Origin of the sequence: Porphyromonas loveana (assembly GCF_003096695.1) — a bacterium.
GTDB classification, from domain to species: Bacteria; Bacteroidota; Bacteroidia; order Bacteroidales; family Porphyromonadaceae; genus Porphyromonas; species Porphyromonas loveana.
Window position 1 is genome coordinate 1 of the sequence record NZ_QEKY01000016.1, and the last position, 51,620, is coordinate 51,620.

45 protein-coding genes and 1 pseudogene are annotated in these 51,620 nt (G+C 52.3%); 22 read left to right on the plus strand and 24 right to left on the minus strand.

Going from position 1 to position 51,620, the window contains the following annotated elements; all coding sequences use genetic code 11:
- The first annotated feature begins 764 nt into the window (after positions 1-764).
- The 7 genes from C7382_RS08425 to C7382_RS08455 all read left to right on the plus strand — a co-directional run bounded on the left by C7382_RS08425 (position 765) and on the right by C7382_RS08455 (position 7,422).
- The gene (locus tag C7382_RS08425; protein WP_116679847.1) at positions 765-1,493 is read left to right on the plus strand and encodes a cell division ATP-binding protein FtsE; all 729 of its coding nucleotides are present in this window, start codon (positions 765-767) and stop codon (positions 1,491-1,493) included.
- A gap of 17 nt (positions 1,494-1,510) precedes the next feature.
- Positions 1,511-2,851: an aspartate kinase gene (locus C7382_RS08430; protein WP_116679848.1), complete on the plus strand. Its 1,341-nt coding sequence runs from the start codon at positions 1,511-1,513 to the stop codon at positions 2,849-2,851.
- 27 nt (positions 2,852-2,878) lie between these two features.
- On the plus strand, positions 2,879-4,024 hold the full coding sequence (gene lysA / locus C7382_RS08435; protein ID WP_116679849.1) for a diaminopimelate decarboxylase: 1,146 nt from the start codon (positions 2,879-2,881) through the stop codon (positions 4,022-4,024).
- Entirely contained in the window at positions 4,014-4,898 is an 885-nt protein-coding gene (menA, locus tag C7382_RS08440; protein ID WP_116679850.1) for a 1,4-dihydroxy-2-naphthoate octaprenyltransferase, read from the plus strand. The genes lysA and menA overlap by 11 nt, the downstream gene beginning before the upstream one ends.
- 94 nt (positions 4,899-4,992) lie before the next feature.
- On the plus strand, positions 4,993-5,379 hold the full coding sequence (locus C7382_RS08445) for a BlaI/MecI/CopY family transcriptional regulator (RefSeq protein ID WP_116679851.1): 387 nt from the start codon (positions 4,993-4,995) through the stop codon (positions 5,377-5,379).
- A gap of 22 nt (positions 5,380-5,401) precedes the next feature.
- Positions 5,402-6,766, plus strand: coding sequence for a M56 family metallopeptidase (locus tag C7382_RS08450; RefSeq protein ID WP_243405685.1), 1,365 nt, complete (start codon positions 5,402-5,404; stop codon positions 6,764-6,766).
- Between the two features lie 266 nt (positions 6,767-7,032).
- On the plus strand, positions 7,033-7,422 hold the full coding sequence (locus C7382_RS08455; protein ID WP_116679852.1) for a PEGA domain-containing protein: 390 nt from the start codon (positions 7,033-7,035) through the stop codon (positions 7,420-7,422).
- 62 nt (positions 7,423-7,484) lie between these two features.
- On the opposite strand, the gene C7382_RS08460 is transcribed toward C7382_RS08455, so the two are convergent.
- The 4 genes from C7382_RS08460 to C7382_RS08475 form a co-directional block, all read right to left on the minus strand.
- Positions 7,485-8,111, minus strand: a complete 627-nt coding sequence (locus C7382_RS08460) for an HAD family hydrolase (protein WP_116679853.1) — start codon at positions 8,109-8,111, stop codon at positions 7,485-7,487.
- 75 nt (positions 8,112-8,186) lie between these two features.
- A complete protein-coding gene (locus C7382_RS08465; protein ID WP_116679854.1) occupies positions 8,187-10,235 on the minus strand; it encodes a S9 family peptidase in 2,049 nt (682 codons plus the stop codon).
- 247 nt (positions 10,236-10,482) lie between these two features.
- Positions 10,483-11,043, minus strand: coding sequence for a leucine-rich repeat domain-containing protein (locus C7382_RS08470; protein WP_116679855.1), 561 nt, complete (start codon positions 11,041-11,043; stop codon positions 10,483-10,485).
- Positions 11,015-11,731, minus strand: a complete 717-nt coding sequence (locus C7382_RS08475) for a leucine-rich repeat domain-containing protein (RefSeq protein WP_133241544.1) — start codon at positions 11,729-11,731, stop codon at positions 11,015-11,017. The genes C7382_RS08470 and C7382_RS08475 overlap by 29 nt, the downstream gene beginning before the upstream one ends.
- A gap of 557 nt (positions 11,732-12,288) precedes the next feature.
- Here C7382_RS08475 and C7382_RS08480 point away from each other — a divergent pair.
- The 13 genes from C7382_RS08480 (at position 12,289) to mutS (ending at position 29,213) form a co-directional block, all read left to right on the plus strand.
- Positions 12,289-12,804, plus strand: coding sequence for an HU family DNA-binding protein (locus tag C7382_RS08480; RefSeq protein ID WP_116679857.1), 516 nt, complete (start codon positions 12,289-12,291; stop codon positions 12,802-12,804).
- Between the two features lie 50 nt (positions 12,805-12,854).
- Positions 12,855-13,757: a glutamate formimidoyltransferase gene (ftcD, locus tag C7382_RS08485; protein ID WP_116679858.1), complete on the plus strand. Its 903-nt coding sequence runs from the start codon at positions 12,855-12,857 to the stop codon at positions 13,755-13,757.
- A 72-nt stretch (positions 13,758-13,829) separates the two neighbouring features.
- On the plus strand, positions 13,830-15,077 hold the full coding sequence (gene hutI / locus C7382_RS08490; RefSeq protein ID WP_116679859.1) for an imidazolonepropionase: 1,248 nt from the start codon (positions 13,830-13,832) through the stop codon (positions 15,075-15,077).
- 102 nt (positions 15,078-15,179) lie between these two features.
- On the plus strand, positions 15,180-16,334 hold the full coding sequence (locus tag C7382_RS08495) for a nucleoside recognition domain-containing protein (RefSeq protein WP_116679860.1): 1,155 nt from the start codon (positions 15,180-15,182) through the stop codon (positions 16,332-16,334).
- Positions 16,335-16,365: 31 nt separating this feature from the next.
- Positions 16,366-17,514, plus strand: a complete 1,149-nt coding sequence (locus C7382_RS08500; protein WP_116679861.1) for a porin — start codon at positions 16,366-16,368, stop codon at positions 17,512-17,514.
- An 18-nt stretch (positions 17,515-17,532) separates the two neighbouring features.
- Positions 17,533-18,162, plus strand: coding sequence for a cyclodeaminase/cyclohydrolase family protein (locus C7382_RS08505; protein WP_116679862.1), 630 nt, complete (start codon positions 17,533-17,535; stop codon positions 18,160-18,162).
- 4 nt (positions 18,163-18,166) lie between these two features.
- Entirely contained in the window at positions 18,167-19,660 is a 1,494-nt protein-coding gene (gene hutH, locus C7382_RS08510; RefSeq protein WP_116679863.1) for a histidine ammonia-lyase, read from the plus strand.
- 189 nt (positions 19,661-19,849) lie between these two features.
- Positions 19,850-21,370, plus strand: coding sequence for a glutamine-hydrolyzing GMP synthase (gene guaA / locus C7382_RS08515; protein WP_116679864.1), 1,521 nt, complete (start codon positions 19,850-19,852; stop codon positions 21,368-21,370).
- 67 nt (positions 21,371-21,437) lie between these two features.
- Positions 21,438-22,259: a 3-methyl-2-oxobutanoate hydroxymethyltransferase gene (gene panB, locus C7382_RS08520; RefSeq protein ID WP_116679865.1), complete on the plus strand. Its 822-nt coding sequence runs from the start codon at positions 21,438-21,440 to the stop codon at positions 22,257-22,259.
- Positions 22,260-22,307: 48 nt separating this feature from the next.
- Complete coding sequence (locus C7382_RS08525; RefSeq protein ID WP_116679866.1) at positions 22,308-22,940, plus strand: trimeric intracellular cation channel family protein; 633 nt, start codon at positions 22,308-22,310, stop codon at positions 22,938-22,940.
- 305 nt (positions 22,941-23,245) lie between these two features.
- Positions 23,246-25,705 (plus strand): phenylalanine--tRNA ligase subunit beta, encoded by a 2,460-nt coding sequence (gene pheT, locus C7382_RS08530; RefSeq protein WP_116679867.1) that lies wholly within the window; start codon positions 23,246-23,248, stop codon positions 25,703-25,705.
- Positions 25,706-25,761: 56 nt separating this feature from the next.
- Positions 25,762-26,490 (plus strand): YebC/PmpR family DNA-binding transcriptional regulator, encoded by a 729-nt coding sequence (locus tag C7382_RS08535; RefSeq protein ID WP_116679868.1) that lies wholly within the window; start codon positions 25,762-25,764, stop codon positions 26,488-26,490.
- 44 nt (positions 26,491-26,534) lie between these two features.
- Positions 26,535-29,213 (plus strand): DNA mismatch repair protein MutS, encoded by a 2,679-nt coding sequence (gene mutS / locus C7382_RS08540; protein WP_116679869.1) that lies wholly within the window; start codon positions 26,535-26,537, stop codon positions 29,211-29,213.
- Positions 29,214-29,583: 370 nt separating this feature from the next.
- Here mutS and C7382_RS08545 read toward each other — a convergent pair whose 3' ends face one another.
- From C7382_RS08545 to cobC, 8 genes are all read right to left on the minus strand, one after another.
- On the minus strand, positions 29,584-30,486 hold the full coding sequence (locus C7382_RS08545; RefSeq protein ID WP_116679870.1) for a helix-turn-helix transcriptional regulator: 903 nt from the start codon (positions 30,484-30,486) through the stop codon (positions 29,584-29,586).
- Positions 30,487-30,502: 16 nt separating this feature from the next.
- Positions 30,503-31,633, minus strand: a complete 1,131-nt coding sequence (lpxB, locus tag C7382_RS08550) for a lipid-A-disaccharide synthase (RefSeq protein ID WP_116679871.1) — start codon at positions 31,631-31,633, stop codon at positions 30,503-30,505.
- 34 nt (positions 31,634-31,667) lie between these two features.
- Positions 31,668-32,438 (minus strand): 5'/3'-nucleotidase SurE, encoded by a 771-nt coding sequence (gene surE, locus C7382_RS08555; protein WP_116679872.1) that lies wholly within the window; start codon positions 32,436-32,438, stop codon positions 31,668-31,670.
- Positions 32,435-32,995 (minus strand): FKBP-type peptidyl-prolyl cis-trans isomerase, encoded by a 561-nt coding sequence (locus C7382_RS08560; RefSeq protein ID WP_116679873.1) that lies wholly within the window; start codon positions 32,993-32,995, stop codon positions 32,435-32,437. The genes surE and C7382_RS08560 overlap by 4 nt, the downstream gene beginning before the upstream one ends.
- On the minus strand, positions 32,992-34,539 hold the full coding sequence (locus C7382_RS08565) for a glycine--tRNA ligase (RefSeq protein WP_116679874.1): 1,548 nt from the start codon (positions 34,537-34,539) through the stop codon (positions 32,992-32,994). Before C7382_RS08565 ends, C7382_RS08560 begins: the two co-directional genes overlap by 4 nt.
- A 178-nt stretch (positions 34,540-34,717) precedes the next feature.
- Complete coding sequence (locus tag C7382_RS08570) at positions 34,718-37,300, minus strand: zinc-dependent metalloprotease (protein ID WP_116679875.1); 2,583 nt, start codon at positions 37,298-37,300, stop codon at positions 34,718-34,720.
- Positions 37,301-37,347: 47 nt separating this feature from the next.
- The gene (locus tag C7382_RS08575) at positions 37,348-37,812 is read right to left on the minus strand and encodes a hypothetical protein (RefSeq protein ID WP_116679876.1); all 465 of its coding nucleotides are present in this window, start codon (positions 37,810-37,812) and stop codon (positions 37,348-37,350) included.
- Between the two features lie 48 nt (positions 37,813-37,860).
- Complete coding sequence (gene cobC, locus C7382_RS08580; RefSeq protein ID WP_116679877.1) at positions 37,861-38,394, minus strand: alpha-ribazole phosphatase family protein; 534 nt, start codon at positions 38,392-38,394, stop codon at positions 37,861-37,863.
- A gap of 1,133 nt (positions 38,395-39,527) precedes the next feature.
- Here cobC and eno point away from each other — a divergent pair.
- Complete coding sequence (gene eno, locus C7382_RS08585; RefSeq protein WP_116679878.1) at positions 39,528-40,808, plus strand: phosphopyruvate hydratase; 1,281 nt, start codon at positions 39,528-39,530, stop codon at positions 40,806-40,808.
- A gap of 225 nt (positions 40,809-41,033) precedes the next feature.
- On the plus strand, positions 41,034-42,551 hold the full coding sequence (locus C7382_RS08590) for a potassium/proton antiporter (protein WP_116679879.1): 1,518 nt from the start codon (positions 41,034-41,036) through the stop codon (positions 42,549-42,551).
- Here C7382_RS08590 and uvrB read toward each other — a convergent pair.
- From uvrB to C7382_RS08650, 12 genes and pseudogenes are all read right to left on the minus strand, one after another.
- A complete protein-coding gene (uvrB, locus tag C7382_RS08595) occupies positions 42,548-44,581 on the minus strand; it encodes an excinuclease ABC subunit UvrB (RefSeq protein ID WP_116679880.1) in 2,034 nt (677 codons plus the stop codon). The genes C7382_RS08590 and uvrB overlap by 4 nt on opposite strands.
- A 180-nt stretch (positions 44,582-44,761) precedes the next feature.
- Positions 44,762-45,586: a translation elongation factor Ts gene (tsf, locus tag C7382_RS08600; protein WP_116679881.1), complete on the minus strand. Its 825-nt coding sequence runs from the start codon at positions 45,584-45,586 to the stop codon at positions 44,762-44,764.
- A 135-nt stretch (positions 45,587-45,721) separates the two neighbouring features.
- Complete coding sequence (gene rpsB / locus C7382_RS08605; RefSeq protein WP_116679882.1) at positions 45,722-46,567, minus strand: 30S ribosomal protein S2; 846 nt, start codon at positions 46,565-46,567, stop codon at positions 45,722-45,724.
- Positions 46,568-46,684: 117 nt separating this feature from the next.
- Positions 46,685-47,071, minus strand: coding sequence for a 30S ribosomal protein S9 (gene rpsI / locus C7382_RS08610; protein ID WP_116679883.1), 387 nt, complete (start codon positions 47,069-47,071; stop codon positions 46,685-46,687).
- Positions 47,072-47,080: 9 nt separating this feature from the next.
- On the minus strand, positions 47,081-47,536 hold the full coding sequence (gene rplM / locus C7382_RS08615; protein ID WP_116679884.1) for a 50S ribosomal protein L13: 456 nt from the start codon (positions 47,534-47,536) through the stop codon (positions 47,081-47,083).
- A gap of 390 nt (positions 47,537-47,926) precedes the next feature.
- On the minus strand, positions 47,927-48,217 hold the full coding sequence (locus C7382_RS08620) for a DUF1905 domain-containing protein (RefSeq protein WP_116679885.1): 291 nt from the start codon (positions 48,215-48,217) through the stop codon (positions 47,927-47,929).
- On the minus strand, positions 48,214-48,651 hold the full coding sequence (locus C7382_RS08625; protein WP_116679886.1) for an RNA-binding S4 domain-containing protein: 438 nt from the start codon (positions 48,649-48,651) through the stop codon (positions 48,214-48,216). Before C7382_RS08625 ends, C7382_RS08620 begins: the two co-directional genes overlap by 4 nt.
- A gap of 50 nt (positions 48,652-48,701) precedes the next feature.
- Positions 48,702-49,259, minus strand: a complete 558-nt coding sequence (pth, locus tag C7382_RS08630; protein WP_116679887.1) for an aminoacyl-tRNA hydrolase — start codon at positions 49,257-49,259, stop codon at positions 48,702-48,704.
- Positions 49,260-49,380: 121 nt separating this feature from the next.
- Complete coding sequence (locus C7382_RS08635; RefSeq protein ID WP_116679888.1) at positions 49,381-49,956, minus strand: 50S ribosomal protein L25/general stress protein Ctc; 576 nt, start codon at positions 49,954-49,956, stop codon at positions 49,381-49,383.
- Between the two features lie 410 nt (positions 49,957-50,366).
- Positions 50,367-50,756 carry a hypothetical protein gene (locus C7382_RS08640; protein ID WP_116679889.1) on the minus strand — a complete coding sequence of 130 codons (390 nt, stop codon included), beginning with the start codon at positions 50,754-50,756 and terminating at the stop codon, positions 50,367-50,369.
- Complete coding sequence (gene rpoE / locus C7382_RS08645) at positions 50,753-51,280, minus strand: ECF RNA polymerase sigma factor RpoE (protein ID WP_116679891.1); 528 nt, start codon at positions 51,278-51,280, stop codon at positions 50,753-50,755. Before rpoE ends, C7382_RS08640 begins: the two co-directional genes overlap by 4 nt.
- A 187-nt stretch (positions 51,281-51,467) precedes the next feature.
- Positions 51,468-51,620 (minus strand): annotated as a pseudogene (locus C7382_RS08650) (IS5/IS1182 family transposase); the annotation flags it as partial.

Below are 51,620 nucleotides of genomic sequence, written 5' to 3' on the forward strand. Positions count from 1 at the left end.
GCCGCCGTTTTTTTAGAAGAGAGAGAGGGAGTATTCGTCGAAAGATAGACGGATGCTCCCTCTTCGCTTTCGCGGAGGGGAGAGAGAGGGATGAATGACTGACAAGATAGACGTGGGCAATAAACTAGAACGGGCTGCATCAGGGAGAAGATTCTTTGCAAATGCAGCTCGTTCTCTGTTGAAGAGAACTATCCAGTATATATGCCAAGAGAGCGGTAGTATTCGGCGGAAGGGCGGATGCTACCGTTTGGCTTTAGAAGGATGTGGAGAGAGAAGATGAGTGCACAAGTCAGACGTCATGTGTTCAAGACAGGAAGAAAGATTCGAAAGAGCCATGTCAATAATGCAGAGACGCGTGGCAAAGCCTTCCTTGGCGAAAGCCAGTTGCAGTCCATTCATTGTTTCTCGTGATAAAGGAAAGGAATCGCAGCTTGGAGCAGTTTTTTTCTGCTGCGATAAACGATGAGACTGCGGCGTCGGATGCCGTTACAAAGTCGCGCCAAAAGAAAAAGAAAATTGCGCATAATTTTTGTAGAAATGGCACCAAAACGGATTGGAAATGGCGCGAGATATCATGCAATCTTGAGGCGTAATTTTGCAGAAATCTTACCTGATTTGAGAAGAGAATACCTCTGATCACGTGCCATCAAACCTTCTGAAGAGCATTTTCCACAAGGAAATGCTAAACGGAATTTGCCGTTGACTATGGGCTTTTTATTCGTAACTTTGTAGGAAAATTACGCCAATAAACGAACGATAATAGTATGACCGAAAAAGCTCTTGTTGTAGAAATGAGAGACGTAACGCTTTGCCAAGAGGAAAATGTCATTTTCCAAAATTTGAATTTGACTCTTTCTGCAGGTGATTTTGTCTATCTGATTGGCTCCGTAGGCTCAGGTAAAAGTACCTTGTTGAAGGCTTTGTATGCCGAAGTGCCTATAGCGGCAGGAGCAGCTCGTGTCATTGATTATGATCTGGCGAAACTGAAGAGGAAGCAATTGCCCTACCTGCGAAGGAATTTGGGTATCGTTTTTCAGGATTTTCAGCTTCTCAATGATCGGACTGTGGCTGAGAATTTGGATTTCGTTTTGAGAGCCACGGACTGGAAAAACCGTGCAGATCGCGAACAGCGTATCGAAGAAGTTCTCACGCGGGTTGGGATGTCTCGTAAGGCATATAAGCGACCGCACGAACTCTCGGGAGGAGAGCAGCAGCGAGTGGGCATCGCTCGCGCATTGCTTGGCAAGCCTGCTCTTATTCTTGCAGACGAGCCTACGGCCAATCTTGACTCGGAGACTGGGCTGCAGATCGCCTGTTTGCTTTATGAGATCAGTCAACAAGGAACAGCCGTCTTGCTGAGTACGCACAATAGTCGCCTGCTATCCGATCTTCCGGCACGAACGATTGCCGTTCGCAAGAATGGTGATGCATCCACATTGATAGAATTACACGCTGATGTTTCCGCATCAGGGCACCATATTGTAATTGATTAGCACGATAGAATCAGGAATTGAAAGTTCTCAAGTTTGGGGGTACGTCTGTCGGTGATGCCGAGCGTATCCAGAGTGTTGCCCAACTGATCACATCGGAGAAGGGCAGAAAGATAGTAGTCCTATCGGCTATGGCCGGAACGACGAACTCGCTTGTTGAAATCGCTTCGCATCTTGTCAAAAGAAATACCGCAGAAGCCAAAGACGTCGTACAGGCCTTGCGGATGAAGTACCGTCGGGAAATCGGTGCGCTCTACAAGCAAATCGAAAGTCTAAATGCGGCAACGACCGAAATCAATACGATACTTGACACCCTCGAACATATGTGTGACGTAGAGGGATTTACACTCTTCGAAGAGAAACGTGTGCTGATCCTCGGAGAGCTGATGAGTACGGCCATGATGCAGGCCTACTTGCGTGAGATCGGATTTGAGGCTGTGATGCTGCCGGCCTTGGAGTATATGCGAACGGATAAGCATGCAGAGCCTGATAAGGTATATATCCGCGAGCATCTCTTACCTATGCTGGACGCTCATCCCGATGCGAACCAACTCTTCTTGACCGAAGGCTACATCTGTCGCAATGCCTTTGGGGAAATTGATAATCTCCAGCGTGGCGGAAGCGACTATACAGCCTCCCTGATCGGGGCTGCTGTCGGAGCTGATGAGATTCAGATCTGGACCGATATTGACGGGATGCACAATAATGACCCGCGCGTCGTGGATGTGACTGCACCTGTGCGCCGCCTCCATTTTGAGGAGGCCGCAGAGTTAGCTCACTTCGGCGCTAAGATCTTGCACCCTACCTGCATCAAACCGGCCAAGGAGAAGAACATCCCCGTGCGTTTGCTTAATACGATGGACCCTGATGCCCCGGGTACGCTCATCTCTCTGGACACGGAGAAGGATTGCATCAAGGCCGTTGCCGCGAAGGATGGCATCACAGCTATCAAGGTGAAGAGTAGCAATAAACTCCTCTCCTGGCACTTCATGCGCAAGCTGTTTGAGATATTCGAGTTTCATCAAGAGCCTGTCGATATGGTTGCTACGAGTGAAGTGGGCGTTTCACTCACCATCGACAATGATAAGAATCTGCCCGATATTGTTCGAGCACTATCCGATATTGGCGACGTTACGGTTGATCGTGACATGGTGATCATCTGTATTGTCGGTGACATGGAGTGGGACAATGTAGGCTTTGAGGCTCGAATTATCAATGCGCTCAAGGGTGTTCCCATTCGGATGATTTCCTACGGCGGCAGCAACTACAATGTCTCTGTACTAGTCCGTGCCGAGGACAAGAAAAAGGCTCTGACTGTCCTAAGCGACAAGCTGTTCAATTCGAATGTGGGGACGGCATAAGCGCCGTCTCGCTTCGCCTCATTTCCGATGAAAACTCCTTTCTATTACTACGATATGGCACTCTTGGACAGCACGCTTGCTGTCCTCACTGAGCATGCCAAGCAGAACGACGTCGCAGTACATTATGCCCTCAAGGCCAACAACCATCCGCGCATCTTGCAGAAGATAGCGGCTCGTGGAATGGGGGCGGATTGTGTGAGCGGCGGAGAGATTGCAGCCGCTCTTGCTGCGGGGGTTGCTCCTGCATCTATCTTTTTTGCCGGAGTGGGCAAGCGCGATGAGGAGATATTGCTCGCCCTGCAGTCCGGGATAGGTGCTTTCGTCGTGGAGAGTGCTGCCGAACTATTCAATATCGAGCAATTGGCTCGGGCGAACGGCTGCATTGCTCCTGTTCTGCTCCGCCTCAATCCGGAGGTCGATGCTCACACCCACAGCCACATCACCACGGGACTTGCCGAGAACAAATTCGGTCTTGCTCCCGATGATGCTCTTGCATTGATGCCTCACCTGATACAGTCCGATGCTCTCTCATGGCGCGGATTGCACTTCCATATCGGGTCGCAGATACGCGAAGCCGCAGTCTTCGAAGCTCTCTGCCATAAGGTCAATCACCTCCTTTCGCTTTTCCGTACTATCGGTTATTCTCCCGAAATTGTGGACTTGGGAGGAGGCCTTGGTATCAATTATGCAGAGCCTCAGAGCGAATCGATTCCGAACTTTGCTGCCTATATCCAGCGTTTTCGGATGCTGATCGAAGCCAATGGAGCCCGTTTGCACATTGAGCCCGGGCGATCGGTCGTCGCACAGTGTGGCAGTCTCATCACGCAAGTCTTGTATATCAAGGAGGGAAAGACCAAAACCTTTGCTATCGTCGATGCAAGCATGACCGATCTGGTGCGCCCTGCTTTGTACGAAGCCCATCATCAGATTCAGCTCGTCCGACCCGATAATTGGACAATCCCGGCCTCTCCTGTTCCAATCGCCATGCGTCCATACGACATCGTCGGCCCCGTGTGCGAATCCAGTGACGTCTTCGAACGCGATCTGCTTATGCCGGAGTTGAAGCGTGGCGACTATCTTGCTATCCGTTCGGCAGGTGCCTACGGAGCCGTTATGGCGTCATCCTATAATATGCGCCCCTTGGCTGAGAGTCTTTTCTCCGATGAACGCTAAGTCCTCTCCGTCGGCTTCTCGGGCATGGCTTGCGCTCCTGCGTCCGCACACGTTGCCTGCATCGATCAGTCCCGTAGCTGTAGCCCTAGCCTATGCCCTCACAGATGGCACCTTTCGCCCCTTGCAAGCGATACTCGCCTTGGTCGTAGCCGTCACGGCGCAGACCGTCAGCAATGTGGCCAATGACTGGTTCGACTACAAAAAAGGAGCGGATACGGACGCTCGCGTAGGCTTCGAGCGTGGCATTTCCAAGGGATGGTTGAGTGAGAGACAGGTGCTCGGTGCACTGTTCTTCTTTATTATTCTCCTTGCTCTCAGTGGATTTGCGCTCTGTGCGGTGAGTAGTTGGTGGATGCTTGGGGTGGGCATTGTTGTTGCCATAGGCGCTTTGGCCTATAGTGCGGGCCCATACCCGCTAGCTTATCACGGCTTGGGTGAGGTGGCTGTCTTTGTTTTTTACGGCTTGGTACCCGTCCTCTTCACCTATTATGTTCAAGCGGGACACTTTCCCATGGAGCTTTGGCACTTGGGTGCCTCCATGGGCTTTGCAGGGGTAAACATCCTGGTCGTCAATAACTACCGCGACTATGCCGAGGATCGGCGCAGTGGCAAACGTACTATACTCGTGATCAAAGGACGAGACCTCGGCCCTCGTCTCTATTTGGCCTGTGGGCTGCTCTCCATCATGGTGCTCTATCCTTTCTATTCTGCTCCGGGCTTCCTGTTCTTGCTCTTGTACCTGGCATTCTTTATGGCTAATTATCGTCGTCTCAGTACTCAAGATGGCGCCGCCCTTAACCCTCTTCTTGCTCGTACTGCGCGAGCTCTTTTCCTATTGGCTGCCGTCACGATAGCCATGCTTTACCTCTCTTGAAATAGATCTACGTAAAAATCGTAGAAAGCGCTTGCGTATTTACGAAAAGTTCGTATGTTTGCAGTGTGTCAATACATTAGCAAAGAAAACGAACATGCAGAACGATATCGAAAGACTGACTGCCATCGAAGAAGATACGATGAACGTCATCTGGCAATTGGGCACTTGTAGCATCCGCCAAGTACTGGCAGAAGTGCCCGAACCCAAGCCCCCGTACACGACGCTGGCTTCGGTATTCAAGAATCTGGAGCGCAAGCACTACATCAAGCCCTATCGCGACGGCAAGACTTACGTTTACCGCATCGGTATCACCAAAGAGGAGTATGCCGCTCGCACTGTACACCGCATGGTGGACAATTACTTCACCGGCAGCTACAAACATCTGGTGCAGTTCTTTGCCGCCGGTAGCGATATTTCGACGAAGGACCTTCAGGAGATCATCCGCATGATCGAGCAAGGCGAAACACCTTCCCAAGACTAATCCATACTAAAACCTCGCAGCTATGTCATACGCCCTTGTCCCCTATCTGCTGCTCGTATCCGTAGGAGTGGCATTGTTCTGGTCGTTTGAGCGACTCATACTGCACGCCAATACGATCAGCTCGCTCCGTCGTGCCTATTATCTGACGGCACTTGTATCCGTTTGGATGCTGCCGATCATAGGGCTTTTGCTGCCGTCGATTGAGGTGCTGTCCGCCCCGTCCGCGCAGATGGAAGAGGTCGTATTGCGCACGATCGGCGTCACAGTTGTCGGAGAGGGTGGAGCAGACCTTCGGCAGGATACTGTGCCTTGGGTAGAAATCGTAGCTCGCTATTCCCTCTTGGTATGGTTGGCGGGCGTGCTGCTCCTGTCGGTACGTCTGGGGGTGCGCTTATGTGCCTTGAGAAAGCTCCTCGGGAGTATGCGACGAGTGGAGGTCGATGCCGGAGTCGTCTATGTGTCGTCCCGCATCCATGCCCCGTTCAGCTTTTGGGGACGTATCTATGTTCCCGCGCTTTTGACGGAGCATCCGTCCTTTCGCAACGTGTTCATTCATGAGAGAGAGCACGTCAGACAGAAGCACCATTGGGATGTCCTTCTGGCAGAATTGTCCTCTATTCTGCTTTGGTTCAATCCCTTTGTGTGGCTGATACGTGCCGATCTGAGGCGCAATCTGGAGTATCTGGCTGACCGTGCCGTACTGCGCAGCGGCAGCAACAGCCGCGACTATCAATACGAATTGTTAGGGATGACGATGAGTGCCACGGCCGGGCCTCTGAGCTGTTCCTACAATATAAATGACTTAAAAGAAAGAATCAAAATGATGAACAAATCGAAATCGAAACGTGCGGCCGGAGCAAGCTATCTTGTCGCACTACCATTGGCTGCTCTTATGCTGATGGGAGGTAACATGGTGTGGGCTAATGACGATGTCGCCGTCGTGACGAGTGAGAAGTCCGAGACGAGCGTAGCGCCCGCGGAGATGCTCCGAGACGAACCTGCAGAAGCGTTGGTATCTCAGCCTCAGCAGCCTTCGAAGCCTGTGCGCGAAGTAAAGGAATTTACCGAGGGCATACTTCCTTCTTTCCCTGGAGGGAACGAGGCGCTGATGAAGTTCCTATGTGAAAATCTCGTCTATCCGAAGGAAGCTCAGGACAAGGGCATATCGGGCAGAGTCATCGTAACATTCGTTGTAGAGGAGGATGGAAGCCTGAGTGATGTGCAGGTAGCCAAGAGCGCATCGCCCATATTGGCCGCAGAGGCAGTGCGCGTCGTTAGGTCGATGCCCAAGTGGATACCTGCTGAAGATAAGGGTAAGAAGATAGCGGTGCGGGCAAGTCTACCGGTTTCTTTCAAGCTACAATCCAAGACTGCTAAGAAGAAGTAAGGTAACTTCCTGCCGAATCGACACGAAGAGGCTGCGCCCGCATCACATCACAATGCCCGCGCAGCCTCTTTATTTTTAGGGGGATGGAGTTGTGTCGATGTAGGTAGGGGAGAGTATTTTATGCTATTTTTGTCGCCTGTAAATCGTAGGAGAGGCAGGATATTATGCCGGTATGATACGATTCTCTGTGTGGAGGGCGCGTGTCTCCTTCGGCCTACACAACTGATTTAATTATGGAGACTAACTGATAAAAACCAATATTTCCAATGAAAAAAGCGCTATTATTTCTGGCCGGTGCCGTGCTTTGCGTAGCTGCTGCTACGGGTTGTGCCACGCTCTTCGGCAAGCAATCACACCAAGTGGAGATGGCTTCGACACCTTCCGGAGCCGAAGTCTTCGTGGATGGAGAGAGAATGGGGACTACTCCTCTGCAACTTTCGCTCAAGGCCAACAAGTCTTACAACGTGGAGTTCCGCGTGCCCGGTAAGAAACCTATCATGCGAATCATCAATAATCGTGTGGCAGTCAAGTGGGTCGTTCTCGATGTACTTGGTGGCGTTCTGCCGGTAGCGATAGATGCTATCACGGGCAATTGGTATGAATTTGATCAGAATAAGATCAATGTGGAGTTCTCGATGGAAGAGCCCGCTCAGTAAGTAAGAGAGTGAAGTATCATAAGGAAGGCTGTGTCGCTATCTCTGCGGCACAGCCTTTTTTCTTATTGATGCTCGGAGAGTATGCGCTCGAGCGTCGGTATCCAATCCTCGCCATTGACAGGGCAGTAGGTGTGGAAGCCCAGTGCCTCGGCCGTCGCCACATTGGCCGGTCCGTCGTCGACGAAGAGCGTTTCCTCGGGTACCATCCCGCTGTCCGCGATCATAGATAGGAAGATAGCCTTGTCGGGCTTACAGAGACCCATGCGGCAACTTGCGTATATGCGATCGAAGTAAGTATCGAGCGTACGGCCCGAGGGCAGGAACGTGTCGCCGGCAGCATAGTCGAGTACGTAGGGGTTGGTATTGGAGAGGAGGTAGAGACGATAGTGCTGTCGCAGAGAGTCGATATAGTCGAACTTGGGCACAGATACTTCGAGCAGGAAGCCATGCAACGCATGGTACACCTCCCGGTACGTGAGGTCACGGCCGATATGACGGGATAGTTCGGCCCGAAAGGTGGGTTCGTCCTTGCGACCCAATTCCAAGTCGAGGAAGAGACCGCGCTGTAGATAGGGGTCGAGCATGGCTTCGATGTCGGCGACACCTATGGATAGGAAACGGCGAATGCACTCTGATCGGTCCAGATGGATCAGGACACCACCAAGGTCGAATACGATATTTTTGATCATGATAAAAGGGTTGTTACATGGAAGAGCCCGTGTCATACGAGCGGTATGGCACGGGCTCTTGCGTGGGTTGCTACGTCAGGGTTTGAGCCAACGATCGAGCCAGCCGAAGAAGGTACGATGGAAGAGTAGCGCGTTCTGGGGCTGTAGGATCCAGTGGTTCTCATCGGGGTATATGAGCATTTCGCTGGGAACTCCGCGGAGCTGGGCCGCGTTGAAGGCCGCCATGGCTTGTGATGCCAGGATGCGGAAGTCGAGTTCGCCATGGATCATCAAGATGGGGGTGTCCCAGTTCTGTACGAACTTGTGCGGCGAAGTGGCATAGGTGCGCTGCGCCACTGTATTGTCTTTGTCCCAGAAAGCACCGCCCATATCCCAGTTGGCAAACCACATCTCTTCGGTGGTGGCATACTGCATCTCCATGTTGAAGATACCGGCGTGGGCGATGAAGGCTGCGAAGCGTCCCTCGTGATGACCCGCAAGCCAGTACACGGAGAACCCGCCGTAGCTCGCACCTACTGCTCCTATGTGGTCGGCATCGACGTAGGGTTCCTTGCGCATCTCATCGACGGCAGTGAAGTAGTCGCGCATATTCTGCCCGCCGTAATCACCGCTTATCTGCTCGTTCCACTTCTGTCCGAAGCCCGGCACACCATGCCTGTTAGGTGCGATGACGATGTAGCCTTGCTCGGCCATGAGCCGCATATTCCAGCGGAACGACCAGAACTGGCTGACGGTATTCTGCGGTCCTCCCTGGCAGTAAAGTATGGCAGGATACTTCTTATTCTTATCGAAGTTGGGGGGGAATACAACCCAGGTGAGCATGCGCCCCCCGTCTGTCGTCTCCATCCAACGCTTCTCACAGGTGATGGGAGAGAGGCGGTCGAGTATGGCCTTGTTTTCGGCCGTTATGGCGCGGGCTTCACCATTTTTGAGGCTGACGTTGTAGAGATCGTCGGGCACTTCGTAGGAATGTCGCTTGGCGAGCATCGTATTGTTGCGCACGGAGAAGTCGGCGTAGTCGTGCTGACCGGCCGTGATCCGGCGGATCTTGCCACTGCGTAGGGCGATCTCCCACAGGTGGGTCTCGGCCTCTTTGCAGGCGAGGAAGTAGATGCCCTTACTGTCGGGTGTCCACTGTAGCATATCGACGTTGTAGTCGAAGGTCGGGTTCACGTGCTTGCGTTCGCCCGTCGTCAGGTCGGCAACGAAGAGACGTTTCAGGTCGCTCTCATAGCCGTCGCGCTCCATACTTATCCAGGCTATCTGCTTACCGTCGGGGCTGAACTTGGGATACGTATCGTAACCCATCATCCCTTCGCTTATATTGCGCGTCTTGCCCGTCGGGATGTTGTAGATGTAAATATCCGAATTGGTCGAGAGCGAATACGCCTTGCCCGTCTTCTTGCGACAGGCGTATGCGATGCTTTGGCCGTCGGGGCTCCAGGAGAAGTCCTCGATGCCTGCCCAGGGTTTCATGGGAGCTTCGTAGGGTTCGCCCTCGAGGATGTCGCGGCCAGAAGTGATCATCCCGTCGGCAACGACCGCAAGGAAGGGGTGGGGGATCGTCTCCACCCACTCGTCCCAATGCTTGTACATCAGGTCGGTGACGATACGTCCCGTGGCTTTGTCCAGGTCGGGATAGAGGTCAGCTGTGCGCTTCCCGTACTTAATATTCTTGGTGAAGAGCACTTGCTTCTCGTCGGGAGAGAAGAGGAAACCCGTGATGCCTCCTTCGATGTCGCTAAGTTGGCGGCGATCGGTCCCGTCGGCCCGCATCGTCCATAGCTGCATGCTGCCGCTTTCTGTGGTCATGAAGGCGATGCGCTTGCCGTCGTTCATCCATACGGGAGCGTATTCTCCTGCCGATGTTTCGGTGATTTGCTTGCGTCCCGTACCGTCGAGTGCCACGGTAAATAGCTCGCGCGAGGCCTTATTGGCCTTGACGTCGGGGAAGCTCACAGCGTAGACTGCCGTCTTACCGTCGGGAGAGAGCGACATCTCGCCCACACGCGACATGGTCATGAATAACTCGGGTGTCAGACGCTCTTGGGCAGCCATGCCGGAGCCTAACGCGGCGGCACCCATGATGCTTGCTGTCATCAGTGAGAGTAATTTGGTGTTCATATTGCTATTTGATTACTGTAATGCTCGGGATAATTCGGTGACGAAAATACGAAAGAAACTCGTTCCGCCCCCTCTCCCGACCCGTGGGAATGCAAAAAGGGAAAGCTCCCACGGGCTTTCCCTTAGTGATGGGGCGGTGCAGAGACCTTGGCGCACGGCCACCTCGGGCGCGAAATTGTCCGCTCAGGCTCCGTATTGTACCTTGTGGAGGCCGTTACTTATAATCATTATAACTTCTGCCCGAACTTCAGTAACAATTAGGGAGTCCTTCAAATTCGATCTTGTTCTCGGCCGCACCATTATAGTCGTATGTGATCCATCCCTTCTGAAAAGCTCTGAGCACATTAGCTGTCGTACATTCATTGGCTTCCTGACTGTCGCTGTGGTTCACTGCGATGAAGTCGCCCGAATGAGTGGTAATATCATAGGAGACGGTCGGGAGGGAATTGACAAATCGTTCCATTTCACTCTCGGAGAGCTTATTATTGAAGCACCAGATGGACTTGAGGTGTATGTTGGTTTGTACTGATAAGGAGGTCAATTGGTTGTGTGAGCAGTTGAGTTTTTCCAGCTTGACACTCCAGTTGGTCGTTAGCGTTTTGAACCTATTGTACGAGCAGTCGAGCTCGGTGAGCAGCAGATTGCCCATGAGATTTATCTGCTCAAATCGGTTTTTCGCGATATTGAGGCTCAGTAGTTTCTTGTTCTTGGTCAGGTCTATCGTACTAAGATTGTTGCCTGCACAGCCGAGCCTTTCGAGGGCAAGATTGGCCGTTACATCAAGTTCGTACAGTCCGCTCCCCCTCACATTCCAGTGTCATTAGCTCAGCATTGTTCCTTACGTCGAGGACCTTAATATCGTTAAAGGCACAGTCTAAGTATTCGAGATCCGCATTCTTCTGCACGTTCAGACGTGTAAGATGATTGAGCGAACAGTCGAGATACGTTAGTTTGGGCAGCAAGGAAAGATCCAGAAATTCCACGTCGTTGCAATGCATCTTTACGGAGGTAAGCATCTTATTGTTGCCGAAGATAAGCGTCACGAGTTTGTTGTGTTCACAGTCAAGAGTCTGTAGATCTGTCTGTTGGCTAAGGTCGAGGCTCGTGAGTTTAGTGCTCGAGCATACAAGGTCGGTAAGATTGGTATTATGTTGGAGATCGAGCTTGGTCAGTCGGTTGTTCGAGCAGTCCAGCATGGTGACGTCTCCATAGATGGTAAAGTCCTTTGAGGCTACCGTGTAGGAAGTATAGTCATCACCCGTTATCCCCTTTTCGCCGCTATCGTAGCTGCCATTGTTGTTTAGGTCGATCCAGATGCTGTTAGACCGACCTGCTAATTTCAACTTTAGTTTATTACCGATACCGATTTCAGTACTACATACGATGCGTGTCCCGTCGGTCGGTGCAGGAGCAACCTGTGTTTGGTCTCTGGAAGTACAGTTGTAGATAACCATAGCTACTAAGACCCATCCTACGATACTCTGAATGATTCTCACAAGTCTTTTAAGATTATTCGTTAATATTTCCGGTTCTCAGGCTGCTTCTTCCCCTTGTGCTGCCTTCTTCTCTCATGTTGACTCGCAGTAGTCGATATGATTTTTCCGGCCAAAAGTAATAAAAAAACAATGCAAGCTCGCGGACCTTGTCTCTATCATGCAGGTGGTTATCCCATGATACAATCTTGTCGATAGGTTACGAATGCCGTTGCGAGGTATGGGATAATCGAACTATTTGATACCTTTGCGGCGGCTAATGCGGCGGGCTATGGAGCCGATGTGTCGGGGCTACCGATGCGAGGCGCGAGCCGCTACGAGCCGACGTTCTTGGGGTGATGACACGAGGAGGGTGGAGAGGCTTCGTGATGGTGCGGAAGAAACGACAGTATATTCCGTCCGAAACGACAGTATATTTCGCTTGGAACGACAGTATGTTTCGCCCGAAACGACAGTATGTTTTTCGGCGAGTAACAGTATCCTTGTGTGAGGAGCCTTCCGAGGGCTGTCCGAGAACGACAGAATGAGATCCAATACAATTATAATATAATGACAATAGTATGCCACTGAAGTACGTACTCAAGAAAAGTGTGGCCACCATCGGCCCCAACAAAGGTAAAGACGTCTATTCTGCCCAGCCTGCGGCGCAAGACATCATCACATTCCACAGCCTCTGCAAGCGCATTGCCGAGGAATCGTCCCTGACATCGGCCGATGTGAAGGGGATTCTCGACCGTCTGGTCAATATCCTCAGCGACGAACTCCCCAACGGTAAGACGGTACGCATCGGTGAGTTGGGCAGCTTCCGCCTGTCGTTCGGCTCCCCCCAAGTGCTCAATCCGAAGGAATTTACCGTCGATCAGATCGCTCGCCACAGACTCGTCTACGTGCCCTCTGCCGAGATCAAGGGCATCATCGCACGAGGCAAGATACGCCCGGGCTCGTCCAAGCTGGCCTTCACATACGAGCGTGTGGAGCCGCAGCCCAAGAAGAAACCCGGCGGGCAGTCTGCCACTCCCGCCACACCGTCCGATCCCGGCAGCGGTGCCGAGGGTAGCATAGGGGGCGGACTGTAACGATACTCCTATTATAATATAAGGAACTAACCACAACTAATAACATTGACATGGCGCTATCAAGAATCATGGAATGCGTGCCCAACTTCTCGGAGGGCCGCGACAAAGAGAAGATCGAGAAGATAGTAAACCCCTTCCGTACCCGCGAAGGAGTCAAGCTCCTCAACTACAGCAATGACGAGGATCATAACCGTCTCGTCGTGACGGTGGTGGGCGAACCCGAGCCCCTCCGCGAGGCAGTATTGGAAGCCGTGGGCATCGCCGTCGAGCTCATCGACCTCACCCGTCACGAGGGTCAGCACCCGAGAATGGGGGCCGTGGACGTGATCCCCTTCATCCCTATCAAGAATGTAACGGCCGAAGATGCCGACAAGCTCGCCAAGGAGGTGGGACAAGTAATCGGTGAGAAGTACGGCGTGCCCGTGTTCCTCTATGAGAAATCAGCTACGCATCCCGACCGCGAGAATCTGGCGAAGATCCGCAAGGGCGAGTTCGAAGGCATGGCAGAGAAGATAAAGGAACCCGCATGGCGTCCCGACTTTGGTCCCGCAGCCTGCCACCCGACGGCCGGTGCCGTCGCAGTGGGTGCCCGCATGCCACTCGTGGCTTATAACGTGAACCTCAATACGGGCGACCTCTCCATTGCCGATGCCATCGCCAAGAAGGTACGCTTCCTCGGCGGCGGACTACGCTTCTGCAAAGCCATGGGCGTGGAGCTTACCGACCGCGGCATCGTGCAGGTGTCCATGAACCTCACCGACTTCACCAAGACAGCCGTCTATCGTGCCCACGAAATGGTACGCATGGAGGCCGCCCGCTATGGTGTCAGTGTGGTGGGTAGCGAGGTGATCGGCCTCGTGCCCATGCAGGCTCTTATCGACTGTGCCGAGTATTATCTGGGCATTGAGAACTTCTCGATCGACCAGATACTCGAGTCGCGTATCATGGAGTAATATCAGTAGGCAGGGGGCAGGTGCATCGGTATCTGCCCCCCGTCTCTATCCTTTCATCCCATACAGAAGGACATGAATCTCTACATCAAAAATATCGCCCAGCTCGTCACATGCCACGGCTCCGAAGCCAAACACGGCAAGGCAGCCATGGGCGACCTCCACGTCATCGAAGGCCCCGCGGCAGTAGTTATCCGCGAGGGCATCATCACCTTTGCCGGCTCCCAACAGGACGTCCCCCGCGGAGAGACAGCCGGTTGCGAGGAGCTGGACGCCACGGGACGCTGCGTACTCCCTGGTTTTGTGGACAGTCACACCCACTTGGTCTTCGGCGGCTATCGGGAGGATGAGTTCCAATGGCGCCTCGCCGGCGACAGCTACATGAGTATCATGGAGCGCGGAGGCGGTATCGCCAGCACGATGCGCGCCACTCGTACCGAGTCGGAGGACACGCTCCGTGCCTCGGCACTACGCCATCTGACCAATATGATGCACATGGGCGTCACCACCGTAGAAGCTAAGAGTGGCTACGGCATGGAGCTGGAGACCGAGCTGAAACAACTTCGCGTCGTGCGCCAACTCCAAGAACTCCAGCCCCTCGACATCTTCTCCACCTTCATGGGAGCACACGACACGCCCCCCGAATACAAAGGTAGGAGCACCGACTTCATCGAGTACCTCTGCCGCGAAGTACTGCCCGTTGTCGCCCGAGAGGGCTTGGCAGAGTGCTGCGACATATTCACGGAGAAGGGGGTATTCGACCACGCGGAGACCCGCAAGATGCTGACGGCTGCCCGCGAAGCAGGCCTCGCTCTCAAGATGCATGCAGATGAGATCGTCCCCTTCGGCGGGGCGGAGCTGGCGGCAGAGCTGGGTTGTCTCTCGGCAGACCACCTGTTGCAGATCTCGGACCGCGGTATCGAAGCCCTGGCCAAGAGCAATACCATCGCCACCCTGCTGCCCTGTACTGCCTTCAGCCTCAAGGCGGACTATGCTCCCGCACGACGGATGATCGACGCCGGATGTGCCGTGGCTTTGGCCAGCGACCTCAATCCCGGCAGCTGTTTCTCTGCCTCCATTCCCCTCCTCTTCGCACTGGCTACCATCTACATGGGCATGACGGTGGAGGAGGCTGTGACGGCTCTTACCATCAACGGCGCCGCAGCCATCGGCCGCGAACGACAGATCGGTAGCATCGAGAAGGGCAAGAAGGGCGACCTCGTAGTACTCGAATATCCCTCCTACAAGTTCCTGTCCTACCACTTCGGCATGAACCTCGTATCGCACACGATCAAGGCGGGACGCATCGTTTACGCCAAGTAACTAATCCTATCACACGACACGAAGGTGGTCCGGCAGACATCACGATGCCGCCCGGCCGCCGTCGTGTCCTCACTCCACACATCACACACGCTTATCGTCCCTATGGAGACAAGATCGCAAGAACACGACAACAGAAAATTCCGTCGCCATCTGATCGAAGCCCTCGGCTTCATCGTCCTCTTCTTCGGCATCTTTGGGTATATCGGCCATGTAATGAGCCTGCCCAATATGCTCAATACTATCATGCAGACCTCCTACCATCTACTGCTCGAGACCGTGTTCTATATCATGGGTATCACAGTACTGAGCGGTGCCCTCGGCAGTCTGCTCGTGGAGTTCCATATCGTAGATATGCTGGAGCGTCTGCTAAGGCCCCTGATGAAGCCGCTCTACAACCTGCCGGGCGTCTCCGCCCTCGGGGGCATTCTCACCTTCCTGAGTGATAATCCTGCCATCATCACACTGGCTCAGGACAGGAAGTTCTGTACCTTCTTCAAGAAATATCAGCTCGTCAGCCTCACCAACTTCGGTACGGCCTTCGGCATGGGGCTCGTCGTCATCATCTTCATGGCAGGTAAGGGGCACGGATCCGGCGCGATGATAGGCCTCGCAGGAGCTATCGTGGGTAGCATCGTGAGCACACGTCTCATGCAGCGCAGCACGCTCAAGCGTTACCCCGAACTCGATAGTCCCGTCCATGTGGACAATATGCAGGAGGAGGAAGTGAAGGATAGTCACGACAACATCTTCATACGTACCCTCAATGCCATCCTGGACGGAGGCAAGACAGGAGTGGATCTCGGCCTGGCCATCATACCGGGCGTGCTTATCATCAGTACTGCCGTTATGATGCTCACCAACGGCCCCGGTGCCGACGGTATATACAATGGTGAGGCCTACGAGGGCGTGGGCTTGCTGCCCGCATTGGCCGATAAGGTGGACTTCATCTTCCGTTGGCTCTTCGGTTTCGAGGACTCGCGTCTCATCGCCTTTCCTATTACTGCCCTCGGAGCCGTAGGTGCTGCCCTCGGTCTCGTCCCTAACTTCGCCGACCAAGGCATCCTTGATGGCAATGCCGTCGCCGTGTTCACTGCCATGGGTATGTGCTGGAGTGGCTTCCTGAGCACCCATACGGCCATGCTCGACAGCCTGAAGTATCGCCGCCTCATCTCACAAGCCATCACGGCGCACACTATCGGCGGTCTCGTGGCAGGCATCTTTGCTCACTGGCTTTTCGTCCTGATCTCCCTCATCTAAGCACACCACATCACATCGCTAACGACACGATATGAACAGAACCATCCTCACTTGGGCAGCCCTGCTCCTTACTGTCGCCGCTGCCACTGCCCAACATAGATCTCACGAGAGACATCAGGGCGAGCGCTCGCTGGCCGAGCGTGTGTTCGGCTTGGAGAAGAAATCGGAGAAGCTCAAAGTCAACCTCGGTGTCCAGTCATTCTTCGAACATCCGCTCAATGACGACGAGTCGCAACGCGCACGATTCAAGGTACATGAACTACGCATCCAGGCGCACGGCGAACTATCCCGACAGCTTAGTTTCGACTGGAGGCAGCGTCTCAACCGCGCAGCCGACGGGTCGTCCTTCGCCGACAATCTGTCCAATGCCATAGACATCGCAGGTGTGGACTGGCATCCCAACGAGAAGGTGTCCTTCTTCTTTGGTAGGCAATACGCCCGATTCGGCGGTATAGAGTACGACATGAACCCCGTGGACATCTATCAGTATAGTGACCTTGTAGATTATATGACGTGTTATACCACGGGTGTCAACTTTGCCTGGAACCTCCACCCACAGCATCAAGTACAGCTACAGATACTGAATGCTTACAACGATTCGTTCGAGGATCGCTACCAAGTGACAGCCGATGTGGCTACCCGCACGCGCTATCCTCTCCTCTATACGACACATTGGAACGGTACCTTTCTACAGGGTGCTCTCCATATGCGTTACGCTGTTTCCCTCGGACATCTCGCCAAGGAACGCAACCTCTGGTACTTTACTGCCGGCCATCTGATACGTCCCACCCGTAATATCGACGGGTACATAGACCTCACTTATTCTATTGAAGGGCTGGATGACAAGGGTATCATGAGCATGCGATACGGCGGCGGGAAGACCCTCACCGACGTGAAGTATGCAGCCCTGGTATCGAAGTGGAACTTCCGCATCGACAAGAGCATCAATCTCTTCGCTAAGGGTATGTACGAGTACGGATACGCTCCTGCCCAATACGGCAATACGAGCCATACCCGCCATTCATACGGTTATATGGGAGGGGTGGAATACTATCCTACCGAGACGAACTTCCGTCTCTTCCTCACCTATATCGGCCGTCATTACCAATACGACGCCACGGCGACGGAGAGCACCAATACCCTTCGTGCCGGCTTCATCTATCAGATACCATTCCTATAATCACTAATCATCACTCATATGATTCTAACAGATCTTACAGTAAAGGGCTTCCTCGCCGAGACAGCGGGACAGGAGCCTGTACCCGGAGGCGGCAGTATTTCCGCCCTTAATGGTTCTATCGCTGCTGCGCTTGCCGAAATGGTGGCCAACCTGACGATAGGGAAGAAGAAGTATGTGGAAGTCGAAGCTGAAATGCAAACGATAGCTGCTCAGGCCGCTGCCATCCAGAAGGAACTGGTGCTGGATATCGACCGTGACAGCGATGCCTACAATAAGGTGTTCGCAGCATTTAAGCTCCCTAAGGAGACTGACGACGAGAAGGCTGTGCGCTCAGCTCAGATTCAAGAGATGACCAAGTACGCAGCTTCCGTCCCCATGGAAGTGGCGCGCCGTGTGCATAGTCTCCTTCCTCTCATCGAAGCAGTAGTAGCCAAGGGTAACCAAAATGCTATTACTGACGGCTGCGTGGCCATGATGTGTGCCCGCACTGCTATTATCGGTGCCCTGCTGAACGTACGTATCAACCTGACTTCCATCAAGGACGAAGACTTCGTACGCTCACATGCTCAGGAAGCGGATGCCATAGAGGCGGACGCTGTACGACGCGAAGCAGAGGTACTCGCCATCACTAAAAAAGCTTGCGAATAATACGATGGCACGCACCACATTTCAGATAGGTTCCGAGGCTCTCTCGCTGGACTTGCTCCGCGAATACCTCGATCATCCCTTCCGTTTGGAACTATCTCCCGAGGCTGTCGCCCGTATAGAACACTGCCGATGCTACCTCGATGAGAAGGTGAAGCAGTCTGATAAGCCCATATACGGCGTGACGACAGGCTTCGGATCTCTGTGCAATCGTACGATAACGCCGGATCAACTCACCGCCTTGCAGGAGAACTTGGTCAAGAGCCATGCCTGCAGTTGCGGCACACCCGTACATGCCGACATCGTGCGTCTCATGCTCCTCCTCAAGGCACATGCTCTACAGCTGGGACATAGCGGCGTACAGCTCTGCACGGTCGAACGTATCCTCGACATGCTCAATCACGATGTACTCCCCATCGTCTACGATAGGGGTTCGTTGGGTGCATCGGGCGATCTCGCCCCATTGGCCAATCTCTTCCTCCCGCTCATTGGTGAAGGAGAGGTGATGTACAAGGGTCAGAAGCGCGATGCCGCCGAGGTGATGCAGGAGTTTGGATGGGAAAAGATCATCCTAAAGAGCAAGGAAGGGCTGGCTCTCCTCAATGGCACTCAGTTCATGAGTAGCCATGGTGTCTACGCTCTCCTCAAGGCGCATCGCCTGGCAGAAGTTGCCGATTGCATCGGAGCGCTCTCGCTCGAAGCCTTCGACGGTCTCGATGCTCCCTTCACTGATAACCTGCACATCATCCGCCCCCATCCGGGCCAATTGGCAGTAGCACGCCATCTGAAGGAAGTGTTGAACGGTAGCGAACAGCTGGCAAAACCTAAGAAGCAGGTACAAGACCCCTATAGCTTCCGCTGCATGCCTCAGGTTCATGGTGCCAGTCGCGACGCGATCAACTACGTCACCGAAGTGGTCGTTCGTGAGATCAATTCAGTAACTGACAATCCGACCGTCTTCCCGGATGAGGACTTAGTAGTGTCGGGTGGTAACTTCCACGGGCAGCCTTTGGCCATCGTCTACGACTTCTTGGCCATCGCACTTGCTGAACTTGGCAACATAAGCGAGCGTCGTACCGCTCAGCTTATCCTGGGCTTGCGCGAACTCCCTGAGTTCCTTGTCGCCAATCCCGGCCTAAACAGTGGCTTCATGATCCCGCAGTATGCTGCCGCAGCTATGGTGAGCAAGAACAAAATGTATTGCTTCTCGGCCGCAAGCGACAGTATCGTCAGCAGCAACGGACAGGAAGACCACGTGTCAATGGGCGCAAATGCTGCTACAAAGCTCCTCTCCATCATCGAGAATCTGGAGATGATCTTCGCGATAGAGCTATTGGATGCCGCTCAGGCTTTCGAGTTCCGTCGTCCGACAAAGACCTCTCCTTACTTGGAGAAGATGCTGACGGAACTGCGCAAAGTGGCACCGAAAGTGGAAGACGACGTCGTGATGTACAAGCAGATACAAGCTGCGACGACCTTCGTTCAAGAATACGCTTTCTAAGCGTCCTTCACGATATCTCATTTATACCATCCCCTCGAAAGTCCGGTCAGGCCCTTTCGAGGGGATGCTTTTTGCCGGTTCTTACACCTGTGAGATACTATGCTGTGCTCTGTCGGCTCATATCATTGGTGGGATGAACCGTTTGATTTACCTTTGCGCCTGTAATACAATTAAAAGACTGTTTTCTCCATGTTGGAAAAGCTCATTATTCTTGATTTCGGTTCACAGACAACGCAGCTTATCGCCAGACGTATTCGCGAACTGAACACTTACTGCGAGGTTTATCCCTATAACAAACTGCCGGAAGACCTGACAGGAGTGCGCGGTATCATCCTATCGGGTAGCCCTTACTCCGTGTACGACAGCAAAGCCTTCCGCATCCCTCTCGACGAAATCCGAGGCAGACTGCCTTTGTTGGGCATCTGTTATGGGGCGCAAAGCCTCGTAGATCAGGCCGGTGGCAAAGTGGAGTCCTGCGAAACCCGCGAGTACGGACGGGCTCACTTGGAGTTCAAACAAGCCGATGATGCTCTTCTCAAAGGATTGCAGCCCGGTACGACTGTGTGGATGTCTCACGGAGATACGATCACAGCTCTTCCCTCAGGCTTTGACGTGATAGCCGGGACAGAGGATGTTCCCTATGCAGCCTTCCGTATCGAAGGGGAGCAGACGTGGGGTGTTCAGTTCCATCCCGAAATATATCACTCGGAAGAGGGCACGAAGCTTCTCGGCAACTTCCTTGATATATGCGGAATGAAGCGCGATTGGACGCCGGCATCCTTCATTGAGACAACAGTGCAAGAATTGCGAAATAAGTTGGGTGACGACAAGGTGATCTTGGCGTTGTCAGGTGGCGTTGACAGCTCTGTTGTAGCGGTGCTCTTGAACAAAGCTATCGGCAGTAACCTCACTTGTATATTTGTGGATCACGGCCTCCTACGTAAAGGTGAGTTCGAACGCGTACTACAAGACTATGAGCACTTAGGGCTCAATGTCATAGGAGTGAACGCGAAAGAGAAGTTCTTCTCCGCACTCAAAGGTGTGACCGATCCCGAAGAGAAGCGTAAGATCATAGGTCGTGGCTTTATCGAAGTATTTGATGAAGAGGCGCATAAGCTCGAAGGGATCAAGTGGTTGGGACAGGGTACTATCTATCCCGACGTGATAGAGAGCTTGAGTATCACCGGTATGGTGATCAAGAGCCATCACAATGTTGGTGGACTGCCCGAGCGAATGAACCTCCGTCTCGTAGAACCCTTACGGACTCTCTTTAAGGATGAAGTGCGCCGAGTGGGCTTGGAGTTGGGTATGATGCCTCACCTCATTCATCGCCATCCTTTCCCCGGTCCGGGATTGGGTATCCGTATCCTTGGGGAGATCACAGAGGAGAAAGCGACGATACTGCAGAATGCAGATGACATATACATGAGTCTCATGCGTGAATGGGGACTGTATGATCAGGTGTGGCAGGCAGGAGTTATCTTGCTGCCCGTACGCTCTGTAGGTGTCATGGGAGATGAACGTACCTATGAATATACAGTCGCTTTGCGTGCTGTCACTTCGATGGATGCCATGAGTGCAGACTGGGCACACTTGCCATACGACTTCTTGGCGAAGGTGTCTAACGAGATCATCAACAAGGTACGCGGTGTCAATCGCGTGGTTTACGACATCTCTTCCAAGCCGCCCAGCACGATCGAGTGGGAATAACCTCAGTTGATTCCTTTTGTGACATCGTATCACAACATTGTATTACATCTAATAATACCCACCTATCATGTCCACATACCAACCGGAAGATACCCGTAAGGTGACGACACATCGCCTCTTTGAGATGAAGAGCCGTGGGGAGAAGATCTCCATGCTCACAGCTTATGACTATTCGATGGCTAAGATCGTTGATGAGGCCGGTATGGATATCATCCTCGTGGGCGACTCTGCTTCGAACGTTATGGCCGGTAACATTACGACCTTGCCTATTACGCTTGATCAGATGATTTACCATGGGAAGTCTGTGATGAAAGCTGTTCGACGTGCGCTTGTTGTCGTTGATTTGCCTTTTGGTTCTTACCAGGGTAACTCGAAGGAGGCACTATGTTCGGCCATTCGTGTCATGAAGGAAACCCATGCCGACTGTATCAAGCTCGAGGGAGGAGCCGAAGTGCGCGAGTCCATCGTCAGGATTCTCTCGGCAGGTATTCCCATAATGGGACACTTGGGGCTGATGCCTCAGAGCATCAATAAGTTTGGCACTTATAACGTGAGAGCGAAAGAAGAGGCAGAAGCCGAGAAGCTTATCCAAGATGCCCATCTGTTGGAGGAGCTAGGATGTTTTGCTCTTGTTCTGGAGAAGATCCCTGCCGAGTTGGCAGCGCGCGTTGCTTCAGAGCTTAGCATTCCTGTTATTGGTATCGGAGCCGGAGGTGGTGTGGACGGTCAAGTCCTTGTCATGCATGACATGCTTGGTATTACGGAAGGCTTTAGCCCACGTTTCTTGCGACGCTATGCCAATCTCTCTGCGGACATAGCTCAGGCTCTCAAGCATTATATTGCAGATGTGAAGAGCATGGACTTCCCCAATAAGGACGAGCAGTACTAAGCTGTCACTCATTCGTTGTATTGGATTATCAAGTAAGCTTACAGTACCATGTCGGGTATCCAAGAGAGCGTTACCGAATTTATCACGTGGTGTGATTACCTTGGCACCTTTGCTTTTGCCATCAGTGGGATTAGATTGGCCGCCGCACGACGATTCGATTGGTTTGGTGCCTATGTCGTAGGGGTTGTAACTGCTATTGGTGGCGGGACAGTGCGTGATGTACTGCTCAATATCCCTCCCTTTTGGATGGAGCAACCCTCTTATCTCTTCATTTCTCTGTTGGCTCTCATCTTTACCATCAGCTTTAGGAAGTATGTCGTGCGACTCAATAATACCGTCTTCCTTTTCGATACGATCGGTATTGGCCTTTTCACCGTTGTAGGCGTTGCCAAGACGTTTGACTGTGGCTATGCCTGGTGGTTGGCTATTGTTATGGGTACTGTTACGGGCTCTTTTGGTGGTATGATACGTGACATTCTTATCAATCAGACACCTCTGATATTCCGCAAAGACATATATGCTACTGCTTGTCTCCTCGGAGGAGCTGTTTATGTGGGGCTGTTGTTTACGACAGTGCCTATCGGCATCGTGCAGTTCATTGCTGCTTTTATCGTGATAGCTGTACGCTTCATAGCCGTCAAATATCACATTAGCGTGCCTGTCTTTCGTGGCAAGGTTTGATGGGTTTACCATTCTTTTCTTTTTTACCATACAGCGGAGCCTCCACTACGGATGCTCCGCTTTTTTGTGATAGATGATGATATTGTCTTGAGAAAACAGTTTAGTTGCACTGTGCATAGCTTAAATTCTTGTCGCTCCAAAGGAGGCGTGTGAGATTTTCGTGCGTATAAACGGGAGTAAGACGCGCGAGATTCTAAGTACTCCCGAGAAAAAAGCTAAATTTGTAGGCTCATAAATTTACCATATAGTGCCTGTTGCAATGGGCTATGCGTGGCACTAATCTGGGCGTACTAACGTAACTAAAGATGAATATTTCATACAAATGGCTTCAGGATTACCTGCCTTGTGATCTCGCTCCGCAGGAAGTAGCCGATACGCTTACCTCCATCGGATTGGAAACGGGAGGAGTAGAAGAGATAGAGACGATACGAGGCGGACTTCGCGGTCTCGTGATCGGCCATGTCCTCACCTGCGAAGTGCACCCCAATTCGGATCACCTTCATGTTACCACAGTGAATGTGGGGGCTGATGAGCCGCTGCAGATCGTATGCGGTGCGCCCAATGTCGCTGCCGATCAGAAGGTCGTAGTGGCGACGGTGGGTACCACGCTCTATCAAGGCGAGGAGGAGTTCAGTATCAAGAAATCCAAAATCCGCGGTGTAGAGAGCTTCGGAATGATCTGTTCCGAAGTGGAGATCGGCGTGGGTACGGCAAGCGATGGTATCATCGTCCTGCCGAACGATGCGCCTGTGGGGATGCCTGCTGCCGAATACTATCACGTAGAAAGCGACTACTGCATCGAAGTGGACATTACGCCCAACCGTGTAGATGCCACCTCGCACTATGGTGTGGCTCGTGATCTGGCGGCTGCTCTCAAGCGTTATGGCCGTCCCGCAGCGCTTCGCCTGCCCGATGTGCACCTCCCAGAGGGCGATGTTGCAGACAAGATGCCCGTGGAAGTACCCGATGCTACGGCTTGTCCTCGCTACCAAGGGATGGTTATTCGTGGTGTGACTGTGGGAGAAAGTCCTGAGTGGCTGCGCAATAGACTACTTGCTATCGGTCTGCGACCGATCAATAATATAGTGGATATCACCAACTATGTGCTGCATGAGTTTGGACATCCGCTACATGCATTCGACATGGCTCAGATAAAGGGCGGTCGGGTGATCGTGCAGACTGTGGCCGAGGGTACGCCCTTTGTCACGCTCGACGGTGTGGAGCGCAAGCTCGCGGCGACTGATCTGAGGATTTGCAACGCTGGTGGACAGCCCATGTGTGTGGCCGGTGTATTTGGCGGCTTGGGTTCCGGTGTAACGGAGGCCACGCAAGATGTATTCCTCGAGAGTGCCAACTTTAATCCTACGATGGTGCGCCGTACGGCTCGCCGTTTGGGATTGAATACTGACAGCTCTTTCCGTTTCGAGCGCGGGCTTGACCCCGAACGTACGGATTGGGCTTTGCGTCGTGCCACATCCCTCATTCTCGAAATCGCCGGAGGACGTCTCGGCGGAATGACGGATGTCTATCCCCATCCGCAACCTCCTTATGAAATCAGTCTTTCTTTCGACAAGGTGAATACCGTCATCGGTCAAGCCATAGCACCGGATATGGTGCGCAGCATCCTCGACAGTCTGGAGATCCGTATTGTCCGAGAGCAGGATGGTGTGATGACCTTGGAGGTGCCCCGCTACCGAACGGACGTGACACGCGACGTGGACGTCATTGAAGACATCATGCGTATCTACGGTTACAATCAAGTAGAGCTGACGGGCTATGTACGCGCCAATCTGGGGCACAAGACCGAGACAGACATGTGCTATAAGTGGCAGACAGTCATCTCCGAGCAACTTGTAGGTGCCGGATACAACGAAATACTCAACAATTCGCTCACGGCAGGTGCTTACTACGATGAGCTTCAGACAGTCCCGCGTGCTTCGGCAGTGGAGCTGATGAATCCGCTCAGTCAGGAACTCAACTGTATGCGACAGACTCTCCTCTTCGGAGGTCTGGAGACAGTGAGCCACAATCTGCGTCGCAAGCATCACGCGCTCTATCTCTTCGAGTGGGGACGCTGCTACCGATACGATGTAGCCAAGCATACAGAGACTACACCTCTTGCGGCTTATTCCGAGGATGAGCGTTTAGGCCTTTGGATTAGCGGTCAGCGTGTGGAAAACAGTTGGGCGCATCCTAATGAGCCGGCTTCTGTCTTCGAGCTGAAGGCTGCCGTGGAGCAGGTGCTTTGTCGTGTGGGAATAGAATCAGGTGCCTATACGTTGGAGCGGACCGAGAATGATCTTTATGCAGTAGCCATGGAGGTGAAGCTGCGTTCCGGCAAGCTGTTGGGGACGTTTGGGCAGGTGTCTTCTCGCTTGACCAAGCGTTTCGACATCGAACAACCTGTCTTCTTTGCCGAACTGCTTTGGGAAGCACTCATGCGTGAATCGGCTCGTTACAAGCTGGAGGCGCAGGATCTGCCCCGCTTCCCCGAAGTAAAGAGAGACTTGGCTCTCCTGCTGGACAAGAACGTCTCCTTTGCAGATATCGAGTCTCTGGCTCGCGGCTGCGAGAAGAAACTACTGAGACGTGTGGAGCTGTTCGACGTGTACGAAGGCAAGAATCTGCCTGCCGGCAAGAAGAGCTACGCCGTGAGCTTCTTCCTACGCAACGACGACAAGACGCTCAACGACAAGCAGATCGAAGCCATCATGTCCAAGATACGTACCACGCTGGAGCAGAAACTCGGGGCACAGCTGCGATGAGGCAAGACAAAACAGAACAGGAAACAACAAAATAAAAATCGACATATCATTAAAGTATGGGACGCGCATTTGAATATCGCAAAGCAAGAAAGATGAAACGTTGGGGCAATATGGCCCGTGTCTTCACCAAACTCGGAAAGGAAATCACCATAGCAGCCAAAGAGGGAGGCCCCGATATTGAGACCAATCCTCGTCTGCGTATCTTGGTACAGACGGCCAAGAAAGAGAATATGCCCAAGGAGAACGTAGAACGTGCCATCAAGAAGGCTACCTCCAAGGACTATACCGACTATAAGGAGATGAACTACGAAGGTTACGGTCCCTATGGTATCGCCATTTTCGTGGAGACGGCTACCGACAATACGACACGTACCGTGGCCAATGTGCGCAGCTACTTCAATAAACATGGCGGTTCGCTTGGTACGACGGGCAGTCTCGAATTCCTCTTCCAGCACAAGTGTGTGTTCCACATCGTCAAGCAAGAGGCTATGGACATGGAGAGCTTGGAGTTGGAACTCATCGACTACGGAGTGGACGAAATAGAAGAGGACGAGAACGAAATCATTCTCTACGGCGACTTTGCCGAGAACTCCAATATCCAGAAGTATTTGGAAGAAGCCGGTTATGAGATTGCATCGGCCGAATTTGTTCGCATCCCCAATGATACCAAGGAAGTAACGCCCGAGCAACGCGAGCAGATCGAGAAGCTCATCGAACGCATCGAGGAAGACGAGGACGTACAGAACGTCTTCCACAACATGAAGGAGGGAGACGAGGAGGAATAATCCCCCTCCCTCCTCTCCCACACTCCCGATCAAATCCTTATACGATGGCTAAGTCCGTAGTAGAAACGCCCTTGATGCGGCAGTACTTCCAAATCAAACAAAAACACCCCGATGCTATCTTGCTATTCAGGGTGGGGGACTTCTACGAAACTTTCTCGGAAGATGCCATTATGGCGGCGGAGATACTGGGCATCACGCTCACGCGCCGTGCCAATGGTGCCGCGCAGTTTGTCGAGCTGGCAGGCTTCCCGCATCATGCGCTGGACACCTATTTGCCCAAGCTCGTCAGAGCCGGCAAGCGTGTAGCCATCTGCGATCAGCTCGAAGATCCCAAGAAGACCAAGACCTTGGTCAAGCGAGGCATTACGGAGCTTGTGACGCCGGGAGTCTCCACCAACGACAACGTTCTCTCGCATAAGGAGAACAATTTCGTTGCAGCCGTGTCGTGCGAGCGAGATGTGTTCGGGGTTTCATTTTTAGATATTTCCACCGGTGAGTTCATGGCCGGGCAGGGTAATGCCGGCTACGTGGAGAAGCTCCTGACCAATTATCGCCCCAAGGAGGTGCTGGTGGAGCGGTCGGATCGTACCCGTTTCAATGAATTGTTTCATTGGAGCGGTTTTATTTTCGACATGGAGGACTGGGCTTTTTCCAGAGAGAACAACCGACTTCGTGTCCACAAACACTTCGATCTGAAGAGCTTGAAGGGCTTCGGTCTCGAAGAACTACCCGCGGCCGTGACTGCAGCGGGTGCCATCCTCAACTACCTCGACCTGACGCAGCACCATCAGTTGGGACATGTCACTTCGCTCAGTCGTCTGGACGAAGACCGATACGTTCGTCTGGATAAATTCACGGTGCGGAGTCTGGAACTGTTGGCTCCGATGAATGAAGGAGGCAAAAGCCTGCTCGATATTATCGATCATACGGTTACGCCTATGGGGGCACGCCGTATGCGGCAGTGGATCGTATTCCCGCTGAAAGATACAACCTGCATCCGGACGCGCCAGCGAGTGGTGGAGTATTTCTTCCGTCATCCCGAGGAGCGCGCTACTATCAGCGAGCATCTGACCGAGATAGGGGACATGGAACGCCTCGTGACCAAGAGTGCCATGGGCCGAATCTCCCCGCGCGAGATGGTACAGTTGCGAGTGGCGTTGCAAGCACTGGAGCCGATCAAAACGATCTGTACCCAAGCCGATGAAGAGAGCTTGCGTGCGATGGGCGAGAAGCTCGAGCCCTGTCCCGATCTGCGCGACAGGATACTCCGCGAAGTCACACCCGATGCCCCTGCCGCTCTCGGACGAGGGCCTGTCATTGCGCACGGTGTCAATGCTACGCTGGACGAACTGCGTGCATTGGCCTATAGTGGCAAGGACTATTTGCTCAAGATACAGCAGCGCGAGATAGAGCGTACGGGCATCCCGAGTCTCAAGGTGGCTTATAACAATGTGTTCGGCTACTACATCGAGGTGCGCAATACGCACAAGGATAAGGTGCCACCCGAGTGGATCCGTAAGCAGACTCTCGTCAGTGCTGAGCGGTATATTACCGAGGAACTCAAAGAGTACGAAGAGAAAATCCTCGGAGCGGAAGAGAAAATAGCAGCACTCGAAGAACAACTCTATGCCCTCCTCGTGGCCGAAGTGCAGCGCTACATCGCTCCGCTCCAGCATGATAGTCAAGCGGTGGCTTCGTTGGACTGCTTGCTTGCTTTTGCCGAGTCGGCTCGCCGTTACAAGTTCATCTGCCCCGTCGTTGATGACAGTATGATCATCGATATCAAAGCCGGCCGCCATCCCGTCATCGAGCAACAGTTACCTGCTGAGGAGCCATATATCGCCAATGATATTTTGTTGGATACGGAGAGTCAGCAGGTAATCATTGTCACCGGACCCAATATGAGTGGTAAGTCGGCTTTGCTGCGACAGACGGCTCTCATTGCCTTGATGGCACAGATCGGTTCTTTTGTTCCTGCCGAGTGCGCACGCATCGGTTTGGTGGATGCTATCTTCACTCGTGTAGGGGCTTCGGACAATATCTCGATGGGCGAATCTACCTTCATGGTGGAGATGCAGGAAGCCTCCAATATCCTAAACAACCTCAGCCCACGCAGCCTCGTCCTCTTCGACGAATTGGGACGCGGTACCAGTACATACGACGGTATCTCCATCGCGTGGTCTATTGTCGAATTTATCCACAACAACCCCAAGGCACACCCTCGCACGCTCTTTGCGACTCATTACCATGAGTTGAACGAATTGGCCGGACAGCTCGAACGCGTACACAACTACAATGTATCGGCTCGTGAGGTGGACGGGAAGATGCTCTTCCTTCGCAAGTTGGAACCGGGTGGTAGCGAGCACAGCTTCGGTATTCAGGTGGCACGCCTCGGTGGTATGCCGCATCAGATTGTGGAGCGTGCCATGGATATATTGCAACGGCTTGAGCGGGAACGCGAACGTGTCGAGGGAGAAGAATCTGCTCCGTCCGAAAAGAAACCGAACGGCCCCTCCGACAAGGTGCGAAAGGCATCGCCTTCACTTCCTCGTGATGAGAAAGGACGGAGCATCGACGGCTATCAGCTCAGCTTTTATCAGCTTGACGATCCCGTCCTGTCCCAGATCAGAGAGCAAATCTTGGATTTGGACATCAACAACCTTACACCCATCGAGGCTCTCAATCTCCTGAGCGGAATCAAGAAAATCCTGCGCGGCTACTAACAACGCAGCTCAATTCCGTTTCTCCTCAATCCTCTCTGTTATTGCTCCTGCACTTTCTGGCTGAGCGAATCAGGGGAATTTCCTACGGATCTCGTCTGCATGGGAAAATCTGACGAGACAATATCCTTATTAATTCACTATACAGCCTTGAGCGTTGTGGAACATCCTTCTCGATAATATGCGCTGAAAGCGTCGAGAATATGGTGCCAAAAACAGAGGGGAGATCGCGCCAAAAATTTTTTGTTTTGGCGCATAAATCTTTTCGAAATGGCGCCAAAATAATTTTGAAATGGCGCGAGTTTTTTCGACGATTCATGCTGGCAGAGAATCGTAATGTGTCTGAAGCCCTCCGCTGATTGGCGGAGTCGGGTTATTCCGATTGCTCGGTCAGCTCTTTGCGCAGCTTTGAGGGGGTATTGCCAAGTGTTTTACGGCAGAAAGCACATAGGTAGCTAACGGAAGAGAATAGGTATTTCTCGGCAATTTCTTGCAGAGAGAGTTTGGGATTGCATAGGTCAGTGTATATATGCTTGGCCTTCTCCTCGTGCATCCATGTTAGTGGTGCACGGCCAAACTCTTGGTAGAAGTGACGTTTGAACGAACTCATTGAGAGTTGCATCTTGGCCGCGAGTTCCTCGACCGTTCTGCACTCAAGATGGTGTCGGAAGACGAAAGCGCGGAAGCCTATGTTGCGACAGTGGAAAGAGGAGAGGAACTTCTCTATCTCTGCATTGCAGTACTTTGAGCGGAAGATGAAGAAGAGTTCGCGCAGTTTCAGTTCGAATATCTCCAGAGAAAAAGGTGTGTCGGACAGATAGTTGAGGACGGAGGTAACCCAATCATCGAGAATGGGCAGTCGTTGTAGGGTGGAGACCTGTCGCGATTTGTCCTCTTTCGTGCACTCTTTTTTATTGCCTGAGGCCGGACAGATACCCATGCATAGGTGGATGGTAGGGCGGAAGTAGAAGCAGATGACCTTGGTCTGTCCTTCTCCCACGCGCAGTAGGATTCGGAGATTGGGGGCGAGTAGGATGGTGTTGCTTTCTGTCAGATGCAGATTGTCGGAGTCGGCTGCTCCCGATAGCGTGACAGGATGGCCTCCGATGTGAAAGAGAAGAGCATAGCAGTCCTGTGTCCAGATTTCCAGACCGCATTCGGGGTCTATCGTCAGTATTACCGGAAGATCGGTAAGAGCAACTGCCGGACGGTGATTGACAGCGGGAGAAACAAGACTTTGTGTGGGACAGGAAGGTTCGCTATGCTGGATATTCATATGTGGGTGTCGCGATTTATTTTTTTGAGAAACGTGTCAGGATGGCCTGAGCGGCTTGGCGGGAAGTGTTACCTCGCCCTATTCGCGTGCGGATCAGTTCGTAGCCGGATAGCTGAGAGGCACGTTCGGGAGAGGCATTATCCAGAAGAAGAGACAGGTGTGAGACTAGTCGCTCTTCTGTGAACAATCCGCCGAAAAGCTCGGGGACTATAGCTTCTCCTGCTATGAGATTGGTGAGAGAGATGAAAGGTGTGGTAAAGAATCTGTCGAATACGAAGTTGGCCAATCGGCCACCACCTACATGGTAGCATACGACTTGAGGTGTGCCGATGAGAGCTGTCTCCAGAGTTGCAGTGCCCGAGGTGACCAGAGCGGCTTTGCTCTCGCGGAGTATCTGATACGTTTGGCCGAATACGATCGGGACGTTGTATCCTCGTATGTACGGAGCGTAGTCTTCCGCTGTCAGACCCGGTGCTCCGGCAATAACGGGGCTGTAGTCGGGGAAATGCTTCATGACACGCAGCATCAAGGGCAGATTCTCCTTCACCTCATGCTGACGGCTTCCGCAGAGGAGTGCCACCTGACGGGATTCTCGCACGGCCTGTTCCTGTTCGCATATCGTGGGGCGAATGAAAGGCGCAACGGCATCGTAGCAGGGATTTCCCACATAGACGATGGGGAAATTATGCTTTGCAAAGAACTCTTGCTCGAAGGGCAGGATGCAAAGCATCAGATCCACATATTTTTTCAAAGTCTTGAAACGCCATGATTTCCAAGCCCAGACCTTCGGAGAGATGTAGTAAACGAGGGGTTTGCCGAGTTGCTCTCGCACAAAAGGTAGCACGTACCGCATATTGAAGCCCGGGTAGTCCACAGCGATAACGACATCGGGGCTGAAGGCCTGCATCTCTTCCTGTACACGCTTCCCTGCCCGACGTATGGCTCCCAAATGTGTAAGTACCGGAATGATTCCCATGAACGCCACTTCGCGATAATGGGTAATGGGATCGATCCCTGTAGCCTCTGTGAGCATCTCTCCTCCCATAAAAGCAAATGCAGCCTCGGGATCATGCTCTTTGAGAGCACGCACCAGATTGGCTGCATGTAAGTCGCCCGAAGCTTCGCCTGCAATGATGAAATAACGCATAATGGGAAGAGAAGCTAAGGTAAGAACGAAGAGGTCAGATGCCTTCGTTGATGAGTCGCTCCAACTCCGGCAGATAACGCCGTGAGGTCATATTGAGTTTGATGGGAGACAGGGTGACGTAACCGGCACGCATGAGCTCCAAATCACCTTCTACGGTTCCTTTATTGATCTGTCTGCCCGTCATCCAGTAAACGGCATTGCCTCGTGCGTCTTCAGACGTCATGAATTCGTCCACGAAGCGCCCGTCTGTTACCATACATACTCTCAGTCCCAATGGTTTCCCCTGGGGTACGTTCATGCTCAGCATGGTATCGTGAGGTAGTCCGTTCTGTAGTATCATACGGCTCACACGTGCGGCGTATGCCGTGGCATGACTCATGTCACAGATTTCGCTGTGGTCGTCCAGTGAGACGGCCAAGGACGGCACATCGCTCACGCATCCCTCCATGGCTGCTCCTACAGTGCCGGAGTAGATCACGCAGATCCCGGCATTGTTGCCGTGGTTTACTCCTGTAACCAATAGGTCAGGCTTGCGCTCTTTGAATATGGTGTTCAGAGCCAACTTGACGCAATCCGCAGGTGTGCCCGTGCAGCTGTAAATGGTTACTCCCTCCTCGCGGTGTCGTAGTTTGAGTTTGATGGGGAGTGTGGAGGTGATGGCGGCCGAGGCTCCTGAGCGAGGACCGTCCGGAGCCACTACTGTTACATTGCCCAGAGGGCGAAGTGCTTCTGTCAGCTCACGGATGCCTTGAGCTCTGAATCCGTCATCATTGGAGACTAATATCTCGATAGACTCTTCTTTCATTTTTTTGCTGCTTCTTCGTCGATGATATCGTCGAGTTTTACGATGAAGCGGAGTGCTGAATAGGTGGGAATTGCAACGAGGTTAGCTCCAGAAGCCGGAACACCTTTTTCTCCGTAGGCCAGATACCATGGCACAACAAATTCGCATTCATCGCCCACAACCATATTTTGCAGGGCAATTCTAAAGCCCATGATGCTCTTGTCGTTTTCGTTGCGGTAGAGCGTGAATCGTGCTGGTGTTTCGGAGTCGTAATTGCCCTCCACGTATATATTCCCCACCACACGGTAGAGCTGGTAGTGTACCTGTACACGCGAGGTTGCTATCGGATTGACGGTGCCGGTTCCGTGCTGTTTCCAGCGCATATAGACATAGCCTGTGGAGCCACTCACCGAAACTTTCTTGAAGTCGGTGCTGTCGGCATAGGCGTTGAATGCTATTTCATTCTCACGTCTGCGCAGTTGTTCTTCGTCGGCACTCTTTTTACAAGAAGTAAAGAAGAGGGTGGAGCCGAGTAAGAGTAGCTGAAGAGCGATGATGATATTCTTCTTTGTTTTCATAATTCTATTCTTTTGAGCAAGCTTTTGAGGCTTACATGTTCCGAAATAATGCTATTCAGGCGGCTGATCTCTACTCGCTCTTGTTCCATTGTGTCGCGATAGCGGATGGTCACGGTATTGTCTTCGAGCGACTGATGGTCCACCGTGATACAGAAAGGCGTACCGATGGCATCTTGGCGACGATAGCGCTTGCCGATGGAATCTTTCTCGTCGTACTGACAAGCGAAGTCGAAACGCAGATCGTGTACGATCTCACGAGCTTTCACGTCCAGACCATCCTTGCGCACCAACGGCAGGACAGCCAGTTTGACGGGGGCGAGTGCTGCAGGCAGTCTGAGCACGACACGCGTCTCTCCATTGGAAGTTTCTTCTTCGCAGTAAGAACCGAAGAGGATGGTCAGGAACATTCTGTCCAAACCGATAGAGGTCTCTACCACGTAGGGTACATAGCTCTTGTTCAGCTCAGGGTCGAAGTACTGGAGCTTCTTGCCGCTGAACTGCTCGTGGCGTGAGAGGTCGAAGTCCGTACGGCTGTGTATCCCTTCGACTTCTTTGAAGCCGAAAGGCATCTCAAACTCAATGTCCGTCGCGGCATTGGCATAGTGCGCCAGCTTGTCGTGGTCGTGGAAACGGTATTTCTTCTCCCCGAAGCCAAGAGCCTTATGCCACTGCATCCGGAGGTTTTTCCACTTTTCGAACCACTGTAGTTCCTCTCCCGGACGTACAAAAAACTGCATCTCCATCTGCTCGAACTCACGCATACGGAAGATAAACTGACGGGCTACGATCTCATTACGGAATGCCTTTCCGATCTGGCAGATGCCAAAGGGGATCTTCATGCGTCCTGTCTTCTGGACATTGAGGAAGTTGACAAATATGCCTTGTGCAGTCTCGGGACGGAGATATACTTTCATCGCACCGTCGGCCGTGGAGCCCATTTCGGTGGCAAACATCAGATTGAACTGGCGCACTTCCGTCCAGTTGCGTGTACCACTGATCGGGCACACGATTTCGCAATCGAGGATAATCTGGCGTATTTCGTCCAGATTATTGTCGTTGAGGGCTGCGGTGAATCGTTCATGTATCTCGTTGCACTTTTGTTGGTACTCGAGCACACGAGTGTTGGTGGCGCGGAACTGGGCTTCGTCGAAGGCTTCGCCGAATCGTTTTGCAGCCTTGGCCACTTCCTTGTCGATCTTCTCTTCGATCTTGGCTAAGTAATCCTCTACGAGTACATCCGCACGATAGCGTTTCTTCGAGTCCTTATTGTCGATGAGTGGATCGTTGAAAGCGTCCACGTGTCCCGATGCTTTCCAAATGGACGGATGCATGAAGATGGCGGAGTCGATGCCGACCACATTGTCATGCAGGAGGGTCATGCTCTCCCACCAGTATCGTTTGATGTTGTTTTTGAGTTCTGATCCGTATTGGGCATAGTCGTATACTGCAGCCAAGCCGTCGTATATCTCAGATGAAGGGAAGACGAAGCCGTATTCCTTGCAGTGGGAAACTATTTTTTTGAAGAGATCTTCCTGTTGTGCCATGTTGTCCTATTCAGTGATTCTTGTCGAATTTGCAACGTTTTATCACGCGAAAATAGTCTTTTTTATTCGAATTTGGTGCCAAAAATAAATCCGCCGACACTCAATCGAGATGCCGGCGGATAATAATTTGTGATCAAAAAAGCTGAAAAGCTCTTTCAGCTTTGCTTGAAATCAACTCTTACTTGGTCTTCATCAGACGCTCCAGACGCAGAAGTTGGTAGTCGTAGAACGAACGATCGGCTGCATTGCTCGTAGCTCTGCGGGTGCGATAGATCGTTTGTACGCGCTTGAGCTGTTGCAAGAGCAGAGGAGCGATCACTTCGCTGGGAGCATTCTTTGAGAACATCGTCAGACGGAAGAAAGAGTTTTCGCCCTCGTCAGCTACATGGTGGTGACCGCTGCAACCCAATGCACAGGGGAGATTGTCTTGTTCCATTTGAGCCGCCATGGCATCGAACTCATCCGACAGACGGCGCACACTGTTCTGACTCTCAGTAGAGAGACCGCTATAGGCCGACATGAGGTCGATGGCTACATTCTGGATGTTGCGATCAGCATCGGTCAGGTTGCCTTTCACTTCGAAGATAGAGGCAATCAAGTCATTGGCGTAGTCCGTGAGCTTGTACATATTGGGTTGTCCGGATTGCTCTGCCTCGTATATTCTACCGAGACTGCCTGGGTTGAAGAGTGCAGCTACCATAGCTTTGCCCAGCACGTCCGGCATCGTTGACGTCTGCTCTATTTTGTTTAAGAAAGTCGGTTCGGCAAGCCATTGGCGATAAGTACGAGCTTGATTGAGCAGCCATTCCATGGCTTGGCGTTGCTTGTCCTTGGTGATGAAGCGGCGAGAGAGCGTATTGGATTCTCCCTGACGGATTTCGAAGTGTTCTACCCCCCCAATATAAGGCATAATGTGTCCTACGTGGCGGTAGTATTGGTACATGAGTTGTTCGTGCATATCACGCACGTCATCGTAGCGTGCATCCTTGTCGAGGAGCCACTTGTCCATGTTTTTGGCTATGATTTTGAGGTTGCTGATGGACAAGTCACCTGCACGGAAGTGGTCGTTACCGAGGTCTTCCGTTTGGTCGGTGGGGTCGATCGTGTAAGGGAACTGTTGCGCTCCGAAAGTATACATGGCGTTATTTTTCTTTTCGGCGATCCACGCATTCAGAGTAGATTTTTCTTCCTCCGGAGTTTTTGCGCCGGGGATCAGACGGTAGGCCCAATTGATGGCGTAGATGTCATATACGCCGATAAGCGGCGGAGTCAGGCGTACGCCACGCTCCAAGTCGCCCGGCTGAGCCACGAAGTTGTTACGGGCATAGTCCATGATGCTGGGCGTAGTGCCGTATTTCTGTGTGAACTGCGGGTCGCGGAGGTTGTCGATGGTGAAGGAATAGCTGGCACCCATATTGTGCATGAGGCCGATCGTGTGACCTATCTCGTGGGCAGCCACATAACGGAGCGACTCGCGCATCACATCATCATCGAATACGGCTTTGCGCACGCGGGGATCCACAGCACCGGTCTGAACGAAACGCCAGTTGTGTACGAGAGAGAGAACGTTGTGATACCAGATCACATCCGCGCAGATGATCTCGCCACTTCTCGGGTCCACGTAGCTCGGTCCCATGGCGTTGGCTGTGGCTGTAGTCGCATACTTGAAACAGCTGAAGCGGATATCGTCCGGATCGAAGTCGGGATTCTCAGCCTTTGTGGGATAGTCCTTGGCGATGATTGCATTCTTGAACCCGGCTGCCTCGAAAGCAATGCGCCAGTCTTCGATGGCCTGTTTGATGGTTGCGCGCCACTTGGCAGGGAAGGCAGAGTCTACATAGAAGATGATGGGCTTTATCGGCTCTACGAGTTCGCCGCGCATATAAGCTGCGCTGTCCTTGGGTTGGAGGTCCCAGCGGTGAATGAGCTTGTAGGATTCTACTTTGTCCTTCTCCGTGCTGAAGAACTGACGGTATGAATTAAAAAATCCCACGCGGTTGTCTTGCAGACGCATACGTGCCGGCTTCTCCGGCAGGAGTAGGATGGATCGTTGCATGATGAGCGTATATGGCTCGGAGTAGGGTTGTGTCTTGAAAGTGAGCATGCTCTTGATCTCCACGTTGCGAGGGAAGCTCTTCACCTCCGTTACTGTGCTGGCAGAGGGGTCGAGCATACCTTTGATCACATTGGCATTCTGCACCGTAGGGGGGAGGATAGTCAGTGGCGTGATGCTCTTCTCATCTTCGCGGAAGAATTTGGTCACGTCTACCAATACCACACCATTCTTGGTGTCAACGATGGGGAAAGCTTTGAGTACGGGGTCGAGGAAGTTTTTCTTGAACGACGGTACGATGGGATCATCTTCACGTACGACGGCTCCTACTTGGCCTCTGTGCAGATATACATTGGCACTGTCGCGTGAGAATTTGATCAGGAAGGGATCGGTACTCATCTGTCCTGCTACGGCTTCGCGCGTGTCGCTTGTGGCTGCTACGCGGCTGCTGAGGAGATAGTCTCTCTTGAATGCCGAGTCGGGCATGGCGAAGAATACTTCGTTTTTCTTCGTGAAATAGACGGTGAAGGGGCCTTCGCTCTTGGTGGCTCCAGTGATTGCTTGGTCAAATTTGGATTTCTGGGCGGACGCTTCTTTGGCAGGCTTCTTTTTCTTCGATCTGAAGAAATAGTCGCTCTGCGCCTCGGCCGTGAAGGTCGGCAGGAGACAGGCGATAGCCAGACAGGCGGTAAAGAATCTTTTGTTCATACTTGATTATTGTTTGATAGTAATTGTATTCGAATCGTATTGAGAGTCTATTTCTTGCGGAAGAGTCGGACAAAGAAACGCACGATGGCGTAGCCAAATCCGACGACAAAGAACCAGCCGATTGCCAGATCCCACGTATTCACGCCCTCGCGCATCACTGTCATCAGTCCGAAGGCTACAAACGTGAGACATATGAGCGGAGCACTCCATGAACCGTTGCGATCCATGAAACCTGCATAGCGCATTGCCTGTTCGCAGGGGATGCGGCCTTGCTTGTGACCGACATAGACGGCAGCCTGCTCAGCCAAGGCGAAACAAAAAGCCACGGCACCACTTATGTGGAAGAATAATTCCATGCTTGCAGGCCGTATCTCGGCATTGAAATCTCCCAAGAGCATGCCGGTAAAAGCTACGGCAAAGATCAGAATGCCGAGCCAATAGAGGTAGAAGCGAGGTGTCAGAGGCTTCCCTTTGGCAGATTGTTTATTTGGGCCGAGGGCTTTCCTTTTCATTTTCGATATGACAATGTGTGGTGTCGTATGTTTAATCTCTTGGCGTCTTTATATTGTCAGCTCCGTCAGGGAACCAAAAGGAGGAAGAGAAGCGAAGGCACTCTCCAGCGTACAATACCCTGCCAATGTGCGTGCACAGTTGATGACGCCGCCGTGGCAGAATATGAGGATGGAGCGGTATCCCGCCTCTTTCTTCTCCATGATAAAGTCTCGGACGCGTTCGTATTGCTCGCGTTGGGACTCCCCTCCAGGTACCGGTTCGTCAATATATCGTCGGAAAAAGGCTTCGACGTCCGTCGTGTCCAGAATTTCCTCCCAGGGCTTGCCTTCCCACTCTCCAAAGTTCATTTCTTTGAGTCGATCATCGCGGATCGCATCAGGATAACCGATGAAGGTCGCCAACTTAGTAGCCCGTTGTAGAGGACTTGTGTAAACGGCCTCTGGTTTAAGTCCTCGGAGACGAGTTGCAGCCTGGGTGGCCTCTTCTTCGAAGGTTTCACGTACGTCCACATCCGTGAACCCGTAGCAATGTTCGTTGCCGTTGAGTAGTACGGAGGTGTGGCGCATCAGATATACTTTCATTCGTTGTCGCTTTGTGGTCAGATGGTGTCGCTTTTCGCCTCGTGCAAAGATAGTAGAATCTGTGTGCTTTGTAAGCAAGGAGCATTGAGTTCCGATTCGATCAATGAGTGCTGACTATTCCGAAATGTTGACCCTTAAGCCTTTTTCGGTTGATGCCGTTTGGCTGGGAGAGATCACCTCGAGGGTGGATATGAAGATGCGGAGCTACACCTCGAATTTTTCCGCTTTTCTGCCGATCGTCCAGCACGCTATGTGCGAATGAAAGTTGAGCAGGGCCAAATCAAGAATTATTTCCTCTTCACGGACGAAAATCATCGTGGAGCATAATCGTGTCTGAACAGGGGGTGGATGAGGAATAGGCCAATCGTATCTCGCGAGGGGTGAGTCTCACTTTTTCTTACCTTTGCAATCTGACCGGCAGCTCAACGACACGTAAATAACTGAATATCAGAGCAGGCTAACGGAAAGAACAAGAAATAATATGTAATAAATGAAAGCAATGATGAATAACAAACACTTGTATATGGCCGATAGAAGCCCCCTCCGTCTCTCTCCTCCCCTTTCGATAGTACCGTGGCAAGGCATCAGCGCTTGTCCGAGTGTCTATATTTGTTGTTTCTCTGCCGATGAATAAGATGCCATAATCTCCCGAAACTCATAGCTGAAAGCCTCCAAGTCCCCGTTGCGTTCGTGCCTGAACGCAACGGGGACTTTCCGTTTTTGCAGCTTCAAATGCCTTTCGGAGGGTGCAAACTATATAAAGATGACATCTGAACTTTATAAATATCAAATGCAATGATTATTATAATCAGAAACGATCTTTATAAAGGTTGAATCCAAAAATTATAATCTTCATCATCCATAGTCGGAAAGACAGCTTTTTCGACTTTTCAAATTTCCTCTCCGACTTCGTTTCCCCTCCCGAACGACCTGCAAAAAGCGGCTTATTTAGAATGAATCTAAACGGCTCTTCGGTGTTGAAAACTTTTTTAGCACCAGAAAAGCGGCGAAACTGATGGCCGGATTTCTCCCCGAGAGATCGCTAATAGCGTCGTTTAGTGGAAAATAAGGTGTACTTTTGTGCCGCATTAGAGATACAGAGTAATCAATCCTTAATAATAACAGAGTAAAAGATGGAAATAGTAAAAATCGTTGGTAGAGAGATTCTCGACTCCAGAGGCAATCCCACAGTTGAGGTAGATGTTCATCTGGCTTGCGGCGTGATAGGCCGTGCAGCCGTTCCCAGTGGTGCATCCACGGGCGAAAACGAAGCTATCGAGCTGCGCGACGGTGACAAGAAGCGTTACCTCGGCAAGGGTGTGCTCAAGGCAGTGCAGAACGTAAACGAGGTGATCGCACCTGCTCTCTACGGCATGTCTGTGCTGGAGCAAACGGCCATTGACCACAAGTTGCTGGAGCTGGACGGAACCAAAACCAAAAGCAATCTCGGAGCCAATGCTATGCTGGGCGTTTCGCTGGCCGTAGCCAAAGCTGCTGCCGCTTATCTGGATATCCCCCTCTATCGCTATATCGGTGGTACGAATACTTATGTGCTGCCCGTGCCCATGATGAATATCATCAACGGCGGATCGCACTCGGATGCTCCTATCGCATTCCAAGAGTTTATGATTCGTCCCGTAGGTGCCGAGAGCTTCCGCGAGGGGCTGCGTATGGGTGCCGAAGTATTCCACGCACTCAAGAAGGTGCTCCACGACCGCGGTCTGAGTACGGCTGTGGGCGATGAAGGTGGTTTCGCTCCTGCCCTCAACGGTACTGAAGATGCCATCGAGTCGATCCTCCAAGCAGTGAAGGCAGCCGGATACGTGCCCGGTAAGGACATTACGATCGCTATGGACTGTGCTTCGTCTGAGTTCTTCAAGGACGGTGTATATGACTATACCAAGTTCGAAGGCGAAAAGGGCGTGAAGCGCTCCATCGACGAGCAGGTGGCTTATCTGACCGAACTTGTGGCCAAGTACCCCATCGACTCTATCGAGGACGGTATGAGCGAAAACGACTGGGAAGGTTGGAAGAAACTTACGGCTGCCCTTGGTGACAAGATTCAGCTCGTGGGTGATGACCTCTTCGTTACCAATGTGGAATTCCTCCGTCGTGGTATCGCAGAGAAGTGCGGCAATTCGATCCTGATCAAGGTGAACCAGATCGGTACGCTGACCGAGACGCTCAACGCTATCGAGATGGCTCATCGTCACGGCTTCACCAGCGTGACTTCTCACCGCTCGGGCGAAACGGAAGATGCTACCATCGCCGACATCGCTGTGGCTACGAACTCAGGACAGATCAAGACCGGTTCGCTCAGTCGCACCGACCGTATGGCCAAGTACAATCAGTTGCTCCGCATCGAAGAGGAGCTTGGTGCTCGTGCCGTATATGGCTACCAGCGCGTGAAGTAATACCCTCGAATAGTATCGGCTTTCCCCTATAAGCCGCAAGAAATAGCTGTGTCGAAATGGAAGTTTCGGCACAGCTTTTTTGTGCCGAGTGCTCATTTTTCTTTCACGTTAGAGGTAAAAGTGTGCAAAAAAAGCCTCTGTTTTTATTATCTTTGTGGGCAACGGTTCCGAAAACCTGCGGAACATAATGTCCAATTTCTCACGACAAACAACGCATAACGAACAATGTTAACGACAGAACACTTCCTCCTTTTTGCTTCGATAGTGCTCTTTGCCGGTATTATGGCCGGGAAGATCGGGTATCGATTTGGGATACCTGCTCTTTTGATCTTCCTCTTTACCGGTATGCTCTTCGGCGTGGACGGATTCGGATTCCGCTTTTCCAGTCCGGGGGTATCGCAGTCTGTCGGTATGATTGCCCTCTCGATTATCCTCTTCACCGGTGGTATGGATACGCGACTGAAGAAGGTGCGTCCGATTGTTGCCCAAGGTCTGATCCTCTCGACTTTGGGCGTTTTGCTTACGGCACTATTGGCAGGCTTCTTTATCTTCTGGCTTAGCGGTACGGCCGTGGCTTCGTACGTCTTCCCGCTATCGACAGCTATCTTACTGGCATCTACGATGGCGAGTACGGACTCTGCCTCGGTTTTCGCTATTCTACGTTCGCAGAAAATGCAGCTCAAGGAGAATCTGGCTCCTACGCTCGAGCTGGAGAGTGGTAGTAACGACCCGATGGCCTATATGCTCACGATAGCGCTGATAGACTTTATCACAACCGGGCAGAGTGGCCCTGGTCCCATCATTTTCTCATTCGTTATGCAGTTTGTTGTGGGTGGTTTGTTGGGCTATCTGATGGGGCGTTTGGCTGTGTTGGTGCTCAATAAGATGAATATTCACAATGATACGCTATATCCGATCACATTGCTTTGCGCTGTCTTTTTCACCTTTGCGGGGACTACACTTCTGCAAGGCAACGGCTATCTCGCCGTGTACATTGCCGGTATGGTGGTAGGGAACAGCCGGGTGATTCACAAGAAGAGCATCAATACGTTTTTCGACGGTCTTACCTGGTTGGTACAGATCGTTCTTTTCATCCTGCTTGGCTTACTTGTCAATCCTCGGGAGATGATGGAGTTTGCTCCTTTCTCTCTCGTTGTGGCGATTTTTATGATACTGGTGGCGCGACCTTTGGCAGTTTATCTCTGTTTGCTGCCCTTTCCCAAGATGTCGTTTCGAGGTAAGACTTTTCTCAGTTGGGTCGGCTTACGTGGTGCAGTACCGATCATTTTTGCCACTTACCCGCTGGTGGAGGGAGTCCCTGGTGCGGAAGCCATGTTCAATGTGGTCTTCTTCATCACCATTATCTCGTTGCTTGTGCAGGGAAGTACCATCACGCAGGTGGCGCGTTGGCTCAAGCTCGACATTCCTTCTCCACCGACAGGTAGTTTGTTCGGAGTGGAGATACCCGAGGAGACGGGTACGAAACTGGAAGAACGGGTGGTAGAAGCCTCAATGTTGTCCGAGGGTGATTTGCTGATGAACCTCTCCCTCAAAGACGAAGAGCTGGTGATTCTTGTGCGACGAGGCGAGGGCTATCGTGTCCCGAAAGGACGTATGCACCTGCAAGTGGGGGATGTGCTGCTGATCGTATCGGAAAAGAACTTGAATAAGATAGAAGAGTCGGTGCAAGAAGAGAATCCGACTCTCTTCCGAAAGCTGAAGCGAAGACTCCTGCCTCGTTAGGCCATCTCTTCCAGTTTCTTCTCTAAACGCGAGGCTTCGTCTCGGAGTCGTGCTGCTTCTAAGAAGTCCAATTCCTTGGCTGCGGCGAGCATTTGTTTCTTGGTCGTGGCTATCAGGGCTTCCAGCTTGGGGCGCGTCAGATAGGCTGCCAGCGGGTCGGCCGCCATGGTGCCGGACGTTTCGATATAAGCGCCGCTTTCGGCGGGTGCCGAAGCTGTCGAGATATCCCCATCACCCCAAATGGCCGCGCTGTTCTTGACGATCTGTTGTGGCGTGATGCCATGCGCTTCGTTATATGCCAGCTGCTTGGTGCGGCGTCGTGCCGTCTCGTCCATCGTGAGCTGCATACTCTCCGTAATCTTATCTGCATAGAATATGACACGACCGTGGATGTGTCTGGCAGCTCGTCCTGCAGTCTGCGTGAGCGAGCGATGCGATCGTAGAAAGCCTTCTTTGTCGGCGTCCAAAATGGCAACAAGCGATACTTCCGGCAAGTCGAGTCCTTCGCGGAGTAGATTCACCCCGATCAGCACGTTATAGGTTCCTTTGCGCAGGTCTTCCATGATGCGGACGCGCTCTAACGTATCCACGTCGCTGTGGATATAACTGGTCGAGATGCCGTGACGCAGGAGGTACTCGCTCAACTCTTCGGCCATGCGTTTGGTGAGTGTGGTCACGAGAACACGTTCTCCTTTTTCTATGCAGCGAGTGATTTCTTCCATGAGGTCATCGACTTGGTTGGCTGTCGGTTTTACGTCGATGATGGGATCGAGCAGACCTGTGGGGCGGATCAATTGCTCTACGATTACCCCTTCGCTTCTCGTTAGTTCGTAGTCGGCAGGGGTTGCGCTGATATAGAGGGTTTGAGGCGTGAGTGATTCAAATTCGTCGAATCGCAGCGGACGATTGTCCAAGGCCGCGGGCAGGCGAAAACCATATTCCACCAGATTCTCCTTGCGTGAACGGTCGCCGCCATACATGGCCCGTATCTGAGGGATCGTGACGTGACTCTCGTCAATAACGAGGAGGAAGTCCTCGGGGAAATAATCCAACAGACAGAACGGACGTTCACCGGCCGAACGGCCATCGAAGTAACGAGAGTAGTTCTCGATGCCGGAGCAGTATCCCAGTTCGCGGATCATCTCTAGATCGTAGGTGACACGCTCGTACAGACGCTTGGCTTCGTACGGCTTGCCTATCTCTTTCAGGAAGTCCACCTGACTACCCAGATCTACATCTATGAGGCCGACGGCACGATCGACTTGCTCTTTGGTCGTGACAAATAAGTTGGCCGGATAGATCTTCAACTCTGAGAGGAGTCCGTTTTCGCGTCCACTGCGCGGATCAAAGGTGCTGATGCGCTCGACTTCACCATCCCAAAACTCCACCCGATAGGCTACGCCGTCGTAACCTTCGACTGCCGGGAATACATCTACAGTATCACCTTTGACGCGGAAGTTGCCACTGTCGAACTCTACTTTGTTATTTGTGTAGTAGCTTTCTACCAAGAGTCGAATGAAGCGATCTCGGTCTTCACGCTGTCCCGTGCGGAGGCTGATCACCTTTTCGGAGAAAGCTTCGGGATTGGCCATACCGTAGAGGCAGGATACCGAGCTGACTACGAGTACATCTTTGCGGCCGGAGAGGAGCGAAGCAGTAGCGCGGAGTCGTAGCTTTTCTATCTCTGCGTTGATGGCCATATCCTTTTCTATATAGGTGTCGCTCGTTGGCAGGTAGGCTTCGGGTTGGTAATAGTCGTAGTAGCTGACGAAGTACTCGATGGCATTCTCGGGAAAGAACGCCTTAAACTCCCCATACAACTGTGCCGCCAAGGTCTTGTTGTGGCTGAGCACCAGTGTCGGCCGATTGATTTCTGCCACGACATTGGCTATGGTAAAGGTCTTACCCGAGCCGGTTACACCGAGCAATGTCTGCGCCGGATAACCTTCATGGATGCCTTCCACCAATTGGCGGATCGCTTCCGGTTGATCGCCCGTGGGCCTGAATCGTGATGTCAGCTTGTAATCCATCTGTCCTTGTCTCCCGTTCTTATTACTATTTATACAAAGATAAACCTCTTTCTCCTTCACAGCATTCCGATGTAGAAGTCATATTCTCTCATTTTTAAGGTCTGCATAAAGCAAAAACGGCTATGCCCCGATACCGGAGCATAGCCGTTTTATTGGTGACAGCCGAGTGGCTGCGAGTGATTAGTCAGCGTTGAGTGTGAAGCGCTTGAAGCCTACTACTGTCAGCGTCTTGCTGGCAGTGTGGAGATACTGCTCGATAGTCAGCTTGTTGTCCTTAACGAACTCTTGCTGCAAGAGCGTATTTTCCTTGTAGTACTTCTGTAGGGCACCTTGAGCAATACGATCCAACAGATTTTCGGGCTTGCCTGCTTCGAGAGCTTTTTCGCGAGCAATCTGCAATTCTTGGTCGATGATGTGTTGATCTACCTGCTCTGGCAGTACAGCCACGGGGTTCATTGCTGCAATCTGCATGGCGATGTCACGAGCCATCTGATGATCGATCGTTTCGTTGAAAGCAGCTACCGTAGCCAACTTGTTACCCGGGTGGATGTATGATACTGCAGCTGCGCCACTGATGAACTCATAGCAGCCGAGCTCCATCTTCTCACCCGTTACACCGATGCGGTCTGTGATGTGATCGGCGATCGAACGTCCGTCAGCCATAGGCAGAGTCAGAAGGTCTTCCTTTGTTGCGGGCTTCTTGTCCATGGCTACGTTGAGGATATTTTGAGTCAGCTCGATGAATTCGGCATTCTTGGCTACGAAGTCGGTCTCGCACTTGAGTGCTACGACTGCTGCATATCCGTCCTTATCAGCCGAAAGCACGCAACCTTCTGCTGCTTCACGGTCAGAGCGCTTGGCCGCTACAGCCTGTCCTTTCTTACGAATGATTTCCATTGCTTTCTCGAAGTCGTTGTTTGCTTCTTCGAGAGCACTCTTGCAGTCCATCATGCCGGCACCGCTCATCTTGCGCAGCTTGGCAATGTCTTGAATTGTTACAGCCATTGTTTGTCTATAATGAATGGGTTATTTTGTTCAGAAAAAAGAAATGAGCTACGAGTGATAAACCATGAGTTTGTTGTCCTGCTCACAGGGCACTCATGATTTATAACCCATAACTCATAAACTCATGTGTGCCGCTTATTCTGCGCTTTCTGCTGCAGGAGCTTCTTCTTCCGCCTCGGGAGCTACGTTCGCTTCTTCGTCTTCATTCTGACGAGGACGGCGAGCACCGGCGCGGGTACGGCGTTCACGGCGAGGAGCCGCTTCTTCCGTTTCTTCCTCTTCGGGCTTCACAGCCTTGCGCTCCATCAGACCTTCGCTGATAGCTTGGCACATAGTACCTACGATCAGTTCGATAGCTTTGAGAGCGTCGTCGTTAGACGGGATGATGTAGTCGATGAGAGAAGGATCGCTATTGGTATCCACCATGGCAAATACGGGGATGCCGAGGCGGTTAGCCTCACGAACAGCGATATGTTCTTTCATCACGTCCACTACGAAGAGGGCAGAGGGCAGACGGTTCATTTCGGCGATAGAACCGAGCGTCTTCTCCAGCTTCGCACGTTGGCGGGTGATCTGCAACTTTTCGCGCTTTGAAAGATTATCAAATGTGCCGTCAGCCGTCATTTTGTCGATTTGGGTCATCTTCTTCACCGCCTTGCGGATGGTGGGGAAGTTGGTGAGCATACCGCCCGGCCAGCGTTCTACCACGTAGGGCATTCCTACAGACTTGGCCAATTCGGCGATAGGTTCTTTGGCTTGTTTCTTCGTGGCAACGAAGAGGATCTTCTTGCCATTCTTAGCCATACCCTTAATCACTTCGGCTGCTTCTTCTATTTTAGCAACTGTCTTGTGCAGGTCGATAATATGAATATCGTTGCGCTCCATAAAGATGTACGGAGCCATAGCCGGGTTCCACTTTCTCTTGAGGTGTCCGAAGTGAGCACCGGCTTCTAATAATTGGTCAAAAGAAATTCTTGACATTTTCGTTTACGTTCTTTGTAATGTTACTACTTGCAATCCAAGATCGGTAGAGCAAGCCCCGAGGGCTACAATCCGATGGATTTAGATACTAAACGCGAGAAAAATCCAATAAGGAGATTAACGCTTGCTGAACTGGAATCTCTTACGAGCTTTGGGACGTCCCGGTTTCTTACGTTCTACAACGCGAGGATCGCGAGTAACGAAGCCTTCGGCACGCAAAGCCGGTTTGTCTTCCGGATTGATTTTGATCAGTGCACGGGCGATAGCCAGACGAGCAGCTTCGCTCTGTCCCTTGAACCCACCACCACGCAGGTTGATCTTGATGTCGTACTTCTCAGCTACTTCCAGCTTGAGGAGGGGCTGCTTAACGATGTACTGCAAGATAGATGACGGGAAATACCGTTCGATCTCGCGCTTGTTGATAACGATCTTGCCGGAGCCTTCGCTCACATAAACACGAGCCACAGCTGCCTTACGTCGGCCTATTGCATTGATATAGTCCATAGCTGTCGATTATTTGAGTGAGTTAATGTCCAACTGACGCGGCTGCTGAGCCTCTTGCTTGTGCTCTGTGCCAGCATACACGTACAGGTTACCAATGATTTTGTCGCCCAAGCGGTTCTTGGGGAGCATACCCTTTACGACCTTACGGAAAAGTTGTTCGGGGCCTTTGTTCATCAGATCACGCGGAGTGAACTGACGTTGTCCGCCCGGGTAGCCCGTGTGGCGGTGATAAATGCGACCATCCCACTTGTTGCCAGTGATGACGATCTTGTCTGCGTTGATAACGATCACGTTATCGCCACAATCAACATGCGGGGTGAAGTTGGGCTTGTATTTGCCGCGCAGGAGCTTTGCGATCTTGGCACACATGCGGCCAAGGGTCTGTCCTTCAGCATCTACAATGACCCACTCCTTCGTAACAGTTGCTTTGTTCGCAGAAATGGTCTTGAAGCTTAAAGTATCCACTGCTTGTTTTTTGTTTGTTTGTAATTAACCGTTGATCTTCTTTTCGATGCGATTATCCGATGCATCTGGAGCTTTACGCGCGGACACTGAGCTGCTCCTTTCGGACAAAAACACACTGAAAATCAAATCGTTCGGCACCATTTGATAATAATCAGCGCGGCAAAGGTACGTCTTTTTCGGTAATTTTCGCTCATCTTCCTCTGCCTGTATTATTCTTTTTGTCTTGTCTCTCTTGTTTTGTTGTGCGATTTGCGAATAGAATCGGGCAGAAGAGGGTGATGAAATGGCGCCAAGTCCGCAGGTATAACAGCTCGACTACACCTATTTATATATAGGGCAACGTGCGAGCCGGTGGGGGAAGAGGTAAACGGAGAGGCAGGACTTTCCTTATCAGATGGCGAGGAGTGTCACGTGGACATAGTCGCCGGGCTGCTTGCCGATGGCGCGACGGATGTCTTGCCGCAGTCCCAATATGTGGCAGGGGAGACCCATGCGCACGATAGAGCCGGTGTAGGGGTGTCCGTCGAAGGTGGCAGCCACTTTCACGCGCCCCTTGCCATAGACCGCTTTGACATCGACCGGTATCTCAATGTAGGCCGCGTCCATGTCCGGTACTTTGTGGATGAGGGCGTCAAATTCGATCAATCCCTGTCCTTCAATCTCTTGTGGAGTCTCTTTCATTCGTCGGCGAAATCATCTTCGTCCCAGTCGAAGGATTCGAACGAAAAGTCTTGGTCGGGCATTGCTTCGCTGAACTGTTCCAATTCACGTCTGTCGCGTTTGGTGGGACGACCGGACCCTTTGGCTCTGTCCACAAAGCCCGATATGCGCTGCAACTCCAGTATCTCGTACTCTTCGGGTGGCGTGATGTTCTCCAAATAGTCCTTCACCAACTTGGCTCCCATGCGATTCTGTGCTAATGCCAGGATGCGGAACGAGTAGGTCACCGGTGGCTTGCGCACTTGGATGACGTCGCCCACACGCACCACGCGGGACGGCTTGGCCGGTTGTCCGTTGACGGTCACCCTGCTCTTCTTGCAGGCATCTGTGGCGATGGTGCGGGTTTTGAAGATGCGTGTAGCCCACATCCATCGGTCTATTCTCACTTCGTCCATTGTCTTTGTGTCGGTGTAGGAGTCTTGATAGGCAGTGTAGGGTGGGGCGGTTAGTTGTACTGATTCATCGTCCGCTGTATGCCCGCAAGGCAGAAGCTCTTGATGATCTCCACGGCGCGCTTGGTCACTTCGGGGAGCTTTTCTTCCTCTTCGGCTGTGAATCGGCCGAGTACGAAGTCGATCTGTCCGCCGCGAGCGAACTCATCGCCCAGGCCGAAGCGCAGACGGGCATAAGCTGTGGAACCCGTGACCTCGGCTATGTTCTTCAGCCCATTGTGTCCCGCATCGCTCCCTTTCGGCTTCAGTCTCAGCGTGCCGAAGGGTAGCGCCAGATCGTCCACCAGTACGAGTACTTGCTCCAGTGGGATGTTTTCGTGCTGCATCCAGTAGCGCACGGCGTTGCCACTCAGGTTCATATAGGTGGAGGGTTTGAGTATGATCAGCTCCGCGCTCTTGACACGCATGCGTGCGATGGCACCGTAGCGGGCTTCGGCAAACTGTGCTCCGCCGTCTTCGGCCAGCGCATTGGCCATCCTAAAGCCTACGTTGTGTCGCGTGCCGTTGTATTCTCCTCCGATATTACCCAGGCCGACGATCAGGTATTTCATGCTCTATGCTGTCGTATATGCAGAAGAGCCGCCTCCGCTGCCCCGTATGGATGGGGGATGCCGGGGCGGCTCTTCTTCTGATGGCAGGGTGGCAGAGACCACCCCGATATGGGATTCCTTGTTACTTCTTCACTGCTGCACCACGAGCCGCACGAGTCAGCTTCACGGCACATACTACGGCGTTCTTTGCATTCATGAGCGTGAGGCCATCGAAGTTGAGTTCGCCCACCTGCATTGTCTTGCCGAGCTGAAGATTGGATACGTCGATCGTGAGCTTTTCGGGGATCTTGTCATAAGAAGCTTTCACCTTGAGCTTACGCATTTCGAGGCTCAGCTTACCCCCTGCCTTCACCCCTTCGGCGTGGCCGGCGAGTGTAACGGGCACTTCGATTACGACAGGCTTGTTCTCTTCTACTTTCAGGAAGTCGATGTGTAGGATACGGTCCGTAACGGGGTGGAACTGGATTTCCTTCAAGATAGCCTTGTAGCTGGCACCACCTTCTATCGTAAGCTCTACGAGGAAGATCTCGGAAGAGTAGATGAGGTTACGTACATCGTCCTGTGATACTACGAAGTTCACTCCTTCGCCTTTGCCACCGTACATGATGGCAGGGATCAGATCTTCTCTGCGGATGGCTTTGGCAGCCTTCTTTCCGAACTCGGCACGAGGTGTGCCGTTGAGTTGAAATGTTTTCATTTTCTTTCTTTTTGTGTTACTCAAAATTAGTCTTGTCCTAATTTCCCATCACACCTGCCGCCTTGAGCCGGAGGCTATGAGTCATCAAAAACGCTGCAAAGATAATCAAAAATAGTACCCACGGATGATCTCTCCAGCGATGCTGTTCGCGATTCTGCTTCCTTGCGATACGATAATTGCTTGTCCGGGTGTTTGATTGCGCGTAAATCCCTCATTTTCCTGCGCCAAAAAGTGGCGAGTTCTCGCGCATAATTTTTAGAGAAATGGCGCCATTTTCAGTAAAAATACGCGCCAAATCAAAAATGAAATGGCGCGTGTTTGTTCGTAGAATAGGCGCGGTTTGTCGCCGCTTTTCGGCGCATAGAAAACGGAAGAGTGCTCTTCGCTCCTCCGAGGACTGTGCCACGGGCTTATTTCTCCTGCTTCTTGATCGTGCGATAGTGGTCGTAGAGTAAGAACCCGAAGAGGGCGATCACGACAAGGGCAATGAAGGGTGCTTCGGTTATCCAGCTGCCAAAATTCTCCACTGTATTGGTCCAGACAGCCTTGTCCGGCGACCAGTCTTTCGTCTCAATGCTGCTGAATAGGCCCCGCTTGCCGAGGAAAGCAAAGAGGGCTACAGCCAATGCGCATATACCGCCGATGCTCAAGGCGAAGGCTCGATGGCTGCGCCGTTCGCGCTTGGCCGCCTCTTGTCGTACGGCACGCATCACATCGTATTGGAGTTTAAGCCCCGACGGTTGCTTGGGTAGCTGATTGAAGAGGTCTTTCAGCTTCTTATCTTCGATATTCTGTTTCATCCTTTTATCATTTTGTGGAGTTTGGTGCGAAGTCGGTGGAGCTTCACTTTCACATTGCTCTCCGACATGCCTGTGACGGTGGCTATATCGCGTACGGACAAGTCATCCGAGTAGAACATCAGCAGTAGTGCCTTGTCGTTTTGGGGGAGGGCGTCGAGTGCTTGCTGCAGCTGCTCCGGAGTGGTGTCGTCCGGCAGCTCCGACGCTTCGTCCTCTACGTCCGGCAACTCCTCTGTGCGCCCCGTGACGAGGCGGCGACGACGGCGCAGATGGTCGATGGCCTCATTGTAGCCTATGCGATAGAGCCAGGTGGAGAAGGTGCTGCGGCCGTCGAATCGTCCGATATGTCCAAAGGCTTTCACCCACGTGTCCTGTAGCAGATCGGCAGCATCGTCTTCGTCCTCTACCAAGCGTCGTATGAGCGTGTACAGCATGTCGCTGTATCGCTCTACCAGCGAGCCGAAACTCTCGGTGTCGCCCGCCTGCACGGCGCTGATGTAGTAGCTGTCGGGGTTTTTCTCCATCTCATTGCTTAGACGCAGATGCATCCGTTCGGTTACAGTCCGGCGCGGATTTTTTCTCCCAAACGTACACCAATTCTCTTATTCGGCACCACAATCCGCCTCTTTTTCGTCCGGCTGCCCGCCTCTTGTTCCCGATTCTTGACTTCCCGTCCGGGGGTGCATAGGCGTACCCTTATATAGTCATCCCTTAAAAAGCATTGGCAAGTGAGAAGTCATTCATCGATGGTCTCTCGCTTAGCTTTTCGCTTATTATTTTGAGCAGGTGCAAAAGAGCCTTCATGGCTCTTTTGAAGTTGTAAGCAGCAGCTGCCAATAGGATGTTCACAGCATCCCCTGCCAC

Excerpts from the sequence above, each read along its gene's own strand:
- C7382_RS08425 (WP_116679847.1), top strand. The coding sequence starts at position 765 with ATGACCGAAAAAGCTCTTGTTGTAGAAATGAGAGACGTAACGCTTTGC.
- lysA (WP_116679849.1), top strand. The coding sequence starts at position 2,879 with ATGAAAACTCCTTTCTATTACTACGATATGGCACTCTTGGACAGCACG.
- menA (WP_116679850.1), top strand. The coding sequence starts at position 4,014 with ATGAACGCTAAGTCCTCTCCGTCGGCTTCTCGGGCATGGCTTGCGCTC.
- C7382_RS08445 (WP_116679851.1), top strand. The coding sequence starts at position 4,993 with ATGCAGAACGATATCGAAAGACTGACTGCCATCGAAGAAGATACGATG.
- C7382_RS08450 (WP_243405685.1), top strand. The coding sequence starts at position 5,402 with ATGTCATACGCCCTTGTCCCCTATCTGCTGCTCGTATCCGTAGGAGTG.
- C7382_RS08455 (WP_116679852.1), top strand. The coding sequence starts at position 7,033 with ATGAAAAAAGCGCTATTATTTCTGGCCGGTGCCGTGCTTTGCGTAGCT.
- C7382_RS08460 (WP_116679853.1), bottom strand. The coding sequence starts at position 8,111 with ATGATCAAAAATATCGTATTCGACCTTGGTGGTGTCCTGATCCATCTG.
- C7382_RS08465 (WP_116679854.1), bottom strand. The coding sequence starts at position 10,235 with ATGAACACCAAATTACTCTCACTGATGACAGCAAGCATCATGGGTGCC.
- C7382_RS08480 (WP_116679857.1), top strand. The coding sequence starts at position 12,289 with ATGCCACTGAAGTACGTACTCAAGAAAAGTGTGGCCACCATCGGCCCC.
- ftcD (WP_116679858.1), top strand. The coding sequence starts at position 12,855 with ATGGCGCTATCAAGAATCATGGAATGCGTGCCCAACTTCTCGGAGGGC.
- hutI (WP_116679859.1), top strand. The coding sequence starts at position 13,830 with ATGAATCTCTACATCAAAAATATCGCCCAGCTCGTCACATGCCACGGC.
- C7382_RS08495 (WP_116679860.1), top strand. The coding sequence starts at position 15,180 with ATGGAGACAAGATCGCAAGAACACGACAACAGAAAATTCCGTCGCCAT.
- C7382_RS08500 (WP_116679861.1), top strand. The coding sequence starts at position 16,366 with ATGAACAGAACCATCCTCACTTGGGCAGCCCTGCTCCTTACTGTCGCC.
- C7382_RS08505 (WP_116679862.1), top strand. The coding sequence starts at position 17,533 with ATGATTCTAACAGATCTTACAGTAAAGGGCTTCCTCGCCGAGACAGCG.
- hutH (WP_116679863.1), top strand. The coding sequence starts at position 18,167 with ATGGCACGCACCACATTTCAGATAGGTTCCGAGGCTCTCTCGCTGGAC.
- guaA (WP_116679864.1), top strand. The coding sequence starts at position 19,850 with ATGTTGGAAAAGCTCATTATTCTTGATTTCGGTTCACAGACAACGCAG.
- panB (WP_116679865.1), top strand. The coding sequence starts at position 21,438 with ATGTCCACATACCAACCGGAAGATACCCGTAAGGTGACGACACATCGC.
- C7382_RS08525 (WP_116679866.1), top strand. The coding sequence starts at position 22,308 with ATGTCGGGTATCCAAGAGAGCGTTACCGAATTTATCACGTGGTGTGAT.
- pheT (WP_116679867.1), top strand. The coding sequence starts at position 23,246 with ATGAATATTTCATACAAATGGCTTCAGGATTACCTGCCTTGTGATCTC.
- C7382_RS08535 (WP_116679868.1), top strand. The coding sequence starts at position 25,762 with ATGGGACGCGCATTTGAATATCGCAAAGCAAGAAAGATGAAACGTTGG.
- mutS (WP_116679869.1), top strand. The coding sequence starts at position 26,535 with ATGGCTAAGTCCGTAGTAGAAACGCCCTTGATGCGGCAGTACTTCCAA.
- C7382_RS08545 (WP_116679870.1), bottom strand. The coding sequence starts at position 30,486 with ATGAATATCCAGCATAGCGAACCTTCCTGTCCCACACAAAGTCTTGTT.
- lpxB (WP_116679871.1), bottom strand. The coding sequence starts at position 31,633 with ATGCGTTATTTCATCATTGCAGGCGAAGCTTCGGGCGACTTACATGCA.
- surE (WP_116679872.1), bottom strand. The coding sequence starts at position 32,438 with ATGAAAGAAGAGTCTATCGAGATATTAGTCTCCAATGATGACGGATTC.
- C7382_RS08560 (WP_116679873.1), bottom strand. The coding sequence starts at position 32,995 with ATGAAAACAAAGAAGAATATCATCATCGCTCTTCAGCTACTCTTACTC.
- C7382_RS08565 (WP_116679874.1), bottom strand. The coding sequence starts at position 34,539 with ATGGCACAACAGGAAGATCTCTTCAAAAAAATAGTTTCCCACTGCAAG.
- C7382_RS08570 (WP_116679875.1), bottom strand. The coding sequence starts at position 37,300 with ATGAACAAAAGATTCTTTACCGCCTGTCTGGCTATCGCCTGTCTCCTG.
- C7382_RS08575 (WP_116679876.1), bottom strand. The coding sequence starts at position 37,812 with ATGAAAAGGAAAGCCCTCGGCCCAAATAAACAATCTGCCAAAGGGAAG.
- cobC (WP_116679877.1), bottom strand. The coding sequence starts at position 38,394 with ATGAAAGTATATCTGATGCGCCACACCTCCGTACTACTCAACGGCAAC.
- eno (WP_116679878.1), top strand. The coding sequence starts at position 39,528 with ATGGAAATAGTAAAAATCGTTGGTAGAGAGATTCTCGACTCCAGAGGC.
- C7382_RS08590 (WP_116679879.1), top strand. The coding sequence starts at position 41,034 with ATGTTAACGACAGAACACTTCCTCCTTTTTGCTTCGATAGTGCTCTTT.
- uvrB (WP_116679880.1), bottom strand. The coding sequence starts at position 44,581 with ATGGATTACAAGCTGACATCACGATTCAGGCCCACGGGCGATCAACCG.
- tsf (WP_116679881.1), bottom strand. The coding sequence starts at position 45,586 with ATGGCTGTAACAATTCAAGACATTGCCAAGCTGCGCAAGATGAGCGGT.
- rpsB (WP_116679882.1), bottom strand. The coding sequence starts at position 46,567 with ATGTCAAGAATTTCTTTTGACCAATTATTAGAAGCCGGTGCTCACTTC.
- rpsI (WP_116679883.1), bottom strand. The coding sequence starts at position 47,071 with ATGGACTATATCAATGCAATAGGCCGACGTAAGGCAGCTGTGGCTCGT.
- C7382_RS08620 (WP_116679885.1), bottom strand. The coding sequence starts at position 48,217 with ATGAAAGAGACTCCACAAGAGATTGAAGGACAGGGATTGATCGAATTT.
- C7382_RS08625 (WP_116679886.1), bottom strand. The coding sequence starts at position 48,651 with ATGGACGAAGTGAGAATAGACCGATGGATGTGGGCTACACGCATCTTC.
- pth (WP_116679887.1), bottom strand. The coding sequence starts at position 49,259 with ATGAAATACCTGATCGTCGGCCTGGGTAATATCGGAGGAGAATACAAC.
- C7382_RS08635 (WP_116679888.1), bottom strand. The coding sequence starts at position 49,956 with ATGAAAACATTTCAACTCAACGGCACACCTCGTGCCGAGTTCGGAAAG.
- C7382_RS08640 (WP_116679889.1), bottom strand. The coding sequence starts at position 50,756 with ATGAAACAGAATATCGAAGATAAGAAGCTGAAAGACCTCTTCAATCAG.
- rpoE (WP_116679891.1), bottom strand. The coding sequence starts at position 51,280 with ATGGAGAAAAACCCCGACAGCTACTACATCAGCGCCGTGCAGGCGGGC.